Here is a 54,385-nt window from a genome sequence, read left to right as displayed (position 1 = left end):
AGTATCCCTTTGGCATGGCTCTTCCCCGTTACGGCATGGCAAAGGCGCGTTCGGAGACGCGGATCAGCCCCTCCGACATGCGCACGGCCGCGCCGCCGATACGGATCGCGGTCGGGCCATCGGCATCCGCATCCACCGACAGCGTGATCTCCGAGGGCCGCCCCATCTCCACCCCCTGCATCAGGCGGAAGTGGGTCGTGCCCGGCGGGACAAGCCCCGCCGCATGCAGCGGACCCGAAAGGATCGCGCTGGCTGAACCCGTCGCCGGATCCTCGGGAATGCCGTGGGTGGGCGAGAACATGCGGGCCTGGAAATCTACTCCGTGCCCGTTGGTGTAAAGGTATCCGCTGTCGACCCCGGCGGCCTGCATCATCTCCGACCAATGCGGCTCGCAGGGCCGCGCGCGGGCCAGCGTCGCGCGGTCGCGGATGGGCAGGTAGAGGAACTTAGGCCCGCCCTGCCAGGTGCCGATCGCGTGGCCCGGCAGTCCGATGTCCTCGGGGGCGAGGCCCAGCGCCCGCGCCGCCATCTCCGGGGCGACCGTGCCGGACAGGGCCTCCGGCAGGACCGGCGCAGTGAACTCGGCCCGCGTCTCGCGGCCCTTGCGGGTGACGGTGACGGGAACCAGCCCCGCCTCTTCCTCCAGCCGGATATGCCGGGTGAAATCGCCCTCGCCCTCGGCCAGCACCGCCAGAAGCACGGCGCAGCCCACCGTCGGGTGACCGGCGAAGGGAATCTCGGCACTGGGGAAGAAAATCCGCACCTTCGCGGTATTGGCCGGATCGCGCGGGGCCTGAACGAAGATCGTCTCGCTCAGGTTGAATTCGCGCGCGATGGTCTGCATCTGCGACGGGCTCAGCTCGTCGGCGCCCAGCACGACGGCCAGCGGATTGCCTGCATAGGGACGCGTCGTGAAGACGTCGAGCGTGTGGAATGTCAGCATCGGATCCTCTCTTCTCGCCGACCATATCCTAGGCACCGGCGCGGTCAGGGCAAGGGGGCGTTCTCGGGCCGGCCGGCCCGGCAGGTGGGGGCAGGGCTCTCAGCCCCGCGCGATGGCGCGGCCGAGGCGGGCGATGCCCTCGTCGATCTTCGCCTCGTCGGTGGACGAGAACGACAGCCGGATGGCGTTGCCGTTGGAGCCGTCGGCATAGAAGGCCCGGCCCGGCACGAAGGCGACCTTTTCCGTCTTCAGCGAGGCCGCCAGCAGATCCGCCCCGTCCATCTGGGCCGGCAGTGTCACCCAGACGAACATGCCGCCTTCGGGCCGCGTCCAGCTCACCCCCTCCGGCATCTCGCGGGCGAGGGCGGCCAGCATATGGTCGCGCCGCGCCTTGTAGGTGGCGCGCAGACGCTCGACATGCGGGGCGAAGACCGTTCGCGCCACGCGGTCGACGACCATCTGGTTGATCGTCGAGGAATGCAGGTCCGCCGCCTGCTTCATCAGCACGAGCCGCCCGATCACGTCCCGGGCGCCGCAGATCCAGCCCACCCGCAGCCCCGGCGCCAGCGTCTTCGAGAAGGAGCCGCAATAGAGCGTCCGGCAGGCCTCGATATCGCCGCGCCGGGCGATCTCCAGCGCCAGGATCGGCGGGATCGCCTCGCCGTCGTAGCGCAGCGACTGGTAGGCGGCATCCTCGATGATGGCGATGTCGAGCGTCTCGGCTAGGTCGATCAGCCGCTCGCGTGCGGCGCGGTCGGTGGTCTGGCCGGTCGGGTTGGCGAAATCGACCGAGAGATAGGCGAATTTCACTGCCCCGCCGTGGGCCTCGGCCTCGGCGCGGATGTCCTCCGCCGGGCGGTTCCCGGCCGGGTCGAGCCTGGCATAGACCGGCTCGTAGGCGTTGAAGGCGCCAAGCGCACCAAGATAGGTCGGCCAGCCGACAAGCGCGGTGTCGCCCGGCGAGAGCATCAGCTTGCCGAGGTAGTCGAGCGCCTGCTGCGAGCCGGAGGTGATCAGGATGTTCTCCGCCGCGCAGGGCACGCCGATCCGCGCCATCTCGCCCGCGATCCACTCGCGCAGCGGCCGGTATCCCTCCGAGACGGAATACTGCAGCGCCGTGCCGGGATCGGCGGTGAGGGCCTCGTCATAGGCCGCGCGAAACGCCTCGGCCGGGAACAACGCCGGATCGGGAATGCCGCCAGCGAAGGAGATGATCTCGGGCTGGTCCAGAAGCTTCAGAAGCTCGCGGATCTCCGATGCCTTCATCCGCGACATCCGCGTCGCGAACACCCCGTTCCAGTCCATTCTGCCAGCCCCTTCCCAGATGCCGGCGCAAGCTGCTCCCGCGACGATATTAAGTCAAGATGCATGACCTAAACAGGGGCGCCTGCGGCATCAGTATTTCGGTGGGACGTAAAGCTCCCTGGGCAGCACCGCGCGTTCGTAATGCGGGTTGAAGACGCGTTCGGGCAGGTGGACCTCCTCGTGCTCCACCGGGCCATAGGGGATCTGCGACAGGAAATGCGCGATGCAGTTCAGCCGCGCGCGCTTCTTGTCGTTGGCCGGGACGATGTACCACGGTGCCTCGGGGATGTTGGTGCGGGCGAACATCTCCTCTTTCGCCTTGGTGTACTGCTCCCAGCGCACGCGGGACTGCAGGTCCATCGGCGAAAGCTTCCACTGCTTCAGCGGGTCGTGAATGCGGATCAGGAAGCGCATCTGCTGCTCTTCGTCGGTAATCGAGAACCAGTACTTGATCAGGCGGATGCCAGAACGCAGCAGCATCCGCTCGAACTCCGGCACGTCGCGGAAGAAATCCTGCACCTGATCCTCGGTGGCAAAGCCCATCACCCGTTCGACGCCCGCGCGGTTGTACCAGGACCGGTCGAAAAGGACGATCTCGCCCCCCGCCGGCAGGTGAGAGATGTAGCGCTGGAAATACCATTGCGTCTTCTCGCGGTCCGAGGGCGCGGGCAGCGCCACGACGCGGGCGACGCGGGGGTCGAGGCGCTGGGTGATGCGCTTGATGACCCCGCCCTTGCCGGCGCTGTCGCGGCCCTCGAAGAGCACGACCACCTTCTCGCGCCGGTGCTGCACCCAGTCCTGCAGCTTGATCAGCTCCGCCTGCAGATGCAGCAGTGCAGAGAAATAGCTTGCCCGGTCCATCGCGTCGGGATGCTTGGTGCGGTAGATCCGCGCGATCTCGCGCGACAGCGCCGCGTCCTCCAGCTCCAGCTCGTAATCCTCGTCGATCGTGTCGGCGAGCTCGGCATCCAGCCAGTCGCGCGCGCCGTCGGGCGCACCTTCAGGCGGGGGAGGGTCGTCGGGCTGGGACATAAGCGGCACTCCGGTCCGTGAACGGCCGTCTTAGAACAAAGCTCCACGACGGTTCCGTGACGCTACACCGGATCGGGCGGGCCGGGGCAGGGGATTCCACTCCGCAGGACCCCGGGACCCCGCGCTCACTTCAGCCCAGTCACCTCCAGCATCCCGCGCCGCCGGGCCTCGTAGTAATAGCCGCGCGAGTACCACATGATCGCCCGGTCCTGGTTCTTGTTGGCCACCAGCCAGGCGCCGCGCAGGTATTTCACGCCATAGGTCAGGTTCACCGCCGGATCGAGCAGCCCGCGCGCCGGGCCGCTGTAGCCCATCGTGCGCGCGGTCTGCGGCAGCAGCTGCATCAGCCCGTAATAGGGGCCGTTGCGGGCGCGGGGGTTGTAGCTGCTCTCGCGCCGCACGACCCGGTGGACAAGGCTGACCGGCACCCCATAGGCCCGCGCCGCCTTGGCGATCAGCGCGTCCATCTCCGGCGTCTCGCCTGCGACATGGGGAAGGGCGGTCGGCGCGGGTTGCGTTTCGGGCACAGGCGCGGGCGCGCAGGCCGCCAGCCCGAGGGCGGCGGCGAGAAATGCTGAAGCAAGGCGCGCTCCCATCAGGCCCTCCGGTTGACCGGGTCCTGATAGCGGCTGAGGCGGAAGCCGGGAAGGCCCGATCGCGCCCGGCACCGGCAAGGGGCTGCCGATGGGCGGGGCCTTGCCGGTTCGGGCGGCTCAGAAATGGACCGCGACGGAGAGGTTGAAGATCGCCTTGACGTCGCGCCCCGCCGGCACCGTCGTCAGCCGGTACTCGGTGCGGCCGACCTGCGCCGACAGGCTGAGCGCCGCCATCGGGATGAAGCCCGCGACATTCGGGATGCCGTAATCCTGCTCGAGGCTGGCGGAGAGCTTGCGGTAATAGCCGATCCCCCCCACAGCGCCGAGATGGATCTCGGCCGGTCCGAGGCGGCCGATGTCGTAGCGCACGCCGAACATCGCGATGGGCGAGACTTCCTTGTAGGAATTGTAGAATACCCCGCCCTCGGCGAACCAGTCGAACCGCGGGCGCGGGCCGGGCCAGATCCGGCCGTAAGTCAGGCCCGGGTTGAAATTGTTGAGGTGAACGTGGCCGATGTGGACGGAGCCGAGGATGATCCCGACATACTGACCGGTCTGATGCTGGCCCGTCCCGTTCTGTCCGGGCCCGTTCCAGCCGCCGCCCTGCTGGCCGCTTTCCCGCGGCCCCGTAAATCCGACCGCCCCGGCAGGCGCGGCCGATGCCGCAAGCAGAAGCGCCGCGGCCGGCGAGGGCCAGCCGCGGCCGACCCTCATTTCGGCCCGATCATCATCACCATCTGGCGGCCTTCGAGCTTCGGCATGTTCTCGACCTTGCCGAGCTCGCCGACATCGGCGGCCACACGGTTGAGAAGTTCCAGGCCAAGCTGCTGGTGCGCCATTTCGCGGCCGCGGAACCGCAGGGTGATCTTCACCTTGTCGCCGCCCTCGAGGAACTTGAGGACCGAGCGCATCTTGACTTCGTAGTCATGCGTGTCGGTGCCCGGGCGGAACTTGATTTCCTTGATCTCGATGATGTGCTGCTTCTTGCGGGCCTCGGCCTCGCGCTTCTGCTGCTCATACTTGAACTTGCCAAAGTCCATGATCTTGCAGACCGGCGGCGTGGCGTTCGGCGAGATCTCGACCAGATCGAGACCCACTTCCTCGGCCAGCATCATGGCGCGGTTCGGGGTGACGACGCCTAGGTTTTCGCCTTCCGCCCCGATGAGGCGGATCTCCGGGGCCCGGATGCGGTCATTGACGCGGGGTCCGGTGTCGCGTTGCGGCGGGGCGTGGTGCGGTCTGCGGGCTATGGCGTGAGTCCTTTTTCACTGCGGTTGCTGGCGCGCAAAATAGCCACGCCGCATAAGGGTTTCAACCGGATTTCCCGTGACACCGGCGGGGTGTTGCACAGGTCCCCGGCGCGGGCTGCCGTGCGCGGCGCTTTCCTTCGGCGCGCGGCTCTGGCAGAACAGGGCGGGGTCGGGGGATGCCGGGGCGCGGGGATGCGTCCCGGGCCGGTCCTTGGAGAGTGGTGAATGAAGCGGTTTCTGGCAGCGGCGACCCTCGCGGCGGCGGCGCTCTGCGTGGCCGTGGTGGTGGTCGAGGACGGGCGCGCATCCGCCCCCGCGCGGCCCGCTTCGACGGGCGCGGCCACACCGGTCCGGCCGGCGGCCAAGGCTGCGGCGGACAAGGCGCCCTCCTGGAAGGCTGCCGATCTCAGCCAGGACGAGATCAAGACCCGCATCGCCCGCGCCGACATCGCCGAAACCGACCGCCTGGCCCTGATGACAGCCTTCAAGCATGCCGCCGGCGATGCGGCACAGCTGCAATCGGTCCTCGACAAGCTGCGCATGGCCATCGCCTCGAAGAAGAAGGAATAGCGCTGGCTGCCGCGCCTGGCCCCGTTTCCACCGGCGCGCGCCACCCCGGGGCCGTCGCGCGGCTCTCAGGCCTTGCCCCCGGATCCCGCCACCCAGCGCTCCGCCTCCGCCAGGTCCTCTGCCGTGTTGACGTTGAAGAACGCCTCCGGCCCGTCGCCCGGGTCCGGCACCTCGCAGATCACGGCACCCGCCGCGAAGGCCCAGTCCTGCACCCGGCGCGAGCCGCCCCTGGCCAGCCAGTCCGCCAGCCCCGGCCCAAGCCGCGTGGGCCAGAGCCCCACCACCGGCTGCAGCCCGGAGGCCGAGCGCGCCATCACCGGCCGCTCCCCGTCCGAGGCTGCCCGGAGCCGCGCCACCAGATCCCGCGGCAGGAACGGCGCGTCGCCGGGCGCGGTCAACAGCCAGTCCGCGCCAGTCGCCTCCGCCCAGCCGAGCCCGGCAAGGATCCCGGCCAGCGGCCCGGGATGGCCCGCGACCGTGTCAGCCAGCACCGGCAGCCCGAAGCCTTCGCAGCCCGGTGCGTTGGCGTTGACCGCAAGCCGCCCCAGCTGCGGCGCGATCCGCGCGATCACATGGGCGAGCATCGGCTTTCCGGCCAGCAGCCGCAGCCCCTTGATCCCGCCGCCCATGCGGGAGGAGAGGCCGCCGGCAAGGATCAGCCCGGCAAGCTCGGGTCCGGCTGGGGCAGGGGTGCGGGACGCGGTCATGGGGCCTCCTAGCACCGGCGTCCTCCGCCTTCAAACGCCGCGCAGGCGGTGAGGGCGGGGCGCCTCCGGCGGGGGAGTATTTGGGCCAGGAAGGCCCGAGAAGATCCGGCGCTCAGCGGCGGTGCCGGGCTGCGAGGCGCGGCAGCATGGCCGAGAAATCCTTGCCGCGGCCGTCTTCGGCCTCGACGAAATCCGCGTAGATCCGCGCCGCCAGAGCACCCATGGGCGTGTCGGCATCCGCGCCCTCCGCCGCCTGTTGCGACAGGCGGAGATCCTTCAGCATCAGCTCTGCCGCGAAGCCGGGACGGTAGCCGTTGTCGGCGGGGGAGGTCGGCCCCACGCCGGGCGCCGGACAATAGCTGTTCATCGACCAGGACGCGCCCGAGGAGGTGGAGACGACATCGAACATCTTCTGGCGCTCGAGGCCCAGCTTGTCGGCCAACGCGAAAGCCTCGCAGGTCGCGATCATCGTCGCGCCAAGGATCATGTTGTTGCAGATCTTCGCCGCCTGGCCCGCGCCCGAGGCGCCGCAGTGAACCGCCTTCTGGCCCATGACATCGAAGAGCGGCGCCACGCGGGCGAAGGCTTCCGCCGTGCCGCCGACCATGAAGGTCAGCGTGCCCGCCGCGGCCCCGCCGATCCCGCCCGACACCGGCGCATCGAGCGCGCCGAGCCCCGCGGCGCGGGCCTCCTCCGCCACCGCGCGGGCGCTGTCGATATCGACCGTTGAGCAGTCGCAGAGCGCCGCGCCCCGCGCCATCGCCGGGATCGCCTCGGCCGCCACGCGCCGCAGGATCGCGCCGTCGGGGAGCATGGTAAGGACGACCTCGGCCCCGGCGGCGGCCTCTGCGATCGAGGCCGCCTTGGCCACCCCCGCGGGCATCGGCGCCGCGATGTCGAACCCCGCCACCTCGTGCCCCGCCGCCGCAAGATTGGCCGCCATCGGCGCGCCCATGTTGCCGAGGCCGATAAAGCCGATCCGCATGGTCAGTCCTCCCCGAATGAAAGTTCCTCGTCGCCGAGCGGGGCGCGCATCTCCTCCGCCCGCGCTTCCGCCGCCGCTCCGGTGATCTGCCAGCGCGGGCTGCGGTCCTTGTCGATCACGGCGGCGCGGATCCCCTCCAGCAGGTCCGAGCGCTCCACCGCGCGATGGGTATAGCGGTATTCCGCTTGCAGCGCCCGGCGCAGGTCGGGCGCGGCCCGCTGGGCGCGGACCATGGCAAGGGTGCAGGCGGCCGAAAGCGGAGAGCCCGCCTCGATCAGCCCCAGCGTGGCGGCCGCGAAGTCGGTGCCCGCGCCGCGCAGCGCGGCAAGGATCGCGGCCAGGTCCGCGCCGGCAAAGAGCGTGTCGATCTCCGCCTGCCGTGCCGGCAGGGTGCCTTCGGGCGGGGGGGCGGCGAAGCTGTCGAGCGGCGCGATGCTTCCCGCCTCCGCAAGCGCGGCGATCAGTGCGGGCCAGTCCGCCTCCGGAACGAACCGGTCGGCGAACCCCGCGTAGATCGCGTCGCCTGGACCCATCCGCGTTCCGGTGAGCCCGAGGTAATCGCCCGCAAGACCCGGCGCGCGGCCCAGCAGATAGGTGCCGCCCACGTCGGGGATCAGCCCGATCGCGCATTCCGGCATCGCCATCTTCGTGGTCTCACCCACCACCCGGGGATGGCCGTGGCAGCCGATCCCGACCCCGCCGCCCATCACGTAGCCCTGCATCAGGCTGACCACCGGTTTCGGGTATTCCGCCAGCCGCGCGTTCATCACGTATTCCTCGCGCCAGAAGGCGCGCGCGCCGGCCGTGGCCCCGGCTATGCCTTCGCGGTAGACGCTGGCAATGTCGCCCCCGGCGCAGAAGGCGCGCTCCCCCGCCGCGTCGATCACCACCAGCGCCACCGCGGGGTCGCCCGACCAGGCCACCAGCGCATCGTCGAGCGCCCGGCACATCGGCGCGTCGAGCGCGTTGAGCGCCTGCGGCCGGTTCAGGGTGATCCGGCCGATCCGCCCCTCGATCCGGGTCTCGATCTCCGCCATCACGCGCCCTCCACCAGCGAACGGGCGATGATGACCCGCATGATCTCGTTCGTGCCTTCAAGGATCTGGTGGACGCGCAGGTCGCGCACGATCTTCTCGATGCCCGTGTCCGCCAGGTAGCCGTAGCCGCCGTGCATCTGCAGGCAGTCGTTGGCGACGGCGAAGGCCGCGTCGGTCACCATCAGCTTCGCCATGGCGCAGTATTTCGTGGCCTCGGGGCCGGCGCGGTCCAGCTCCCAGGCCGCGCGGCGCAGGAAGGTGCGCGAGGCGTGCAGCTTCACCTTCATCTCGGCGAGGCGGAACTGCAGCGCCTGGAAGGCTGCCAGCGGCTTGCCGAAGGCATGGCGGTCGGCCATGTAGCGCAGCGTCGCGTCGAAAGCCGCCTGTGCCCCGCCCAGCGCCGAGGCCGCGATGTTGAGCCGCCCGCCGTCGAGCCCGGCCATCGCATAGGAAAACCCCCGGCCCTCCTCGCCCAGCAGGTTTCCGGCCGGCACAGCGCAGCCGTCGAACTGGACCTGACGGGTTTCCTGCGCGCGCCAGCCCATCTTGTCTTCCAGCCCGCCGAAGGACAGGCCCGGCGCGCCGGCCTCCACGATCAGGGCAGAGATGCCCCGCGGCCCGTCACCCCCGGTCCGTGCCATGACGATATAGGCATCCGAATAACCGCCGCCGGAGATGAAGGCCTTGGTGCCGGTCAACGCGTAGCCCTCGCCGGTGCGCTCCGCCCGGGTCCGCAGCGCCGCCGCGTCCGAGCCCGATCCTGGCTCCGTCAGGCAGTAGGAGAAGATCGTCTCCATCGCGCAGAGCTTCGGCAGCAGCCGCGCCTTCAGCTCCTCCGAGCCGAAACGCTCGATCATCGCGCCGCACATGTTGTGGATCGACAGGAAGGCAGAGACGGCGGGGCAGGCCATGGCCAGCGCCTCGAAAACCAGCGTCGCGTCCAGCCGTCCAAGCCCGCTGCCGCCATAGTCTTCCGAGATGTAGAGCCCGCCGAGGCCCAGCTCCGCGAGCTTCGGCCAGAGCGTCCTGGGGATCGTTCCGGCCTGCTCCCAGGTGCGGGCATTCGGCGCGATCTCGGCCTGGCCGACGTCCCTGGCCATGTCGAAGATAGCCTGCTGTTCCTCGCTCAGCGCGAAATCCATCTTTTCCCCCGGTTCACTCGAACTCAGGCTCCAGATCGGAAAGCCTGAGCCCGGTCAGGCCCAGAAAATCAAACGCCGCCGTCTCGTTGTCCACGACCCGGGCGACGAAGTGGTCGAACGGCTCCCAGGGCCGTGCGGCGAAGGCCGCGGCGAATTGGGACATCGGCGTCGGGGCGAGGAAGGCCATGAGAACCTGCGGCTCGCTTCCCAGGAACGCTCCCGCCATTTCCGCCTGCAACCCGGCCAGGCCGGTGAAGTCGCGCTCCATCACCTCGATCCCGCCCATGTCGATCAGCTGCTTCTGGCCGGGCCGGAAATCGGGATGGCGGAGATAGTTGCGTAAAGCCTCGAGGCTTTCGGCAGGCCAGATATGGCCGTAGAGCCTGACGTAGACGAGCCCGTGCTTGGGCAGGATGCGGAAGCTTGCCGGCATGTCTCTCCCAGTCGGCCTGCGCGGCCGCCAGCTTCTGACAAACCACGCCCACGCTCATCTATCAATCCTGCGCCGGCGGTGACGGTGCGTGCAGGGTCGGACGGGATGCGGGATGGTCCCCGCATCCCGTGCGGGTTCAGTCCATCGCCTTGAAGTGGAACTCGCCGCCTTCCTTGATGCCCGAGAACCACCGCTGGGTGACGGTCTTGGTCCGCGTGTAGAAGCGGAACGCGTCCGGCCCGTACTGGTTCAGGTCGCCGAAGGCCGATTTCTTCCAGCCGCCGAAGGTGTGGTAGCTCAGCGGCACCGGGATCGGGAAGTTGATCCCCACCATGCCCACGTTCACCTTGTTGGCGAAATCCCGCGCCGTGTCGCCGTCGGCGGTGTAGATCGCCGTGCCATTGCCGTAGGGATTGTCCTTCACCAGGGTGAGGGCATCGTCGTAAGTCTTTGCCCGCACGGTGGAAAGTACCGGCCCGAAGATCTCTTCGCGGTAGATGTCCATCTCCGGTGTGACATTGTCGAACAGCGAAGGGCCGACGAAGAATCCGCTCTCGTAGCCCTGCAGCTTGAAGCCCCGGCCGTCGACGACCAGCTTGGCGCCCTGCGCCAGGCCGCTTTCGACCAGCCCCTCGATCCGCGCCTTGGCGGCGGCGGTGATGACGGGGCCATAGTCGATGTCGTTGCCCGCGGTGTAGGGGCCGACCTTCAGCTTCTCGATCCGCGGCACCAGCCGCTCGATCAGCGCGTCGGCGGTCTTCTCGCCCACCGGAACCGCGACCGAGATCGCCATGCAGCGCTCGCCCGCGGCGCCGTAGCCCGCGCCCACCAGCGCATCCGCAGCCTTGTCGAGATCGGCATCCGGCATGATGATCATGTGGTTCTTCGCGCCGCCGAAGCATTGCGCGCGCTTGCCGTTCGTCGCCGCCCGGCCATAGATGTACTGCGCGATCGGGGTAGAGCCGACGAAGCCCACCGCCTGCACCGTGTCGTTGTCGAGGATCGCGTCGACCGCCTCCTTGTCGCCGTTCACGACCTGCAGCACGCCATCGGGCAGGCCCGCTTCCTTCAAGAGTTCGGCCAGCCGAAGCGAGGTCGAGGGGCAGCGCTCCGACGGTTTCAGGATCATCGCGTTCCCGGCGGTCAGCGCCGGTGCCATCTTCCATAGCGGGATCATGGCGGGGAAATTGAACGGCGTGATTCCGGCAACGACGCCAAGGGGTTGGCGCATGGAGTAAAGGTCGATGCCGGGGCCCCCGTCATTGGTGTATTCACCCTTGAGCATGTGGGGCGCGCCCATGCAGACCTCGACGACCTCAAGCCCGCGCTGCACGTCGCCGCGCCCGTCCGGCAGCGTCTTGCCATGCTCGCGGCTGACGAGTTCCGCCAGCTCGTCCATATGCTTGTTGATGAGATCCCCGAAGGCCATCATCACCCGGGCGCGGCGCTGCGGGTTGGTCGCGGCCCATCCCTCCTGCGCGGCGGCGGCGGCGGCCACGGCGGCGTCCAGCTCGGCCACGGAGGCCAGCGGCACCTTCGCCTGAACCTCGCCCGTGGCGGGGTTGAAGACATCGGCGAAGCGGCCCGAGGTGCCCTTCACGTGCTTGCCGTTGATCCAGTGGGTGAGTTCGGTCATCTCTGTCTCCTCCATGAGGTCTAGCGCGGGTTGGGCGCACCATAGGCTTGCGTTTTTGCCCGGAAAAGGGGCAAGTTTCCAAAAGCGTTTTGCAATCCTGCAAAGCTTTCGAGCGCCGGGCGGAGCCCTCATGGCAGACTGGGACGACCTGCGTATCTTCCTTGCCGTGGCGAGGTCCGAAAGCCTCAGCCGCGCCGGCCGGGTGCTGAAGATCGATCCCGCCACCGTCGGCCGCCGCGTTGCCCGGCTGGAAGAGGCGCTCGGCGCACGGCTCTTCACCAAGTCGCCGCAGGGCTATGCGCTGACCGACGAGGGCACGCGGCTTCTGGCCCATGCCACCCGCGCCGAACAGGCCATGACCGGCGCGATGGAGGAGCTGCGCGGCGCGCCGGGCCAGCTTTCCGGGCAGATCCGCATCGGCGCGCCGGACGGCTGCGCCACCTTCGTCCTGCCGCAGGTCGTGGCCCAGATCTGTGACGAGAACCCGGGGCTGGAGGTGCAGATCGTGGCCCTGCCACGGGTCTTCAACCTCTCGAAACGCGAGGCGGACATGGCCATCGCCGTCAGCCGGCCCGAGGCCGGGCGGCTGACAGTGCAGAAGATCACCGACTATCACCTGCACCTGGCCGCGAGCCGGGATTACCTGGCCCGCCACGCGCCGATTGCCACGCCCGCAGACCTGCGCCAGCACCGCTTCGTCGGCTATATCGCCGACATGATCTTCGACAAGGAACTCGACTACCTGGGCGAGGTAGGCGCAGAGACGGTGCCGCTCGCCTCCAACTCCGTCACCGTGCAACTGAATTGGGTGCGCGGCGGGGCGGGGGTGGCCGTGGTGCATGACTTCGCGCTCGCCGGCGCGCCGGAACTGGTGAAGGTTCTGCCCGGGGACGTGGCGCTGAAGCGGGCCTTCTACCTCATCCGCCATGCCGACGACCGCAGGGTGGAGCGTCTGAACCGCTTCGCTGATCTCCTCGCCCAGGGTCTCCGCCGGGAAGTCGCGCGCCTGGAAAGCGTGACTTGACAGAAATGTGATCGGGGCCGACCCTGTCCTTTCCCCTTGGAGGAGGAGGCATCAGCATGATCGTGCAGGAGATACTCAACGGCAAACCCTCGGCCGAAGTGGTCACCGTTCCGCCCGGAAGCACCGTCGCAGAGGCGGTGGAACTGCTCTCGGCCCGGCGCATCGGCGCGCTCATCGTCTCGGAGGATGGGCGGCACGTGGCCGGCATCCTGTCGGAGCGGGACGTGGTGCGCGAACTGGGGCGCCAGGGCCCGGGCTGTCTCTCGCTGCCGGTCGAGGAGCTGATGACCGCCGAAATCGTCGGCTGCAACCGCGAGGACAGCGCCGAAAGCGTGCTGGAGCGGATGACCGAGGGCCGCTTTCGCCACATGCCGGTGATGCATGCGGGCGCAATGGTCGGCATGATCTCGATCGGTGACGTGGTGAAGGCGCGGCTCCAGCAGCTTTCCATGGAACGCGACGCACTCGAGGGGATGATCAAGGGCTACTGAGGCCCGCCGCGGCATTGAGCCCCTTGCGTTCCGGAGCGCAATATTGTTGCGTGCGCCGGAGCAGCGTCAGGAGGGCCGCATGCGCATCGGACTCTACCCGGGCACGTTCGACCCGGTCACCCTGGGCCATCTCGATATCATCGAGCGCGCGACGGTGCTGGTCGACCGGCTGGTGATCGGCGTGGCGATCAACCGCGACAAGGGGCCGCTTTTCTCGCTCGAAGAGCGGGTTGCGATGCTCGAGGCGGAATGCGCCGCGCTTGCGCGCAAGACCGGGATCGAGATCGTCGCCCATCCGTTCGAGAACCTTCTGATCGACTGCGCCCGCGATGTCGGCGCGCAGGTGATCATCCGCGGCCTCAGGGCCGTGGCGGATTTCGAGTATGAATACCAGATGGTCGGCATGAACCGCGCGCTCGACGCCTCGATCGAGACGGTCTTCCTGATGGCGGAAGCGCGGCACCAGGCGATTGCCTCGAAACTGGTGAAGGAGATCGCGCGGCTCGGCGGGGATGTGTCGAAATTCGTTTCCCCTGCGGTGCGCGAGGCGCTTCTGGCCCGGCTCGGCTAGGGGGGGAAGCCGCCGTCAGCGACGGGCGGCGGCCTCGTTGGCAATCTGCGCGATGGTGCCGGCGTCCAGGTGATGCTCGGCCCGTACCTCGGCTGGCAGCGCGGTCAGTTCGGCCACGGTGCGGCGGTACGTGCGGTAGGCGCGGAAGCGTTGGCTCAGCGATTTCATGGGCTTGGCCTCCTTACCTTACGCGCCGTAGATCGCGCGGCGGGCGATGGCCGGGATGTCGCCATCGTAGATGTCGAGGTCGAGTTTCAGGTCGTTGGGCAGCTGGCGCAGCTGCGAAACAGTGCGCCGGTAGGCGGCGGCGTTGCGGAGCGCGCTGCGGACTTCGCGGAAGGTTTTCATGGTCTGGCTCCTTTCGGATCTCTTGGCGACCTTTCGTCGTCGCACAACAGATGGACCCGAAGCCCCTCACCAACAACCGACAGCTTGGCCCTGCCGCTATGCGCCGAACGCATAGGCTCTGCAAAATTGTCTTGGCTCTTGATCTATGTCAAATCCCGGCGGCCCGGCCCCGAAGGGGGCAGGCGACGGAGGTTTCCATTTTGGGGAAGGGGGCGGGCCCGGGGCCCGCAGGGGAATCGGGGCACCCCCGAAGGGATGCCCCGTAGAGTTCAGATGAGCTTGCCCATCGCAACGGCGGTATCGCTCATGCGGTTGGAGAAGCCCCATTCGTTGTCGTACCAGCTCAGCACGCGGATGAAGTTCGCCGGCAGCGCCTTGGTCTGATCGGCCGCGAAGGTCGAGGAATGGGCGTTGTGGTTGTAGTCGTGCGAGACCAGCGGCGCGGTCTCGTAGCCCAGCACGCCCTTCAGCTTGCCTTCCGAGGCGGCCTTGATCGCGGCGTTGATCTCTTCCACGGTCGCGCTCTTCTCCAGCACCACCTTCAGGTCGATGCAGGAGACGTTCGGCGTCGGCACGCGGACGGAGGAGCCGTCCAGCTTGCCCTTCAGCCGCGGCAGCACCAGGCCCAGCGCCCTGGCCGCGCCGGTCGAGGTCGGGATCATCGACATCGCCGCGGCGCGGGCGCGGTAAAGGTCCTCGTGCAGCGTGTCGAGCGTCGGCTGGTCGCCGGTGTAGCTGTGGATCGTGGTCATGAAGCCGGTAACGATGCCGAAGTTGTCGTCCAGCACGCTGGCGACCGGCGCCAGGCAGTTCGTGGTGCAGGAGCCATTGGAGACGACGATGTCATCCTTGGTCAGCGTGTCGTGGTTGACCCCGAAGACGATCGTCTTGTCCGCCCCATCGCCGGGTGCCGAGATCAGCACGCGCTTGGCGCCGGTCGACAGGTGCGGCTGCACCTTTTCCTTCGAGGTGAAGATGCCGGTGCATTCCATGATGATGTCGACATCGCCCCAGGGCAGGTCCGCCGGGTTGCGGATCGCGGTCACGCGCATCGGGCCGCGGCCGGCGTCGATCGTGTCGGCGGTCGTGGTCACGGTATGCGGGAAGCGGCCGTGGACCGAGTCGTAGCGCAGCAGGTGCGCGTTGGTCTCGACCGGGCCAAGGTCGTTGATCGCCACCACTTCGATATCCGTCCGGCCGGACTCGATGATCGCGCGCAGCACGTTCCGGCCGATCCGGCCGAACCCGTTGATGGCTACCTTCACAGTCATGGCATCTTCCTTTCACAGATTGCAGCGGCCCGGGGGATTGGCGAGGCGCCCGTGGGCCCCCGGGCGGAGGCTCCCCGGCCTGTCAGCGGCCTATCGCCAGAATTCGAGGAAATCAATGAAGGCGGTTAGTTCCCGCCCAGCGAAGATAAGTCCTTGGGAGCGGAAGGCAAAGTGATCCACCGCAAGCGCCGCTGTCACGAAAGCGGCAAGGATCAGGGCAATGCGGTCGGTCACCGATACGCTCCGCCGGGAGAGTAACCCGGGCGCAACTGCGCGCCCGGGGCAGGGGGATCCGTCAGGGGATCAGAGCAGCTCCTTGACCTTGGCGGCCGCGGCTTCGGCGGTAATGCCGAAATGCTCGTAGAGTTCCGGCGCCGGGGCGGAGGCGCCGAAGCCCTCCATCCCGATAAAGGCCGATTTCGCCTCGCGCCCGCGCTCGCCCAGCAGCCAGCGGTCCCAGCCCTGGCGGCCGGCGGCCTCGATGGCGATGCGCACCGGTCCGGCCGGCAGCACCTTCTTGCGATAGCTTTCGGGCTGAGCCGCGAAAAGCTCCATGCAGGGCATGGAGACGACGCGGGTGCCGATGCCCTCGGCCTCCAGCATCGCCTTGGCCTTCATCGCGATCTCGACCTCCGATCCGGTCGCGATCAAGATCGCCTTGCGCTTGCCCTCCGCCTCGGCCAGCACGTAGCCGCCCTGCGCGGTGAGGTTGCGGTTGGTATGCGTGGTGCGCACCGTCGGCAGGTTCTGCCGCGACAGCGCGAGGACCGAAGGGGTGGAGGTCGAGCTCAGCGCCAGTTCCCAGGCCTCGGCCGTCTCCACCGTGTCGGCGGGGCGGAAGACCCAGGTGTTGGGCGTGGCGCGGCAGATCCCGAGATGCTCCACCGGCTGGTGGGTCGGACCGTCCTCGCCCAGGCCGATCGAGTCATGCGTCATGACGTAGATCGAGGGCGCCCCCATCAGCGCCGAAAGCCGCATCGCGCCGCGGGCATAGTCGGTGAAGCACAGGAAGGTGCCGCCATAGGGCCGGACGCCGCCGTGCAGCACCATGCCGTTCATCGCCGCCGCCATGCCATGTTCGCGGATGCCGTAGTGGATATAGCGGCCCTTGCGGTTCTCGGGCGTGAACATGCCCAGATCGCCCGTCCGGGTGTTGTTGGAACCGGTCAGGTCGGCCGAGCCGCCGATGTTTTCCGGCATCACCGGGTTGATTACCTCCAGCGCCATTTCCGAGGCCTTCCGCGTGGCGACCTTCGGCTGCGCCTCGCTGACCTGCTTCTTCAGCGCGCGGACGACGGCGGAGAGCTTCTTCGGTGCCACGCGGTCGGTGACGCGGGTGAATTCCGCCTGCCGGGCCGCGGACAGCGCCGCAAGGCGATCCTCCCATTCCGTGCGGACCTTGCTGCCGCGCGCGCCGATGGCTTCCCATTCCGCCTTGATGTCGGCGGGCACCACGAAGGGCGGGTAATCCCAGCCGTAGATCTCGCGCACCTTGGCGATCTCTTCAGGGCCGAGCGGCGAGCCATGCGCCCCCGCAGTGTCCTGCTTCTTCGGCGAGCCGAATCCGATATGGGTCTTGCAGTCGATGAAGACGGGCTTGGAGGAGGCCTTCGCGGCCGTCATCGCCCGGTCGATATCATCGGGGTCGTGCCCGTCGCAGTGAAGCACGGTCCAGCCGGCCGCGGCGAAGCGCGCGCGCTGGTCGGTGATGTCCGACAGGCTCACCTTGCCGTCGATCGAGATGCCGTTGTTGTCCCAAAGGACGATCAACTTCGAAAGCTGCTGGCAGCCGGCAAGGCCGATTGCCTCGTGGCTGATCCCCTCCATCAGGCATCCGTCGCCCGCGATCACCCAGGTGTGGTGGTCGACGATCTTGCGGCCGAAGCGGGCGCGCAGCGCCTCCTCGGCAATGGCGAAGCCCACGGAATTGGCGATGCCCTGGCCCAGCGGGCCGGTCGTCGTCTCGATTCCCTTGGCATGGCCGTATTCCGGGTGGCCCGCGGTTTTCGAGCCCCATTGCCGGAAGTTGCGGATCTCCTCGATCGACATGTCGGGCGAACCGGTCAGATGCAAGAGGCCGTAAAGCAGCATGGAGCCGTGCCCGGCCGAAAGGATGAAGCGGTCGCGATCCGGCCAGTCGGGGTTTTTCGCGTCGAACTTCAGGTGCTTCGAAAACAGCACCGTCGCGACGTCGGCCATGCCCATCGGCATGCCGGGGTGGCCGGAATTCGCGGCCTGAACAGCGTCGATCGCCAGCATCCGCAGGGCCGAGGCCCGGCGCCAGTGTTCGGGATGCTGGTTCCGAAGGGTGGCGATATCCAAGGTAAGTCTCCTCCGCTTGCGGGCGCGCCCGAGTGGCACCGCTGCCCTGATACCAAGCTTTCGCCGTAGTTCAAGCGCAGCCGCGCCTCTGCGCGGCCTCCGGCGCATCGGCGGCGAGGGGCCAAGCGCAGGATTGTGGGAAGAAATCGCCCGGCGCTTCGGTTTATCATGGGCCAAAGGGAGCGTCGGCGCGATTCGCCGCAAGCCCCCCGGAGCGGAAGGAGCAGGCGATGGACGATCTGGAAGATTATGAACGGCGGATCGGCCAGGCCCTGGACCGCATCGGCGCCGGGATCGAGGCGCTGGATGCGCTGGAACTGCGCTATCCCTCGGCCGGCGGGCCCGCGGGCGACGATGCCGAGAAGGCCGAACTGGCCGAGGCGCTGGCCGCCGAGCGCGACGCGAATGCCCAGTTGAACGAGCGCGTGCGGCTTCTGCATGAAAAGCAGGCCGGGGTCGTGGCGCCGCTGGAGGCGCGTGTGCAGGCGCTTCTCAAGCAGGTCGACGAGCAGGCGCTGGAGCTGCAGAAGCTCAAGGCCACGAATGTTCAATTACGCGAGACCATGCGCGCCATGCGCGAAACGGCGGAGGGCGGCGGCGAGGACGGGCTGGCCGCGGAGCTGGCCGAGCTGAAGGCGGCGCGCGCCGCCGAGCTGGCCGAGCTGGACAGCATTCTGGCCGAGCTGAAGCCGCTGATCGGGGAGACGAGCCATGCCTGAGGTCACCATCACCATCGGCGGCCGCCCCTTCGACGTCGCCTGTCAGGCCGGAGAGGAACATTTTCTGCGCTCGGCCGCGAAGCTTCTGGACAACGAGGCCTCCTCGCTGCTCGACCAGATCGGCCGGATGCCCGAGGCGCGGATGCTTCTGATGGCAGGGCTGATGCTGGCCGACCGGCTGGCGGGGACCGAGGACCAGATGCGGGTGCAGGGCGGAAAGCTCGCCAAGCTGGAGGCGGAGCTCGAAGAATTCCGCTCGCGTCCCGCGCCGGCCCCGGCGCGGATCGAGGTGCCGGTGCTGCCGCGCGCGGTGACAGAGACGCTTGCCGAAGTCGCCGCCCGCAGCGAGGCGCTGGCCGCGGCGCTGGCCGACCGGCTGCCGCCGGCGTCCGATCCCCCGCCGCCCTCGGCCTGACGGCCCGGCGGCGGGGCTGCGTCACGCGATCAGGCGTTCGCTTCGCGGATCTTGTCGGCGGCTTCCTTGTCGTAGGCGACGCCCTTGGACTCGAAGAGCTGGTCGAGTTCGCCCGACAGCGTCATTTCGGTCACGATATCGCAGCCGCCCACGAATTCGCCCTTCACGTAAAGCTGCGGGATCGTCGGCCACTCCGAGAAATCCTTGATGCCCTGGCGGATCTCCGGATCCTCCAGCACGTTCACATCGGCGAAATCGACGCCCATGTAGTTCAGCACCCCGGCCACCCGGCTGGAGAAGCCGCATTGCGGCATCATCTTGGTGCCTTTCATGAACAGCACCACGTCATGCGCTGCCACGGTGTCGCGGATCGTATCCTGAGCGCTCATCTGCGAGCCCTTTCCTTGTCTCGCGGCCGGGGAGGGGTCCCGCGCCGCCCATGCTGTCATCGCCGGGTCAGGCCGGCGCCTTCGTCGTCAGCGCCAGCGCATGCAGCTCGCCGCTCGGTCCGTCCATCTTGCCCTTCAGGCTCTGGTAGACGGCACGCTGCTGCTGCACGCGGTTGAGGCCGCGGAAGCTTTCGTCGATCACCTCTGCGGCCCAGTGGTTGCCGTCTCCGGCGAGGTCCGTAATGGTGATCTTCGCCTCGGGAAAGGCGTCGCGGATCAGTTTCTCGATGTCCTGGGCTTCCATCGCCATGGGGCGCAAATGTCCTCTGTGGTTCGGCGATGAATCTATTGCGCGCCTCGGTGGGCCGCAAGGGCGCGGCCCCGGCAGGCGGAAAAAATCCCCGTCGCGGCATTCTTCCCCACGGTCCGAGGGCCGCGCCAGGCCGCGACGGGCGGCGCGGTTACAGGCTGTAGGCCAGCCTGAGCGCGCCCCAATGGCGGCCATTGACGCGGATCGGGGCGGAAAGGTCCTTCATGATGGCGAACTCGCCGCCGCCCATGTCGCGGCGGTAGACCTGCAGCAGAAAGGGCGCGGTGGAGCGGCCGGCCTTCAGCCCCACCCGGTCGTCGAAGATCCGCCGGTTGCGGCAATGCGCCGCGTTCCAGGCCGGGTCGGGTCCCTGTGGCTGCGAGAACTTGCGGTTATGCGTCGGCAGATACCCGTTCCGGTCGATCGCGGCGCAGAAGACGATGCGGTGGTCGCGCGCCAGCACCGGCTCCTGCAGCGCGGGCAGCACCTGATCGGTAAAGGCCGTGAAGCCGGTGGTGACCTGCTGCGGATCGGTCCCCGGCACCGGGCGATACCGGCTGTCGAATAGCTGGGCCTCGCTGATCTTGTGGCGGGCGATCCCCTGCTCGAAGGCCCGGCCGATATCGGCGGCGACCGTCATCGCCAGTTCGATGAACTGCCGGTCGCCGCCGCTTTCGCCGCCTGCGCCGACCGTGCCCTGCACCAGCGCCTCGGAGGTGTCGACCAGCGTCTCGATCTTCCGGTGCGCGGCATGGATCCCGGCGGCGGTGGAGCGCGCGGCGGCCTCGATCTCCTCCACCGCGGGCAGGACGGCCTCTGCCGCCGCGCCGGTTTCCGCCGCCTGGCCGGCGATGGCGCCGGCGCCCTCGCTCGCCTTGCGCGTGCCGGCAGAGATCGCGGCCATGGCCTGGTCCGTTTCCGCCGCATCGGCCAGCAGCGCCGCGGCGTCGCCCGCCACCTCTCCGGCCTCGCGCCGCATCAGCCCGACCTGACCGGAGAGCGCGCCGAGGTTGCCGCTGATCGCCGCCGCCGTCACCCCGGTCTTGGAGGCGAGCGCGTTGATTTCCTCCGCCACCACTGCAAAGCCGCGGCCGGCCTCGCCGGCACGTGCGGCCTCGATCTTGGCATTGATGGCGAGGATGGTGACCTGCCGGGCGATGCTGGCGATCTCGTCGTTTGACCTGGTCATGCCGCTCAGCATGCTGCCGACCTCCGTCATCCGGTCCTGCAGCGATTGCACCCATTCCGCGACGGTGCGGCTGCGGCTTCCTGCAAGGCGCAGCCGTTCGATCGCGCCCTCGACGACGCCAAGCGCGGCCTCGGTCGCCTCCGCAACCTCGGCGCTCGTCCGACCCATGGCGCGGTTGCCGGTGCTCAGGCGCTCAGAGGCGCGGCGCAGCTCGGCCAGCAGCGCGATCTGCCCCGCCGCATCGCGGTCGATCGCGTCAAGATGGCCCGCGACATCGACGATGTCGCGCCCGAGCGAGGCTGCCGCCCGCGCCAGCGCGTCGAGATCGGCGCCGGACGGGGCAGGGGTCTCACCCGGATCTGTCGGGCGCAGGGGCTGTGGCGTCATCGCGGCCTCACCGTTTCGGGACGGGGGCGAGGCTATGGCGCGGAGATGAAGAAAGCGTTCAGCACGCCCTCAGGCGGAGGCGTGTTCCTCGGCCTGGGCCATGGCCTCGGCGGTGGCCTCGAGGGCGAGCAGGATGGAGGCGTGTCGGTTCTTGTAGTCGCGCGCCGGCAGGAGCACCTCAAGCCCGTCGAAGGGCGCCTCGGGCACCGGTCCGCCCTCCTTCAGCATGGCGCGCAGCTGGTCGCGCCCGCGTTCCACCTCGGCCCGGCTGCGGCCGATCATCTGGCGGCCGACGACCGAGGCCGAGGCCTGGCCGAGCGCGCAGGCCTTCACGTCCTGGCCGAAATCAACGATCCGCCCGTCCTTCACCGCGACGTCCACGGTGATGGTGGAGCCGCAGAGCGGCGACCGCCGCTTGACGGTCGCGTCGGGGTGCTCCAGCCGCCTGGTATGGGGAATATCGGCCGCCAGCGCGAGAATGCGCTGCGAATAGAGCTTGATGAGGTCGTTGTCGCTCATGTCTTTCCCCGGCCGGTCCTGCGCCTTAGATAGAGGCGCCGGCCCGAAAAGCAAAGGAGCCACCATGCCCTTCGATCCCGACACGCTCCGCTACGATGCCGCGGGCCTGATCCCGGCCATCGCGCAGGACCACGCCTCGGGCGAGGTGCTGATGATGGCCTGGATGAACGCCGAGTCCGTCTCCCGCACCCTTGCGAGCGGCCGCGTCACCTACTGGTCGCGCTCGCGCCAGGATTTCTGGGTGAAGGGCGAAAGCTCCGGCCACCTGCAGCACCTTGTCGAGATGCGGATCGACTGTGACCGCGACTGCCTGCTGGTGCTTGTCCGGCAGGAGGGCCCCGCCTGCCACACCAACCGCCGGTCCTGCTTCTACACCGCGCTTCGCGACGGGCAGGAGGTGGAGATCCTCAAGCCCATGGCGTGATCCGGGACACGGCGCCGCCGCCCTCACGCCCCCCAGCCCGCGACCAGCCGCTCCACCGCCGCGATCCGTTCGCGCGTCGCTGGATGGCTGGCAAGCCAGGCCGGCCCGTGCCCGCTTCCCGCCAGCGCCGCCATCTTGCGGAAAAGCGAGATCTGCGGCCCGGATCCGATCCCGGCCTTGGCCAGCAGCGCCGCGGCATAGGCGTCGGCCTCGTATTCGTCCTGCCGCGAGAGCCGCGCCGCCAGCAGCCGGGTGATCCCCTCGCCAAGCCATGCCCCGAAGCCCGGCACCAGCCGCGAGGCGATCGCCACCAGCACCGCCCGCATCGCATTTTGGGCAGAGAAGTCGATCATCCGACGCCGCGCGTGACCCAGCGCGACATGGCCCAGTTCATGGGCGATCACGCTCGCCATCTCCTCCGCCGTCACCGCGCCCGAGCGGTAGCGCTCGTAGAAGCCGCGCGTCAGGAAGATCTGCCCGTCTGGCGCGGCAAGCCCGTTGACCTCCGGCACCTCGTAGACGCGCACCGGCACCGCCTGCACCCCCAGCGCCGCCGCCAGCCGGTCGCAGATCTCCAGAAGCCGCGCATCGGCCAGGTCGGAGGATTTTCCGTTGAGCTCCCGCAGCGTCCGCCAGGCCGAGAAATGCCACAGCAGGTAGCCGACACCCAGCGCGAAGAGGAGAGGCAGCAGCCGCGACATCGCTCAGCCTTCGCCCGCCGCGTCCGCCCGCACCCGGGCGTAGAGTTCGAAGTCCTCTGCGCATTCCGCCCGCAGCCGCGCCTCGACCCCGGCCGAAAGTGCGGTCTCCGCCGGGGGCGAGACATTCACGCGTGGCAGCACGATCTCGCAGCCAAGCCGCTCCTCGAGGAAGGCGAGGAAGGCGCCCATTTCCTCGTAGGGGAAAATATGCTCCACGCCCCGCCCGTCGGGGCCGAGCAGGAATTTCGCCTGGCTGCCGACATTGGCAAATCCCGGCCGGGGTTTTTTCAGATAGGCCAGCACGAAGTCGTCGAAGCTCATGCCACGGGTGGAATTGGCCGGATGCATGACATCCTCGCGCTGGCGGAAGCGGTACCAGCTGCCCAGCCAGCTGACCGGCTCACGCATCAGCGCCACGGCGGTAAACTCCGCCTGTGCCGATTTCTCAAGCCAGGGCTGAAAGAAGCGGCGATATCGGTAAATCGGCGTGTGCTTCAGCGCCGGCGGGCGCGCGATGGCGACCTCCGCCAGCGATTCGAGCGCGCGCTCCACGGCGGTGGAGCCGGCCTTCGGTGTCGCGAGAAAGACGAGCTTCTGCTCCCAGAATACCAGCATATCGGCCCTTTTCGCCTCCGCCCCCGCTCCCGGGCCGGCTTAAACTAACTTTTAACCGAGATAGGAAAAAGTCGGATTTTAGGAAATTCGGATTGCTTTGTTCCCCATTTGATCTCATAAGGAATGGGAACAAGAAGCGAACATCACCCGCATTGCCCAGGCGGACGGGCTATGGAATAAGGAACCGAAACGATGGCGACGGCCAACCTTCTGGACTTCAACGGGACCCGTAACATGGACAAGCAGAAGGCGCTCGATTCGGCGCTCGCCCAGATCGAGCGGCAATTCGGCAAGGGCTCGATCATGCGCCTTGGCGCCGACAGCCCGGTGGCAGAGATCGCGTCGACCTCGACGGGCTCGCTGGGCCTCGACATCGCGCTCGGCATCGGCGGCCTGCCGAAGGGTCGGATCGTTGAGATCTATGGGCCGGAAAGCTCGGGCAAGACGACGCTGACGCTGCATGTCGTGGCCGAGGAGCAGAAGAAGGGCGGCGTCTGCGCCTTCGTCGACGCCGAACACGCGCTCGACCCGCAATATGCCCGCAAGCTCGGCGTGAACCTCGACGAACTGCTGATCTCTCAGCCCGACACGGGCGAGCAGGCGCTGGAGATTGTCGACACGCTGGTGCGCTCGGGCGCGGTCAGCCTCGTCGTGGTCGACTCGGTCGCGGCGCTCACGCCGAAGGCCGAGCTCGAGGGCGATATGGGCGACGCGACCGTCGGTGCCCAGGCCCGGCTGATGAGCCAGGCGATGCGCAAGCTGACCGCCTCGATCAGCCGCTCGAACTGCATGGTGATCTTCATCAACCAGATCCGGATGAAGATCGGCGTCATGTTCGGCAGCCCGGAAACCACCACCGGCGGCAACGCGCTGAAGTTCTACGCCTCGGTCCGGCTCGACATCCGCCGCATCGGCGCGATCAAGGATCGTGACGAGGTTGTCGGCAACGCGACCCGCGTGAAGGTGGTGAAGAACAAGGTCGCGCCGCCCTTCAAGCAGGTCGAGTTCGACATCATGTACGGCGAAGGCATCTCCAAGACCGGCGAGCTTCTCGACCTCGGCGTCAAGGCCGGCGTGGTGGAGAAGTCCGGCGCCTGGTATTCCTACGGTGACGAGCGCATCGGCCAGGGCCGCGAGAACGCCAAGGCCTTCCTGAAATCGAACGCCACCGTGGCGGCCGAGATCGAGGACAAGATCCGTGCCAGCCACGGTCTCGAATTCGGGGTGAGCGGCGAAGGCGAAAGCGACGACTCCGTCCTCGACGAGTGATCCGCCTTGGGCGGGCCTCCGGCGCGGAGATCCGGCGACTGAAAGGGATGGGGGGCTGCGGCCCCCTTTCTTCTGTCTGCAAATATCCTCGGGGGAGCGTCGCAGGCGCCGGGGGCGGAAGCCCCCATCCCGGCAGGGCAAGGGTTCCGGTGGACAGTCTGCGTGCAGATGGCTAAATGCTGTCCGACCGCCGACAAGCCCCGATGAGGCCTCCGCCATGCCTTCGCTGAACGATATCCGTTCCACCTTCCTCGATTTCTTCGCGCGCAACGGCCACACGCCGGTGGCCTCCAGCCCGCTGGTGCCGCGCAACGACCCCACGCTGATGTTCGTGAACTCCGGCATGGTGCAGTTCAAGAATGTCTTCACCGGGGTCGAGCACCGCGACTACAAGCGTGCCACCACCGCGCAGAAATGCGTCCGCGCCGGCGGCAAGCACAACGACCTCGACAATGTCGGCTACACCGCGCGCCACCATACCTTCTTCGAAATGCTGGGGAATTTCTCCTTCGGCGACTATTTCAAGGAAAGCGCGATCCCCTACGCCTGGGAGCTTCTGACCAAGGATTTCGCGATCCCGAAGGACAAGCTCCTCGTTACCGTCTATCACACCGATGACGAGGCGGCCGAGATCTGGAAGAAGGTCGCGGGCCTGCCGGACGAGCGCATCATCCGCATCCCGACCAACGACAACTTCTGGCAGATGGGCCCCACCGGCCCCTGCGGTCCCTGCACCGAGATATTCTTCGACCACGGCGAGCACATCCCCGGCGGCCCGCCCGGCAGCCCGGACGAGGACGGCGACCGCTTCATCGAGATCTGGAACCTCGTCTTCATGCAGAACGAGCAGTTCGAGGACGGCTCGATGGTGCCGCTGCCCAACCAGTCGATCGACACCGGCATGGGGCTGGAGCGGATCGGCGCACTCCTGCAGGGCAAGCACGACAACTACGACACCGACCTGATGCGCAGCCTGATCGAGGCGTCGGCGCACGCCACCTCGACCGACCCGGACGGGACCGGCCGCGTCCATCACCGGGTGATCGCGGACCACCTGCGCTCCACCTCCTTCCTGATCGCCGACGGGGTGATGCCCTCGAATGACGGCCGCGGCTACGTGCTGCGCCGGATCATGCGCCGCGCCATGCGCCACGCGCATCTGCTGGGGGCCAAGGATCCGGTGATGTACCGCCTCGTCCCGGCGCTGCTGCGCCAGATGGGTGCGGCCTATCCGGAACTCGGTCGCGCCCAGGCGCTGATCGAAGAGACCCTGAAGCTGGAGGAGACCCGCTTCAAGCAGACGCTCGACCGCGGGCTGCGGCTGCTCGACGACGAGCTTTCCCGGCTGCCCTCCGGCGGCGCGCTGCCGGGCGAGGCGGCCTTCCGGCTTTACGACACCTACGGCTTCCCGCTCGATCTCACGCAGGACGCGCTGCGCGAGAAGGGGCTGACCGTCGATGTCGCCGGCTTCGAGGCGGCGATGGCCGAGCAGAAGGCCAAGGCCCGCGCCAGCTGGGCCGGCTCGGGCGAAACCAAGGACGCCGCGATCTGGTTCGACATCGCCGAGGCGACCGGCGCCACAGAGTTCCTCGGCTACGACACCGAGGTGGCGGAGGGCCAGATCCTCGCGCTTGTCGCGGACGGCAAGCGCACCGCCGAGGCGGGGCAGGGCGAGGCGGTGCAGATCGTCCTCAACCAGACCCCGTTCTATGCCGAAAGCGGCGGCCAGGTCGGCGACACCGGCATGCTCTCGACCGAAAGCGGCAAGGCCCGGATCACCGAGACGCGGAAATCCCAGGGCGTCTTCATCCACTTCGCAGAGGTGACCGAGGGCAAGATCCTCCCCGGCCAGGGGGCGGCGCTCACCGTCGACCACGCCCGCCGCAGCGCGATCCGCGCCAACCACTCGGCGACGCACCTGCTCAACGAAGCGCTGCGCAACACGCTCGGCCAGCACATCGCCCAGCGGGGCAGCCTCAACGCGCCCGACCGGCTGCGCTTCGACTTCTCCCACACCAAGGCGGTCACGGCGGACGAGATGGCGGCGGTCGAATCCGAGATCAACGCCATGATCCGTCAGGACGGCGCGGTGGAAACCCGCATCATGACGCCGGATGACGCCCGCGCCATCGGCGCACAGGCGCTCTTCGGCGAAAAATACGGCGACGAGGTGCGCGTGGTCTCCATGGGCACGCAGGCGGGGACCGGCAAGGGCCTCGACGGGCAGACCTATTCGCTGGAACTCTGCGGCGGCACCCATGTCGCCCGGCTGGGCGAGATCGGGCTCTGCGTGCTTCTGTCCGACAGCGCGTCCTCTGCCGGCGTGCGCCGGATCGAGGCGCTGACGGGGCAGCGTGCGCTCGACTGGCTGGCAGAGGAGCGGCGGCGGCTGGCCGCGGTCTCCGAGGTCGTCAAGGCCCCGGCCGCGGAGCTTGCCGACCGCGTCAAGGCGCTGATGGACGAGCGCCGCGCGCTGCAGAACGAGGTGGCCCAGCTCCGGCGCGAGCTCGCCATGGGCGGCGGCGCCTCGGGCGGGGCGGAGGCGCGCGAGATCGGCGGCGTGAAATTCGTGGCGCAGGTGCTGACCGGTGTCTCCGGCAAGGACCTTCCGGCGCTGATCGACGAAATGAAGGCCCGGCTCGGCTCCGGCGCGGTGCTGCTGATCGCCGACACGGGGGCCAAGCCCGCGGTGGCGGCCGGGGTCACGGCGGACCTGACGGACCGTCTCTCGGCCGTCGACATCGTCAAGGCGGCGGCGGCGGCGCTCGGCGGCAAGGGCGGCGGCGGCCGGCCCGACCTGGCCCAGGCCGGTGGCGCGGATGCCGGCCAGGCCGAGGCGGCGATCGCGGCGGCGGAAGCCGTGCTCGCGGCGCAGGAAACCGTTTGAGGAGAATGAGATGAGCGCACTCTGGATCGCCCACGTCACCGTCACCGATGCCGAGGCCTATGGCCGCTACGCGAAGGGTGCCACCGAGGCGATCGCGGCCCACGGCGGCGTCTTCATCGCCCGTGGCGGCCGCTACGTTCAGCTCGAGGGGGCCGACCGGGCGCGCAACGTCGTGGCCCGCTTCCCCTCGGTCGAGGCGGCGGTGGAGTGTTACAACTCTCCCGCCTACCAAGAGGCGCTGAGCCACGCCAAGGGCGCGGCGGTGCGCGATCTGGTGGTGGTGGAAGAAGCCGCCCCCTGACGGTCGCACGGCGCGGCCCGGCCCGAGATGGCGGTGCGCAGCACCGCTGGGCCGGCGCCCGGACGGATGGGCGCTTCTCGCACCTCAACACCCCGGCAAACCCAAGGGGTTCTTCACACCATCAACGGACAGACGCGAACCATCGCGGGCGCCGCCCCTCTGCCGCGTAGGGTGCGCATTCATTGCGCACCGCCCCCCCCGGCGTCACCTCAGTGCTTGCCCCAACGCAGGATCTGCTCCGGGTGCAGCTGCCCCAGCCAGGTCTCCGACAGTGCCTTGCCGTCCATCGAGAGATAGGCCCGGATATCCACGGTCTCGACCGTCTTTGCCGCCTTCACGTCGAAGATCAGCCGCCAGTTCTTCGTCCCCACCACCGGCAGCACGTAGGGGTTGATGATCTTCACCCCGTCGGGCGCCGAGACCTCCGGCGTCACCCCCGACGACTGGTTGAGCCCGTCGAGCGCCGGCCCGGCGAAGTCCACCGCCACCTTGATCTGATCCTTGGGCCGCTCCTGCCCGGGCACGCCGCCGCGGCCCAGCCGCGTGGCAACGGTACGGGCCAGCTTCCAGTCCACCGGCTCCTCGCGACCCCAGTACTGCTTGTAATCAAGCGAAACCCGATCGCCCGCCTTCACCGGTGCCTCGGGCACCCAGTAGGCGACGATATTGTCGAAGATCTCGTCATCCGTCGGGATTTCGACCAGCTGCACCGCGCCCTTGCCCCAGTCGCCCTTGGGGGCGATCCAGACAGAGGGGCGCTTGTTGTAGAACACACCATCGTCCTGGTAGTGGTCGAAATTCCGGTCGCGCTGGATCAGGCCGAAGCCCTTCGGATTGTCGTCGGCGAAGCTCGACGTCACCACCCGGTCGGGATCGTTCAGCGGCCGCCAGATCCGCTCGCCCGTGCCCGAGATCATGGCCAGCCCGTCGCTGTCATGCACCTCGGGGCGCCAGTCGAAGCCCTGCAGCCGGTTCTCCTCCGAATACCAGAACATCGAGGTCAGGGGTGCGATCCCCAGCCGCTTCACCTCCTTGCGGAAATAGAACCGCGTCGCGATGTCGAGGACCTGCCCGTCATGGTCGCGCCCCGAGATCCTGAGCGCCCCGGTGACCGAGGGGCCATCCATCAGCGCGTAGATCGTGGCCGTGCCATCCGCCGCGCCCTCGATCCAGAAGGCGGTGAAGCGGGGGAATTCCTCGGGCGTGGAAAGGCCGGTGTCGATCGCCACGGCGCGGGCCGAAAGCCCGTATTGCCGGTCGGCGCCATCGGTGCGGAAATAGGCCGCGCCGAGGAAGCTGATCCAGTCGCTCTTCAGGTCCGGGCGCATGATCCGGAAGCCCGCGAAGCCGGCCTGGCCCTCGATGGCGCGGGCCGGGCTGTCCTCGGGCATGTCGAAGTAGCTCGCAGTATAGGTGACCTCGCGCGCCTCGCCGTTCTCGACCAGGTGCAGAGCAACGGGCGTGCGGAAATAGGTGCCCTCGTGGAAGAACTGCAGCGGCACGGGACCGGCGTAGACGGTGTGATCCGGCTTGAAGCGGATGTGCCAGTAGGCGTCGTAGTCGATCTTGTCGTAAAGCGCGGGGTCCTTGACCACCGGCGCCTTGTAGGGCTGGCCGGCCAGCGCCTCCGCCCGCGCCATCAGCGCCTCGAAGGAGAACGGCTGCGCAGGGCCGAGATCCGGGGTGAAGCCCGCGCCCTCGGCCCGCGCCATTGGCACGGAATTCAGAAGCAACAGGGCGGGAAGACTGCCGATCAGGCTGCGGCGGGAAAGACGGGGCGACACGAAGCACTCCTATGGACACACCGAGCGCGTCCATAACGCCAAATCCCGTGGCTGAAAAGCGCGCGCGGCGCCCCCCGAAGGCGCGTCAGCGCCGCGCCGCCGGTGCCCGGTCCTCCGCGCCCTGGCAGAGCGGATCGAGCGCGATCGAGGCCCCCAGCACCGTTGGTGCGGACGTGCAGCTCACCCAGTCCGTCCGCTTGCCGAGGATGTAATCCATCCGCGCGAAGAACAGCTTGTAGGGATCGGCGACGGTCGCGGGCCCGTTGGCCAGAAGCGGGGACAGCTCCAGCCCCGTCATGGCGTCGGGGGCCGAGAAGTCCTGTGCGTTCGACCGGATCGCAAGCGTCACCGTGCTGCCGCGCCCGGCCGGCGTCGCGGTCAGCGTGAAGCGGTAGTCGATGGTGACGCTGTGCATGTGGATGAAGCCGTTGAAGTAGCGGTCGATATCTACCCCGCCGGGCGTGGCCTTCACGCTGACGTCCCGGGCCGGCGCGGTCAGCCGAACGACCTCCTCGGCCGCCGCCAGCGCCTTGGCCGGCGGCACGTCGGCATAATGGCGCGTGGTGGCCTGCGCCGCGTAATCCTTGGTCCAGAGCGGAACCTGCGTCCCGCAGCCGGCCACGGCCAGCGCGAAAAGAAGGGGAATGTGTTTCATCCGGTGGCCTCCCAATTGCGATCAAACGCAGATCGGGCGCCGTTCCGTCCCGCCCGCGCCCTATATGTTGGTCCACCCGCCGTCGATGGCAATTGCCTGCCCGGTGATAAAGCTCGATTCCTCCGACGCCAGGAACACGGCCAGCGCCGCGATCTCCTCCGGTCTGCCGATCCGGCCCATCGGCTGGCGGGCGATGAAGGCGGCCCGCGCGGTCTCGTAATCCCCCTGCGCCCGCATCCGGCCCTCGAGCGAGGGGCTTTCCACCGTCGCCGGGCAGATCGCGTTGCAGCGTATGCCCTTGCCGATGAAATCCGCGGCGACGGATTTCGTCATCCCGATCACGGCGGCCTTCGTCGCGCCGTAGACGAAGCGGTTCGGCGCCGCGATGATCGAGGAGGCGGCAGAGGCCATGTTGACCACAGAGCCCCCACCCGCAGCGATCATCGCCGGAAGAAAGGATTTCATTACGGTGTATTGGCCGCGGACGTTCAGGTTGAAGCTGAAGTCGAATGCGGCCTCGTCGCAGTCCAGGATGGTGCCGTGATGCACGAAGCCCGCGCAGTTGAAGAGCACGTCGACCGCGCCGGTCTTCCCGGCCAGCGCCGCCACGGCGTCCCGGTCGGTGACGTCAAGCCGATGCGTCTCGATCCCCTCCGCCGCCAGCGCTTCCAGTGCCTCGGCGTTCACGTCGGTCGCGATCACCCGCGCGCCCTCGGCGGCGAAGGCCCGCGCGGTGGCCAGGCCGATCCCCGCGCCGCTGGCGGTGCAGAAGGCCGTCTTTCCCTGCAATCTCATATCTCTACGCACCTTTCCTTACATGACCGCGCCGATCTGCCAGGGCACGAATTCCGTGCCCCCGAAGCCCAGCTCCTCGCTTTTCGTATGCGCGCCAGAGGCCACGGCGATAATCTTCTCGAAGATCTCCTCGCCCTTGGCCTCCACGCTCACCCCGTCGGAGATGATATCGCCGCAGTTCACGTCCATGTCCTCGGACATCCGGCCATACATCTCGGAATTCGTGGCCAGCTTCACGCAGGGCGAGGGTTTGTAGCCCGAAACCGACCCGCGCCCCGTGGTGAACACGATCATCGTCGCGCCAGAGGCGATCTGCCCGGTGACGGAGGCCGGATCGTAGCCGGGGCTGTCCATGTAGACGAAGCCCGGCGTTGTGATCGGCTCGCCGTACTTGTAGACGCCCGACAGCGGCGCCATGCCGCCCTTCGCCACTGCGCCAAGCGACTTTTCAAGGATCGTGGTCAGCCCGCCGCGCTTGTTGCCGGGCGAGGGGTTGTTGTCCATCTCGCCCTCGTTGCGGGCGGTGTAATCCTCCCACCAGCGGATCCGCTCGATCAGCTTCTCGCCGACGTCCTGCGAGACCGCCCGCCGCGTCAGCAGATGCTCCGCCCCGTAGATTTCCGGCGTCTCGGACAGGATCGTGGTCCCGCCGTGCCGCACCAGCAGGTCCGAGGCATAGCCCAGCGCCGGGTTGGCGGTGATGCCGGAATAGCCGTCGGACCCGCCGCATTGCAGCCCCACGGTCAGGTGGCTGACGGGCTGCGGCGTGCGCCGGGCCTTGTCGGCCTCCACCGCCATCTCGCGCAGCACCTCCAGCGCGCGCTCGATCGTGCGCCGCGTGCCGCCGGACTGCTGGATCGTCATGTAGCGGAAGTTGCCGTCCTCGCGCAGCTTGTCGCGGCCGACGAGGTCGGGGATCTGCATCACCTCGCAGCCGAGGCCCAGAAGCAGGATCCCCCCAAAATTCGGGTTCTTGGCGTAGCCGGCCAGCGTGCGATAGAGCGTCCGGTAGCCCTCGTTCGTGGCCGACATGCCGCAGCCGGTCTGATGGGTGATCGGCACCACCCCGTCGATGTTCCCGAAGGCCTGCAGCGCCGGGTCCCGCTCCGCCGCCTCGGCGACGAACCGCGCCACGCTCCCCGAGCAGTTCACCGAGGTCAGGATGCCCAGGTAGTTGCGCGTCCCCACCTTGCCATCGGCCCGCAGGTAGCCCTGGAAGGTCCGCGCCGCGGGCACCGCCGGCAGGGGCCGGCACGCGGAGCCGATGGCGTAGTCCGTGGAGTGCGGGCCCATCCCCAGGTTGTGCGAATGGACCCAGGCCCCGGCCGGGATCGCCTCGGTGGCAACCCCGATCGTCTGGCCATAGCGCATCACCGGCGCGCCCGCCGGGATCGCCACGGCTGCGATCTTGTGGCCGCGCTGGACCTTCTCGGCCAGCACCACGCCCTCGGCCTCTTCGCCGGGCGGCAGATCGCGGAGCGCGATCACGACATTGTCGACCGGACTCAGCCGTATGGCGGTCTTGCCCATCTCCATGCTCTCATGCTCCTTGGATGCGGGGGCCGCTTGACCGTGCCAGCGGCGCAGGACTAACATATTAGCATGTTACAGATGCCCGACGATGCTCCGCAAGGCCAAACTCCGGGCGTGGACCGTCTCCGCCCGGTAGAGGCGTTCACAGGCTCGCTGGCCCAGAAGACCTACCAGACCCTGCGCGAGGCGATCATAGGCCTCATCTACCGCCCCGGCGAGGCGCTGAAGAAGCCCGAGATCTGCGAACGCCTCGGCGTTTCCCGCTCGCCAGTGTCGGAGGCCATTGCCCGCCTCGCAGCAGAGGGGCTGGTGGACGTGGTTCCCCAGGCCGGTACCTTCGTCGCCCGCTTCTCGATGGAGGAGATTCGCGAGGGCGCCTTCCGCCGCGAGGCGATCGAACTGGCCGCGGTGGAGGAGATCGCGCCGCGCATGACAGAGGCGCAGCTTGTCGAGCTGCGCCGCAACCTCCGCGTGCAGGAGGTGCTGGTGGAAGACGGCGACTTCGCCGGTTTCTACAAGATGGATGGCGAGATGCACGCGCTGATCCTTTCGCTGACCGGCCATCGCAAGCTGGTGCAGGTGGCCGATACCGCCTGGGTGCATGTGAACCGCGCGCGTCAGCTGGTCCTTCCGATGCAGGGCCGGGTGGAAGAGACGCTGGCCGAGCATCGCGCCATCCTCGATGCGCTTGAGGCCCGCGACCCCGAGGGCGCGCGCCAGGCGATGCGCCGCCACCTGCGTCAGCTTCTGACACACCTGGAACCGCTGGAGCGCGACCACCCGGAGCTGTTCCTGGCAGAGCGCAAGGTCTGATCCGGGCCGAAGCGCGGGGTCGTGGCGGTCCGGTTTGGGCCGTCCGCACGATGCGGCGGTGCGATACGGTGCCAAAGCGGTGCAAAAGCGGTGCTTTTTCGGTATCGGGTTTTCGGCGCATTTTCAGCCTCTTGGCCGGGTTTTTCGCGCACGGATGAACCCTGCCGGCACGCACCGTCAGGGCTTTCTTAACCGGCTTGATCCGAAAGTCAGCCCGGCGCGGCGATCCGGTAGAACTCCGCCGCCGTCCCGCCGAAGATCCGCGCCTGCGCGCCCGGTCCGAGATGCGCCGTAAGCCGGTCCGCCACCGCATGCCATTCGCCATATTCCGCCCGCAGCCGGCAGACGGGCCAGTCGGACCCCCACATGACCCGCTCCGCCCCGAAGGCCTCCAGGACATGGGCGGCATAGGGGGCGAGGTCTTCCTCGCTCCAGTCCTCTGCCGCTTCCGTGACAAGCCCGGAAAGCTTGCAATAGGCGCCGGCCTCTGCCAGCCGCGCCATGCCCTCGGCCCAGCTGGCGAATGACGCCTCCGAACGGCTGCGGATCTGCGGCTTCATGCAATGGTCGATGACCGTGCGAAGTTCGGAATATCGTTGAAGAATGATGTGGAAGTTATTGAGATGGCGTGGAAAACCGAGCGCATCGAATCCTGTGCCCAGATCGCAGAGCGCCCGGAACGCCCATTGCACATCATCGCGCAGCATCCAGTCGTCATCCGGGATGTCCTGGATCATTGGCCGGACGGATTTGAATTTCGGATGGCCCGCGAGCCGTTTAAGCACAGCCGCCTGCGCCGGGTCCTCGAAATCGATCCATCCGACGACGGCCACGACAGAGGGTGTCGCATCGGCGATCCCCAGTATGTACTCGGTCTCCTCGACCGTCGGTGCGGCCTGCACGACCACCGTCGCATCTACCCCGGCGGCCACCCTCTGGGGGCCGAGGTCGGCCGGACCATAGACCCGGGCCAGCACCGGATCGTCCTTCGGCATCCAGCCGTAATCTCCGCGGGCGGGGTTCCAGAAATGCTGATGGGCGTCGATCCGCATCTATCCCTCCACCGGTGCATCCGCGCGCATGAGCCCCGCAGCCTTCAGCTCATCCCAAAGTGCCGATGGTATTTCTGCCTTGTCAGCCATCAGGTTAGAGGCCATTTCTGATGTTCCTTGCCCGCCCGGAATGACCGAAACCACCGCCGGATGGCGCAGCGGAAACTGGAAGGCCGCATCCACCAGCCGCACACCGTGGCGTTGGCATATGGCCTCGATCCGCCCGACGCGGTCGAGGATCTCCTGCGGCGCCACGTCGTAGTTGTAGAACGCCCCGGGTCGCGGCCCCGTTGCCAGGACGCCCGAGTTGTAGGGCCCGCCGACGACCACGCCGATGCCGCGCTCGGTGCAGAGCGGCAGGAAGCTTTCCAACGCCTCCTGCTCCAGCAGGGTATAGCGCCCCGCCAGCAGGAACAGGTCGAAATCCCCCCGTTCGGCCAGCCACTGGCAGCTCTGCCATTCGTTCACGCCCGCCCCGAAGGCGCGGATCACTCCCTCGTCGCGGAGCTTCCGAAGCGCGCGGTAACCGCCCGACATCAGCTCGGCCATCTTGGCGTCCAACACCTCGCGGGTGCCGTGGTTGAACAGGTCGAGGTCATGCGCATAGAGCACGTCGACGCGGTCAACCCCAAGCCGCTCCAGCGAAAATTCCAGCGAGCGCAGGACGCCGTCGTAGCTGTAGTCGTAGATCTCCCGCCGGGCCGGAACGTCGAACCACTTGCCGAACCCGTCCCGCGCCTCAGGTGCCGTGGCGTGGAGGATCCGCCCGACCTTGGTCGAGAGCACATAGTCCTCGCGCCGCTTTCCGCGCAGAAGCCGGTTCAGCCGCGTCTCCGCCAGCCCCAGCCCGTAAAGCGGCGCGGTGTCGAAATAGCGGATGCCGGCGGCCCAGGCGGCCTCCAGCACCGCCTCGGCCTCGTCTTCCGAGATCGCGCGGTAGAGATTGCCGAGCGGCGCCGTCCCGAAGCCGAGTTCGGTAAACGTCAGCCCGCCATTGCCGAGCCGGTCCCAGTGCCGCGTCTTCAGTGCCATGCGATCCTCCCGGCCGGCTTATTTCACCGCGCCGGCCGCCATGCCCTTGATGATATAGCGCTCCAGCACCACGCCGATCACGATCAGCGGCAGGATAGCCGCGAAGCTCAGTGCGGCCATGGCCCACCAGCTGATGCCCTGCGATCCGGTCTGGCTTGCCACCATCACCGGCAGCGTCACCGCATTCGTGCCGGTCAGCAGGGCTGCGAAGAAATATTCGTTCCAGGTCAGGACCATGGACAGGATGAAGGCCGCCACCATCCCCGGTGCCGCGATCGGCAGCACGATGGTCAGGAACGCCCCCCAGATCGACAGGCCATCGACCATCGCCGCCTCCTCCAGCTCCGTCGGGATCGATCCGAACTGGTCGCGCATGATCCAGATGACGATGGGCAGCACGGTGAGCGTGTAGATCATGATCAGCCCGAAGCGCGTGTCGACCAGCGCGAGGTCGCGGTAGAGGACGAGGAAGGGCAGGGCAAGCACCACCGGCGGCAGGATCAGCTGGCTTAGGAAGAAGAACGAGATATCCGGGTTCCGCATGAAGCCGAACTTGTAGCTGAACCGGCTCAGCCCATAGGCCGCGCAGGAGCCGAGCCCAACGGCGAGGGCCGAGGAACTGATCGAGGCGATCATCGAATTCTCGAAGCGCAGCAGGAACTGGTCGCGCACGGTGGAGACCTGGCCGATCGTGTCGGGCGAGAGGCCGAGGGAACGCCAGCCGAGCCAGTTCGGCTTGAAGTCCCACCAGGGCACGATATGGCCACGCATCACGTCCGGCGCGGTCTTGAAGGCCGTCGTGATGGTCCAGTAGATCGGGAAGAGGCAGACCACGGCCCAGAAGATGAGGATCGCGTAGATTGCGAAGCGCCCGGCGAAACGGCGGGCCTTGAAGGAGCGGTCGGCCGGGCTGTCGTGAAAGATCTGTGCGGTTGTCTCGGCCATCTCAGTACCTCGGGTTCATCCAGCGGTCGACCAGCTTCATCAGCACCGTCATCGCGGCGACGATGATCACCAGGTAGAACATCGCCAGAAGCGTGCCGTAGCCGACGTTGGAGCGGTCCCGGTAGACGCGGTAGATGTAGCTCGTCACGCTGTCGGTCGCCCCGCCCGGGCCGCCCGAGGTGACGGTGATGATGATGTCGGCGAGCTTCAGCTTGAAGATGATGCGGATCAGCACCGCGGTAAGCGAGACCGGCAGCATCAGCGGAAAGGTCACCTCCCAGAACGACTTCCAGCCGCTGGCGCCGTCTACGCGGGCGGCCTCCTGAAGCTCTCTCGGGATTGCCTGAAGCCCGGCGAGAATCATGATCATCATGAAGGGGATAAAGGTCCAGGCGTCCATCGCCTCGATTGCCGCGCGCGCGACCCAGGGCGAACCAAAGAAGGAGGGGTTCTCCCACCCCAGATAGCGGGCGAGATGCGCGATCGGGCCGAAGCGGATCTCCAGCATCGACTTGCCGATCATCCACGAGACGGCCACGGGCGAGAGCATCAGCGGCAGAAGGAAGGAAACGCGGAAAAATTTCCGCGCACGGATGTCCGCGGCCAGCAGCAGCGCAAGGCCGAAGGCGATCGCGTATTCCACAGCGATCGCAAGGACATAGTAGACCATGTTGAGAAGCGCGTTCCAGAAGAACGTGTCGCCCCACATCTGCCGGACATTGGCCAGCCCGTTGAAATGCGGCCCCTCGGAGGAGGCCAGGTTCCAGTCCGAAAACGCGATGGAGAGCCCGAAGAGAAGCGGGAAGACCACCATCGCCACGGTGAAGAGCGCGGCCGGCAGCACGAAAAGCACGCGCTTGCCCTGTTCGCCCCGGAGCACCACCTGACCCCAGCAGAGGCAGACGGCCCAGAAGGCATAGGCGTAAAGCGTCGGCCGCCAGTTGGCGAAGCCGACCTTCATCAGGTTGTAGCTCTGCGCGAATTGCAGTGCCGCGACGATCGCGAGAACCGCGAAACTGCCCCAGATCATGCCCCGTCCGAACAGCCGCCGGCGCGCGGAAATCGCGTCGCCGGTAACCACGTGGAGCCGCTCGCTTATGTCTGCCATTGCATGCCTTGCCGGTAGAGGAGGGGGCGGCCCGGAAAGCCGCCCCTTTCTTCGGTCACATCCCGAGCGACGCTTTGTAGAGCTTGATCTGGTTCTCGCGGCCGATCTGGTCGGTCAGCTTCTCCCAGGCTGCGGCGATGGCATCCGCCGTCTCCTGCGCCGATTTGTAGTGGCCGGCATAGCCCTTGGCGAGCTCGTCCTCGGCGACGGAGTAGTATTGGAAGATGCCGGGGATCCGCGGCTCGACCGTACGGTTCGGGTGGCTGTAGGACCCGAACTGCGAGGCGAGGTAGTTGGTGATGTAATCCCGGTCGTAGCCCGCATAGACCCATTCGTCGATGTTCGAATGGCTCTTGCGGTGAACCTGGAACCCCGAAGGGTACATCACCGTCCAGAGCGACAGGTCCTTGCCGCCGAGATGCGCAGCGGCGCTCCAGGCTGCCTTGTGCTTCAGCGCATCGCCGTCGACGCGCTTGGTCACATAGACGCCCCAGCCGAGATAGGCGCAGTTCGGCGCGAAGTTGATGCCGTCCTTGGCCTTCACCCACTTGCCGGCCTTGCGGTCATAGACGTCCTCGGAGCCCGGCAGGATGTCGAAGGCCGCGACCTTGCCGACGACGGAGCTGTCGGAGGTGTTGGCATCCTGGCCCACGTCGCCCCACCAGGTGACCATCGAACCGGTCCCGGCGAGGAACTGCTGGAACGCGGTGGTGCCCGGGTCGGCGTTGATCTGGTCCGTCGGCTCGAAGGAGCGCAGGTCCATCGCCTCCTGGATGGCGCGCACCCAGCCGGGGTTGTTCACGAGCGGCTTCATCGTCTCCGGCTCGAAGAGCCACACGGGGTCGCCCGGCATCTTCACATAGGCCGTCGCGCGGTCCTCGAGGAAGTAGAAGCCGAAGCCGCCCCAGCCCTTGTAGGGGTCGAGATAGCCATAGGCCTGCCCACCGGAGAGCGGATCCTTCTTGCCCTTGAGGAACTTGGATACCTCCTGTACCTCGGCCCAGGTCCGCGGTGCCTTCCACTCGCCCTTGTGGCCCTCGGCCTTCCAGGCCTTGGCGAGGTCCTTGTCGGTGAAATAATCCGCGCGGTAGTTGAAGTTGTGGCAGTCGCCGTCCACCGTGACGCGATAGGTCTTGCCATCCCAGGTGCCGACGGGCGCCTGCAGGTAGGCGACATAATCCTCGATGTCGACTTCCTTCTTTACCCAGTCGGGCATCTCGGACAGAAGCCCCTTGCCGGCGGTGTCGCCCTCGAAGGGGGCGCCCATCTCCAGCATGTCGAAATCGACCGTCTTGGTCGCGATGGACTGCTGCAGGCGGGCGTTGTAGTCGGCCTGGGCGAGATCGATCCAGCTGATCTCGGCGCCGGTGTATTCCTGCCAGGGCTTCAGGAAGCCGCGGAACAGGAAGTCGTGCTGGTTCTGGTTGTTCAGCCCCATGAAGGTCAGCTTCACGCCCTTGAACTCGCCGGGCTTGATGCGCGCCTTGGTCGGGCCGAGGCACATCTCGCCGACCTTCTGCCAATCCGCGTCGGTGGGAGAGCCCTTGCCGACACCCGGGATCTTCAGGATCGCCTTGCGCAGAGCCTCGTTATCGGCTGCATAGGCGGGCTGCACGCCGGCCCCGGTGAAGACGCCGCCCATCGCGGCGGTGGCGCCGGTCGCGGCGGCGCCCTGCAACAGCTTTCGACGGCTCATCTGCGCGCGCATGATGGCCTGGTACACGTCGGTTTTCACGTCAGATCCTCCCTGTGGCCTTCTGTTTTATGGATCGTCCGGCCCGGGCGCCTCCGCCCGTGCGGAACGCCTCCTCCGTCCGGTCCGGGCCGCCTCCTCAAGGGCCCGCGGCTTATGCCGTAGCTTGACAATCTACGGCCACAGATGGTCTGTCAAGCATCTAACATGTTAGTATGATTAGGGCGTGGACAGAGGTCCTGCTGCAGGGTACTCAAATGCTAGGGAAGAGGCGGGGGGAGCATGGCCGAAGTCACGGTAAGGGCGCTCAAGAAGGCCTATGGCGGGCTGGAAGTGGTGCATGGGATCGATCTGGACATCGCCGATGGCGAGTTCGCGGTCCTGGTCGGGCCATCGGGCTGCGGCAAATCCACGCTGCTCAGGATGATCGCGGGGCTGGAGGGGATCACCTCGGGCACGATCCATATCGGCGAGCGGCTGGTGAACAACCTGCCCCCGGCGGAGCGCGACATCGCCATGGTGTTTCAGAACTACGCGCTCTACCCGCACAAGACCGTCGCGGCCAACATGGGCTTCGCGCTGAAGATGCGCGGCATGGCCAAGGACGAAATCCGTACCAGGGTTGAACGCGCGGCCGAGGTGCTCGGCCTTACGCCCTATCTCGACCGCCATCCCCGCGCGCTTTCGGGCGGGCAGCGGCAGCGGGTGGCGATGGGCCGGGCGATCGTGCGCGAACCCTCGGTGTTCCTGTTCGATGAGCCGCTATCGAACCTCGACGCCAAGCTACGCGTGCAGATGCGCTCGGAGATCCGCGAACTGCACCAGCGTCTCGCCACCACCACCGTCTACGTCACGCATGACCAGATCGAGGCGATGACGATGGCTGACAAGATCGTCGTCATGCAGGGTGGGAATATCGAGCAGATCGGCGCGCCGCTCGACCTCTACGACCGGCCGGCCAATACCTTTGTCGCCGGTTTCATCGGCTCGCCTGCGATGAACATGCTGGAGGGCACGGTGCGCCGCGATGGCGGGGCCGCGATCGAGGTGCATGGCACACGCATGCCGGTGACCGACCGCGCGGGCCTCGAGGAGGGGCGCCGCGTGATCGTCGGCATCCGGCCCGAGCACCTGGAGATCATGGAGCCGGGCCTGCCCGCCACCATAGCGGTTGTGGAGCCGACCGGGGCGGAGACGCATGTCGTAGCCAAATTCGGCACGCAGGAGCTGACGACGGTGCAGCGCGCGCGGCTCGGGCTCAGGCCGGGGCAGGCGCTCTCACTCGGCGCGCAGCCCGATAACCTGCATATCTTCGATACCGCGACCGGGGCGCGCATCCCGTGACGACGATCCTGCTTTTCGGCGATTCCAACACACATGGCACCGCCCCGCTGGAGCGTCTGGGTGAAGGCCGCCGCTTCGGCCGCGATATCCGCTGGACCGGCCACCTCGGCCGCGCGCTTGGCCCGGAGGTTGAACTGATCGAGGAAGGGCATCCCGGCCGCACCACTGTCCATGACGATCCCATCGAGGGCGAGCACCGCAACGGCTGGCGGATGCTGCCGGCGATCCTCGAGAGCCATGCGCCGCTCGACATCGTGGTGATCATGCTCGGCACCAACGATTTCAAGGCGCGCTATGCCGTCACCGCGATGGACGTAGCGCTGTCGGTGGAGCGGCTGGCCAAGCTGGTCCGCGCCTCGCAGTCGGGACCGGAGGGCAGGGCGCCTGCACTCCTCCTCGTTGCCCCGCCGCCGGTCGAGGAGGTCGGCTGCCTGAAGGGCATGTTTACTGGGGGCGCGGCGAAATCGCGCGGCCTCGCTGCGGAACTGGCGATAGTCGCGGCGCGGCTGGGGGCGGGGTTCCTCGACGCCGGCGCGCATCTTGCCGTCAGCCCGCTTGACGGCGTGCATTTCGAGCCGGAGGGTCATGCCGCGCTTGGCCGCGCCATGGCCGATGCGCTTCGGCCGATGATCGGATCACAGGGAGGATGACATGCTGAAGGGACTGGACCCGCGCCTCAACGCCGAGGTGCTTTACGCTCTGCGGGCCATGGGCCATGGCGACACGCTGGTGATCGCGGATACCAATTTCCCTTCCGAGGCGATCGCGCGGGCCACGACGCTTGGCGATCTCCTGCGGATGGACAACCTCACGGCCGGCGCGGCTGCGGAGGCGGTACTGTCGGTCCTGCCGCTGGACACGTTTGTCGACGATTTCGCCGCGCGGATGGAGATCGTCGGTGCGCCTGATGAGGTTCCCCCGGTGCAGGCCGAGGTGCAGGCCGCCATCGACAAGGCCGAGGGCAAGCCGCGGCAGATGGTTTCCATCGAACGCTTCGCCTTCTATGAAGCGGCCAAGGAGGCCTTCGCCGTGATCCAGACCGGCGAGCGGCGCTTCTACGGCTGCTTCATCTTCCGCAAGGGCGTGATCCCGCCGGACGCCTGAGACCCGCCTGAGCAGGAGAGCTTCATGACCGGCAAGATCGTCATTCTCGGCGTGTTCGTCGCCGATACCGCCTACCGCGCCGACCGGGCGCCCCGGATGGGCGAAACCATCCTTGGCAATTCGTTCAAGCTCGGGCCGGGCGGCAAGGGCTCCAACCAGTCCGTCGCCGCCGCCAAGGCGGGGGGCGAGGTGCATTTCATCACCCGCCTCGGCCGCGACACCTTCGCGGAGATGGCGCTGGCCACCTGGAAAAGCGCGGGCGTGATCCCCGAGATCACCCAGCATGACGACAGCTACACCGGCGCCGCATACATCTTCGTCGAGGAGGCGACGGGCAACAACGCGATCATCATCTGTCCGGGCGTGGCGGGTTCGATCTCGGTCGAGGATATCGAGGCGCGCAAGGACCTGATCGGCAGTGCCGCGGTCTTCGTCACCCAGCTCGAACAGCCCATGCCCGCCGCCCGCCGGGGGCTCGAGATCGCGCGGGCGGGTGGCGCGAAGACGATCCTGAACCCGGCGCCGGCCGCGCCTTTGGAGCCGGGGATGCTGGCGCTCTGCGACTACCTGACGCCGAACGAGACGGAGGCGGAGGCGCTGACCGACCTTCCCGTCACCACGATCGAGGAGGCGGCGGCGGCGGCCGACAAGCTTCTGTCGCAAGGCATCGGGGCGGCGGTGATCACGCTTGGCGAGAGGGGCGTGCTCTTCCGCGACGCGAAGCGCACCGTCCATGTCCCGGCGATTTCCGCCGGTCCGGTGGTGGAGACGACCGGCGCAGGCGACGCCTTCACCGGCGGCTTCGCCACGGCGTTGGCCGAGGGGATGGACGCGGCCGAAGCGATCCGCTTCGGCTGCGCCACGGCGGGGATCTCAGTCACCCGGCCGGGCACCGCGCCCTCGATGCCGAGCCGGGTCGAGATCGAGGCGCTGCTGAAGCGCTGAGCCTGGCCCGTCCGGGTCGCGGGGGTGCCGGTGCTCCTTCGGGACCCGTCCTGAAGCAATTTGATTGACATTGTCACGCAATCACTCGATCATCCTTTGAGCGGAACGGGGAGGTTCCGCGAGGGGGATCATCATGCAAGTCGGCTTACGGCAGGTAGCACTCTCTGCGGGGCTCGCGATCGCGCTTTCCGGCGCTGCGTCGGCGGATGTGATCAAGGTCGGCGTGGTCGCGCCCTTCTCCGGTCCCTTTGCGATCTTTGGCACCCAGTTCAGGAACGCTATGGATGTCTGGATTGCCCAGCATGGCAAGAGCGTCGCGGGGCATGAGGTCGAGTTTATCTTCAAGGACAGCGGTGGGCCGAACCCTGCGGTGGCGAAGACGCTGACCCAGGAACTGCTGATCAAGGACCGGGTGAACTACCTCGCGGGCTATGTGTTCACCCCCAACGCTCTGGCCGTGGCGCCGCTGGTCAGCCAGTCGAAGACGCCCACGGTGATCTGGAATGCGGCAACATCGATCATCAATGCCAAGTCGCCCTATTTCATGCGCACTTCGATGACCCAGACCCAGGTCTCTGCTCCGCTGGCGGATTGGGCCTATGCCAACGGCATCCGTACGGTGGCAACGGCGGTTACGGATTACGGACCGGGGATCGACGCCGAGAAGGGCTTTACCACCGAGTTCAAGGCAAAGGGCGGCAAGATCGTCGATACGATCCGCATGCCGATCAAGACCACCGACTTCGGCCCCTTCATGCAGCGGGTGAAGGGAGACGAGCCCGATGCGCTGTTCTCCTTCATCCCGGCCGGACCGCCCGCGTTCGCTTTCGTCAAGGCCTATACCGACAACGGCCTCAAGGGCGACGGCATAAGGCTGGTCGCGACCGGGGATCTGGATGACGAGACCTCGCTGCAGGGCCTCGGCGCGGCCTCGGTTGGCGTGATCACCTCGCATCCCTATTCGGCGGCCCACCCTTCGGCCATGAACTGCGATTTCATCGCAGAGCTTGCGCGGCTTCACCCCGGGGCAGTGGCCAACTTCGCTTCCGTCGGTGCCTATGACGGGATGCATGTCCTCTACAGGATGATCGAGGCCGGAGGGCGCGACGGCGCAAAGGGGATGAAGGCGGTTATCGGCGCCTCCTGGGAAAGCCCCCGCGGCCCGCTGACGCTCGACCCGCGCACCCGGACCGTCACGCAGAACATGTATATCCGAGAGATCGCGAAGGCGCCGGACGGCACGCTCGAGAACAAGGAGATCGAGACGATCAAGGCCGTGCCGGACCTCGGCTATCCGGCGAAATAGATCCGCGGGCAGGGGCGCGAATGATGCCCTCTTATGGCCCGGACCACGCAACTTATTTGACTTGACCGGCTGGGCGCGGAAAGCAACTCTCGCCAAAAGCCCGGGAAATCCGACAACAGGGAGGATGTTATGAACAAGACGAACGCCTGGAAATTGGCGCTTGCCACGGCGGTGGCTGTCGGTGCGACGCAGGTCGCCCGGGCGGACACGATCAAGATCGGTGTGGTCGCGCCCTTCTCCGGTCCTTTCGCCATCTACGGCACCCAGTTCAAGAACGCGATGGACGTGTGGGAAGCGCAGCACGGAAAGAGCGTTGCGGGCCACAAGGTCGAGTTCATCTTCAAGGACAGCGGCGGGCCGAACCCGTCGGCGGCGCGTACGGCGACGCAGGAACTGCTGATCAAGGACCGCGTCAACTACCTTGCCGGCTACGTCTTCACCCCGAACGCGCTCGCCATCGCGCCGCTGATCAACCAGTCGCATACGCCGACGGTAATCTGGAATGCGGCGACCTCGGTGATCAACGCGAAATCGAAGTACTTCCTGCGGACCTCGATGACCCTGCCGCAGGTCTCCGCGCCGCTCGCTGATTGGGCCTATGCAAACGGTATCAAGACGGTGGTGACCGCGGTGACCGATTACGGCCCCGGCATCGATGCGCAGAAGGCCTTCGCCAAGGAATTCGAGGCCAAGGGCGGCAAGATCCTCGATGACATCCGGATGCCGATCAAGACGACGGACTTCGGACCGTTCATCCAGCGTGCCAAGACCGACAAGCCGAACGCCATCTTCTCCTTTATCCCGGCCGGTCCGCCCGCCTTCTCCTTCGTGAAGGCCTATACCGACAACGGGCTGAAGGCCGATGGCATCAAGCTGATCGGCACGGGTGATATCGACGACGAGACCACGCTGCAGGGCCTCGGCGACGCCTCGATCGGGATCATCACCTCGCAGCACTACTCCCAGGCGCATCCCTCGAAGATGAACCAGGAGTTCGTGGCAGAGCTGAAGAAGCTCCATCCCGATGCCGTGGCGAACTTCGCCTCCGTCGGCGCCTATGACGGCATGCATGTTCTCTACAGGATGATCGAGGCCGGCGGCAAAGACGGCGCCAAGGGCATGAAGGCGGTCATCGGCTCCTCCTGGGAAAGCCCGCGTGGGCCGCTGACGCTTGATCCGAAGACCCGGACGGTGACGCAGAACATGTACATTCGCGAGATCACCAAGGGCCCCGACGGCAAGCTCGAGAACAAGGAAATCGAGACGATCAAGAACGTGCCCGACGTCGGCTATCCGACGAAGTGACCTGACAATCTGAAGGCCGGCGCCGGGCCGCAAGCCCGGCGCCAGAGCGCCCCGGGGGCAAGATGAACCTGATCCTGTCGATCATCACCGATGGCGTGGCCTTCGGGATGATCCTTTTCATGATCTCCGTGGGGCTTTCGGTGACGATGGGCCTGATGCGGGTGGTCAACCTCGCCCACGGCGGCTTCGCCATGCTGGGCGGCGCGCTGACGCATTGGGCGATGATGCAGATGGGCATTCCCTTCCTGCCCTCGGCGGTGCTCGCGATCCTTGCCGTCGTCGTCCTGTCCGTGCCGATGGAGCGGGTGCTCTACCGCCCTATATACAAGATGGGAGAGCTGCCGCAGGTGCTCGCCACCATCGGCATCACCTTCATCATGATCGCCGCGATCAGCTTCTGGCTGGGCGCCACGCTGATGCCGATCCCGCTTCCCGCGGTGATGCAGGGCTCGGTCGACCTCGGCTTCCGGACGCTACCGACGCAGCGGATCTATGTCGTCGTCGTGGGGCTGATCGTTATCGGGGGCCTCTTCTTCCTGACCGAGCGGACACGCTTCGGCATCCGCCTGCGCGCGGCGGTCGACCATCCCGGCACGGCCTCCTGCCTCGGCATCGACACGTCGCGGATCTTCTCGCTGACCTTCGCGCTTGGCGCCGGCCTCGCCGCGCTCGGCGGGATCATGGGGGCGGAGCTGCTGCCGATCGACGCCTATTACCCGCTGCGCTACATGGTCCTCTTCCTGACAGTCGTCGCGGTCGGCGGGCTCGGCTCCATCACCGGGTCCTTCTTGGCGGCGATGGCGCTTGGCATCCTCGACACGGCGGCGCGCTACCAGTTCCCGGAATTCGGGACGATCTTCTTCTATGTCGCCATGATCGTGATCCTCGGACTGCGGCCGCAAGGCCTTCTGGGAAAGGCCTGAGATGAAGAGCCTTCTTCCCTTCGCGCTGATGGCGCTGGTGGCCGTGGTGGCCTTCTACGCCTTTCCCTACAACCTCGCGTTTCTCACGCGGGTGGTGATCACGATGATCCTTGTCCTGTCGCTCGATCTGCTGATCGGGGTGACCGGGATCGACACGCTGGGCCAGGCCGCGCTTTATGGCACGGGCGCCTATGCGGCGGGGCTTTTCGCGGTGCATGTCTGGGCCGATCCGGTGGCGGGGCTCCTCGTCGGCGGTCTGGCCGGGGCGGTGGTGGCCTTTGTCTCGGGCCTTCTCCTCATGCGGACGCATGGGCTGACGCTGCTGATGCTGACCATCGCCGTGGCCGAGGTGTTTCAGGAACTTGCCAACAAGCTCGACTGGCTGACCGGCGGCGCAGACGGGCTGGGCGGGATCACCATGAACCCGGTCTTCGGCACCTGGCAGTTCGATTTCATCGGCCAGACCGGCTATATCTACGCGGTTTGCGTGCTTTTCATCGTCACCGCCATCCTGAAAGTGGTGATCGGTTCGCCCTTCGGGTTGAGCCTGCGCGGCATCAAGGACAGCCCGGCGCGGATGCGCGCGATCGGCACGCCGGTGGGCCGGCGGCGGGTCGCGGTCTACACGCTCGCGGGGGCCGTGGCGGGGATTGCCGGAGCGCTTGCGGCGCAGTCGACGGCGCTTGTCAGCCTTTCGGTCTATGATTTCCAGGTCTCGGCCGAGGCGATGATCATGCTGATCCTCGGGGGCACGGGGCGGCTTTGGGGCGCGCTGATCGGTACTGCCGTCTTCATGGCGGTGCACGAGGTGGCGGCGTCGGTCGATCCGTTCAACTGGCTCTTCATCATCGGCTTCCTGGTGCTCGCCGTGGTCTATGCCGTGCCGCGTGGGCTGATCGGGCTGCCGGAAGAGATCAGGCGCATGGTAGGGAGGCTGAAATGACCGGTCTCGAGGTCATCGGCCTGAACAAGGCCTTCGGCGGGCTGACTGTGGCGCGCGATATCAACATCACCCTGGCGCCGGGCGACCGCAAGGCGCTGATCGGGCCGAACGGGGCGGGGAAGTCGACCTTCACCAACCTTATCACCGGCATCCTGGAGCCGACCTCGGGCGAAATCCGCCTGGACGGGCGCGATATCGGCAAGCTGAGCGAGGCGCAGCGGGTCAAGGCGGGCATCGCCAAGACCTTCCAGATCACCAATCTTTTCAAGAGCCTGACGGTGCGTGACAACCTGCGCCTGCCGCTTCTGGAGCGCCGCGGGCTGACCGGCCGGCTGATCCGCCGTTCGGATCGCGAGGGCGGGGTGGAGGACGAGGTGGAAAGCCTCTTGTCCCAGTTCCGGCTGTCGGACATGGGCGACCGGCCGGTTGAGCGGCTCGCCTATGGCCAGCAGCGGCTGGTGGAGATGGCGATGACGCTGGCGCTGAAGCCGAGGATCCTGATCCTGGACGAGCCGGCGGCGGGGGTGCCCTCGTCGGAGAGCCCCTTGATTGCAGAGGCGATTTCCGGACTGCCGCAGGATCTGGCGGTGCTGGTGATCGAGCATGACATGGCGCTGGTCTTCAAGGTGGCGCGGCGGATCGTGGTGCTGGTCTCCGGCGCGATCCTGACCGAGGGCACGCCGGAGGAGATCGCCGCCGATGCCCGGGTGCGGGATCTCTACCTGGGGGCAAGCCATGGATAACACTTTGCTTTCGCTGAAAGATGTGCGGGCGGGCTATGGGCCGACGCAGGTGCTGCAGGGGATCTCCCTCGATGTGAAGGCGGGCGAGAGGTTGGCGCTGATCGGGCGGAACGGGGTGGGCAAGACCACGCTGCTGGCCACGATCATGGGGCTGACGACGCTGCATGGCGGGTCCGTGTCCTGGGAGGGGAAGCCGATCTCGGGCCTGCCGCCGCATAAGCGGGCAGGGCTGGGCCTCGGGCTGGTTCCGCAGACACGGGACATCTTCAAGTCATTGACTGTAGAGGAAAATCTGATCTCCGGGATACGGGGAGATGCAAGGCTGGAGGAGGCCTATGAGCTGTTCCCGCGGCTCAAGGAGCGGCGGCGGAACGGGGGCGGGCAGCTTTCGGGGGGCGAGCAGCAGATGCTGGCTGTGGCGCGCACCCTGATGGGGCATCCGCGGCTTCTGATGCTGGACGAACCGCTGGAGGGGCTTGCGCCGGTCATCTGCGAGATGCTGATGGGCGTTTTCGAGCGGCTCGCCTCCGAGGGGCGCACTGTTATCCTTGTCGAACAACATGCTGAAATGGCGCTAAAATTCGCAGACCGGGGGGTGGTCCTGGAAAGCGGACGGGTGGTCCACGAGGCGCCCGCCGCAGCGCTGGCCAAAGATGGCGAAGTGCTGGGGCGCTACCTTGGGCTCGGGCTCGTCAGCTAGCGGAATTTTCCGGGAAATCGAGTTAATGAAACCTTGCCGGGGCGGGACGGCGGGGGGTGTCCCCTGGTGCAATCTCGTGCGGCAAGCCTCTGGCCGGGCTGAGAAAAGCCGCTTACCGATTCAACACCGTTTTGGCACCGCTTTCGCACCGTATCTGTACCGTAAATCCGGACGGTGGTGGGCCGGTTTGCGCAACGGGCTCTCCGCGCCAGGTGGTGAGGTGGCTGTGAGTATTTCGACCAAGGAGAAGCAGCAGGGCAGGAAGTGGACCGAAACAGCGCTGCGTCTCCGACGGGCCTCCATGCGTCACCGGCGCTTTCTTGCGACACGCGTATGTGAGTTGCGCGGGGCGAGCGGGCGTGATGGAGGATCGCGCGCCGGCGATGGGGCTGGTTGGGGGCGGGCGGTTTCTCATGTGCGATGCGTGCAGGCTCGGCCGGCGTGCTGTTCTTCTCGGCCTGGTCGCGACGCCGGCGGTGGCGAGCCGGAGAAAGCTGCGCGCGCCGGGGCCCGAGGCGTTCAGGGGGCTCGTCGAGCCGCGGATGCATATGGCGGCCGCAGTCGCGCCGGGTGACGGGCCCAGGGTGGCGCTGACGCTCGATGCCTGCGACGGGCGGGCCGATATGCGGATCCTTGATGTGCTTCGGGCCGAGGCGATCCCGGCCACGATCTTCGTCACCGGCTACTGGCTGCATAACAACCGGGACGTCTTCCGGATGCTTCTTGCCCATCCCGATCTGTTCGAGATCGGCGACCACGGCGCCCGCCACCTTGCCGCGATCGACAGGCCGGACGACCTTTGGGGAGTTCGGGCGGCGGGGTCGGCCGAAGGGGTCCGGGCCGAGGTCGGGGAGGGCGCCCGGCTGCTGGAGGCGGCCGGTGCGCCGAGGCCGGGCTGGTATCGCGGCGCCGCGGCCTGGTATTCGCCGGCGGCGCTGACCGAGATCGGCGCAATGGGGTTCCGCGTCGCGGGCTTCTCGCTGAACGGTGACGAGGGGGCCTCGTTACCGCGGGCAATGGTGGCGCGGCGGATCGCCGCTGCACGGGACGGAGATGTCATCATCTCGCATGTCAACCAGCCCCTGCGTTCGGCGGGCGCGGGTGTTGTGGATGGTATCAAGGCGCTGAAAGAAAAGGGGTTTTCATTCAGGCGCCTGTCCGATCCCCGGATCCGGGTGATCGCTTCCGCCTGATCCGGCATCCGGACCGGGTAGGGCAGGATTCTTGGAAACATCCGTCCGATAGAATGTTACACTTGCATTCGCACTGTCGTGATCATATTCAGTGTTGCGAATATGTAATGTCCTCACGGGGGATCACCGCCATGCGACCGATGCTCGCCGCTCTTTTGCTGACCGCTCTGCCTGCCGCCGCGCTGGCGCAGGTGCGCGCGCCGCTTCAGCCCGTCACCATCACCGAGTGGAAGGCGGTCTATGGCCAGATCGAGACCAAGGACCGGATCCCGGCCCGGGCGCGGATCGGCGGCACGCTGACCGATCTGACGGTCACCGAGGGGGACATGGTGAGCGCGGGCCAGCGGCTGGGCCTGATCGTGGACCAGAAGATCACCTTCCAGCTGAACGCGATCGACGCCCAGCTGAAGGCGCTGCAGGCGCAGCTGGCCAATGCGAGGACGGAGCTGACCCGGGCGCAGGACCTGAGAGCGCGCGGCGTCTCCACCACCCAGCAGGTCGATCAGCTGCAGACGCAGGTGGATGTCTTCGCCAACCAGATCACCTCGACCGAGGCGCAGAAGAAGGTGATTGAGGAGCAGGCGGCCGAGGGCGCCGTGCTTGCCCCGATCTCGGGCAAGGTGCTGGAGGTGCCGCTGACCAAGGGGGCCGTGGTGCTGCCGGGCGAGGCGGTGGCGACGCTGGGCGGCGGGGGGGTCTTCCTGCGGCTGGCGGTGCCGGAGCGGTTTGCGACCAGCCTGCAGCAGGGCGCGGTGATCCATATCGAGACGACCGGCGGCTCGACCGAGGGCCGGCTTGCCAAGATCTACCCGCTGATCCAGGGCGGGCGGGTGACGGCGGATGTCTCTGTCGATCATCTGCCGGACGGGTTCGTCAACGCGCGGGTGCTGGTGCGGCTGCCGGTGGGCACGCGGAAGGCGCTGATGGTGCCGGCCTCGGCCGTGCGCAGCGAGGCGGGGCTTGATTTCGTCACCGTCGAGGAGGGCGGCAAGGACTGGCAGCGCACCGTCGTGCCGGGTGAGCACCGCAGCGTGGACGGCTCGGACATGGTCGAGATCCTGTCCGGTCTTCAGGCCGGCGACCGGGTGGTGGTGAAATGAGCGGGACGCCGGAGAAGGAGGGGGCTGCGGGAGGCCGTGGCCTCGGCATCGCCGGGCGGCTGACGCGGGCGTTCATCATCTCGCCGCTGACGCCCCTGTTCATCATCGCGGCCTTCGCGGTGGGTCTGGTGGCGCTGAGCTCGCTGCCGCGGGAGGAGGATCCGCAGATCTCCGTCCCGCTGGTCGACATCCACATCTCGGCGCCGGGGCTGAAGGCGGAGGATGCGGTCAAGCTGGTCACCGAGCCGATGGAGACCATCGTCAAGGGGATCAACGGCGTCGAGCATGTCTATTCGCAGACGGTGGACGATGGCGCGCTGGTGACGGCGCGGTTCAAGGTCGGCACCTCCGCGGATACGGCGATCCTCAGGGTGCGCGACAAGGTGCTGGCCAACATGGACCGGATCCCCGTGGGGATCCCGGCGCCGCTGATCGTCGGGCGCGGTATCAACGACGTGGCGATCGTCGATCTGACGCTGACCGGCAAGCCGGGCGCCGATGTCTCTGCCGATGACCTGACACGGATCGCCAAGGCGCTGCGCACCGAGGTCGCCAAGATCGACAATGTCGGGCTGACCTACCTCGTCGGCGAGGCGCCGGATGCGATCCGCATTTCGCCGGAGCCGGAGAAGCTGGCCGAATACGGGGTCACGCTGCAGCAGCTGGCCGCGAAGGTGCAGGGCGCGAACCAGGTGCTGAACGCCGGGACCTTGCGCGAGAAGGGCCAGATGGTCGACCTGGAGGCCGGGCAGACGCTGACGGCGGCGCCGGAGGTGGCGAACCTGCTGCTGACCACGCGGGACGGGCGGCCGGTCTATGTCGGCGATGTCGCAAAGGTCGCCTTCGTCGGCAACACCTCGGACCAGATCACCTCGAACGTCATCCGGGGGCCGAAGGGGCAGCCGGAGCGGACGGCGGCGGTGACGCTGGCGGTGGCCAAGCGGGCCGGGTCAAACGCCGTGGTCGTGGCCGATCAGGTGATCTCGCGCGTCGATGCGCTGAAGGGCTCGCTGATCCCGAACACGGTGAGCGTGGAGGTGACGCGGGATTACGGGATCTCGGCCAACCACAAGGCGAACGAGCTGCTGTTCCATCTCGGGCTTGCCACGATCTCGATCGTTGGCCTCGTCCTGCTGGCGGTGGGCTGGCGGGAAAGCATCGTGGTGGCCATCGTCATTCCGGTGACGATCCTGCTGACGCTCTTCGCGGCCTGGATCATGGGCTATACGCTGAACCGGGTGAGCCTGTTCGCGCTGATCTTCTCGATCGGGATTCTGGTCGACGATGCGATCGTGGTGATCGAGAACATCGCCCGGCACTGGGGGATGAAGGAGGGCGGCAGCCGGATCGAGCGGGCGGTGGAGGCGGTGGCCGAGGTCGGCAACCCGACCATTGTCGCCACGCTCACGGTGATCGCGGCGCTGCTGCCGATGCTCTTCGTCTCCGGGCTGATGGGGCCCTACATGTCCCCGATCCCGGCCAATGCCTCTGCCGCGATGCTGTTCTCGTTCTTCGTCGCGGTCATCATCACCCCCTGGCTGATGGTGAAGATCGCCGGCAAGGCGCCGATGAGCGGCCATGCGCATGAGGATGTCTATGGCGGCGAGGAGAGCGAGGGGGGGCATCTCGGCGGCGGCCGGCTGGGGCGTCTCTATGCGATCGTGGCGCGTCCGATCCTGAAGACCAAGCGCCGCAGCCTGACCTTCCTGCTGGTCACGGCGGCGCTCTCCTTCGGCTCGCTGGGGCTTCTTTACACCAAGGACGTGACGGTCAAGCTGCTGCCCTTCGACAACAAGACCGAGCTTTCGGTGGTCATCGACATGCCTGCCGGCACCTCGGTCGAGGCGACGGACGGGGTGGCGCAGCAGGTCGTGGACAAGATCATCGACATGCCGGAGGTCGTCTCTGCCCAGACCCATGCGGGTACGGCGGCGCCCTTCGACTTCAACGGTCTGGTCCGCCATTATTACCTGCGCGACAAGCCCTTTCAGGGCGACGTGCATATTGACCTGACGCCGAAGGGCGATCGCGAGCGCACGAGCCATGACATCGCGCTGGCGATCCGTCACCGGATCGACGCCATCCCGCTGCCCGCGGGCGCAAGCCTGAAGGTGGTGGAGCCGCCGCCCGGCCCGCCGGTGATCTCGACCCTTCTGGCCGAGGTCTATGGCCCGACCGCCGAGGCGCGGCGCACGGCGGCGCGCAAGATCGAGGAGGCCTTCAAGTCGGTGCCCTTCATCGTCGATGTCGACAACAGCTTCGGCGTGCAGGCGCCGCGGCTGCGGGCGACGCTGTCCACCGACAAGATGGAGTTCTACGGCGTGCAGGAGGCCGACGTCTTCAACACGCTGCAGATCCTGAACGGGCAGACGGTGGTGGGCTATTCGAACCGCGGCGCGGGGCGCGATCCGATCCCGATCATGGTGGCGCGCGACAAGGCCGACCGGGTGATGGACGAACGCTTCCTGACGACGCCCATTCCCGCCAACGTGCTGCCCGGCGCGAAGGGGGTGGTCGAACTCGGCGACGTCCTGAACCTCAAGACGGAGAAGGCCTCCTACCCGATCTTCCGCCACAACGGGCGCTTTGCCGAGATGGTGACGGGAGAGCTTGCCGGGGCCTATGAGGCGCCGCTCTACGGTATGCTGGCGGTCGAGAAGAAGCTTGACGAGATGAAGTGGGCGCCGGGCACCAAGCCGGTGATCAGCCTGCATGGCCAGCCGACCGACGAGAGCCACGTGACGCTTCTGTGGGACGGCGAATGGGAGGTGACCTGGGTCACGTTCCGCGACATGGGGGCGGCCTTTGGGGTGGCGCTTCTGGGGATCTACATCCTCGTCGTGGCGCAGTTCGGATCGTTCAAGCTGCCGCTCGTGGTGCTGACGCCTGTGCCCTTGACCTTCCTCGGGATCATGCTGGGGCACTGGCTGTTCCACGCGCCCTTCACCGCGACCTCGATGATCGGCTTCATCGCGCTTGCGGGGATCATCGTGCGGAACTCGATCCTGCTGGTGGACTTCATCCGCCATGCCGATCCCGCGGGCCGGTCCAAGGTGGAGATCCTGATCGAGGCCGGTGCGATCCGGTTCAAGCCGATTCTGCTGACCGCGATCGCGGCGATGCTTGGGGCGGCGGTGATCCTGAGCGACCCGATCTTCCAGGGGCTGGCGATCTCGCTGCTGTTCGGGCTGGCAAGCTCGACCCTGCTGACCGTGCTGGTGATCCCGGCCATCTACCGGGTGTTCCGGAGCTGATCGGAGGCGCCCGCCCGGCCAGGCCGGACGGGCGCGCCACTGCGGGCTGAGTTGGCCGGTCTTCATGCCGGCCTGCGTTATGCCGCCTATGCCGGGCTGTCGCTTTGGGCTGTCCTGATCGCGCTGGTGGCGATCCTGCGGCGCCCGGTGGCCGTGTGGGCGGAAGACCCGCAGGCGGAGACCGGAGCCATGCCCTCAGCGTAGGGCTGCCCTGCGCGAATTGCGCCCTCTCGGGCTTGTGAAATGACATTGTCGTCTTTAGGAAACGAAATGCCGCTTTCAAGCGGCGCGGCGAGAGGTCGCCGCGGGCGGACAGGGGGGAAGCCG

General features: G+C 67.5%; 58 protein-coding genes (1 of these 58 cut by a window edge). 25 read left to right on the top strand and 33 right to left on the bottom strand.

Annotated features, from left to right (window positions below):
* The 7 genes from EIP85_RS15920 to infC form a co-directional block, all read right to left on the bottom strand.
* A protein-coding gene (locus EIP85_RS15920; RefSeq protein WP_127903208.1) for a DUF1330 domain-containing protein crosses the window boundary here: on the bottom strand, window positions 1–16 show its beginning. 278 nt of this gene lie to the left of the window's left edge; only the first 16 of its 294 coding nucleotides appear in the window; it begins with the start codon at window positions 14–16; its stop codon lies beyond the left edge, outside the window.
* 12 nt (window positions 17–28) lie between these two features.
* Window positions 29–943, bottom strand: a complete 915-nt coding sequence (locus EIP85_RS15915; protein WP_127903207.1) for a PhzF family phenazine biosynthesis protein — start codon at window positions 941–943, stop codon at window positions 29–31.
* Between the two features lie 99 nt (window positions 944–1,042).
* Window positions 1,043–2,248 (bottom strand): aminotransferase-like domain-containing protein, encoded by a 1,206-nt coding sequence (locus EIP85_RS15910; protein ID WP_127903206.1) that lies wholly within the window; start codon window positions 2,246–2,248, stop codon window positions 1,043–1,045.
* 90 nt (window positions 2,249–2,338) lie between these two features.
* Entirely contained in the window at window positions 2,339–3,280 is a 942-nt protein-coding gene (gene ppk2 / locus EIP85_RS15905; protein ID WP_127903205.1) for a polyphosphate kinase 2, read from the bottom strand.
* Between the two features lie 125 nt (window positions 3,281–3,405).
* Window positions 3,406–3,876 carry a lytic transglycosylase domain-containing protein gene (locus EIP85_RS15900; RefSeq protein WP_127903204.1) on the bottom strand — a complete coding sequence of 157 codons (471 nt, stop codon included), beginning with the start codon at window positions 3,874–3,876 and terminating at the stop codon, window positions 3,406–3,408.
* Window positions 3,877–3,993: 117 nt separating this feature from the next.
* Complete coding sequence (locus tag EIP85_RS15895; protein ID WP_127903203.1) at window positions 3,994–4,590, bottom strand: hypothetical protein; 597 nt, start codon at window positions 4,588–4,590, stop codon at window positions 3,994–3,996.
* Window positions 4,587–5,063 (bottom strand): translation initiation factor IF-3, encoded by a 477-nt coding sequence (gene infC / locus EIP85_RS15890; RefSeq protein ID WP_479681301.1) that lies wholly within the window; start codon window positions 5,061–5,063, stop codon window positions 4,587–4,589. The genes EIP85_RS15895 and infC overlap by 4 nt, the downstream gene beginning before the upstream one ends.
* A gap of 288 nt (window positions 5,064–5,351) precedes the next feature.
* On the opposite strand from infC, the gene EIP85_RS15885 reads away from it, so the two are divergent.
* Entirely contained in the window at window positions 5,352–5,696 is a 345-nt protein-coding gene (locus tag EIP85_RS15885) for a hypothetical protein (RefSeq protein WP_127903201.1), read from the top strand.
* A 65-nt stretch (window positions 5,697–5,761) separates the two neighbouring features.
* On the opposite strand, the gene mobA is transcribed toward EIP85_RS15885, so the two are convergent.
* From mobA to EIP85_RS15855, 6 genes are all read right to left on the bottom strand, one after another.
* Window positions 5,762–6,403 carry a molybdenum cofactor guanylyltransferase MobA gene (gene mobA, locus EIP85_RS15880; RefSeq protein ID WP_127903200.1) on the bottom strand — a complete coding sequence of 214 codons (642 nt, stop codon included), beginning with the start codon at window positions 6,401–6,403 and terminating at the stop codon, window positions 5,762–5,764.
* A 112-nt stretch (window positions 6,404–6,515) separates the two neighbouring features.
* Window positions 6,516–7,388, bottom strand: coding sequence for a 3-hydroxyisobutyrate dehydrogenase (gene mmsB / locus EIP85_RS15875; protein ID WP_127903199.1), 873 nt, complete (start codon window positions 7,386–7,388; stop codon window positions 6,516–6,518).
* A 2-nt stretch (window positions 7,389–7,390) separates the two neighbouring features.
* Entirely contained in the window at window positions 7,391–8,425 is a 1,035-nt protein-coding gene (locus EIP85_RS15870) for an enoyl-CoA hydratase/isomerase family protein (protein ID WP_127903198.1), read from the bottom strand.
* A complete protein-coding gene (locus tag EIP85_RS15865) occupies window positions 8,425–9,567 on the bottom strand; it encodes an acyl-CoA dehydrogenase family protein (RefSeq protein WP_127903197.1) in 1,143 nt (380 codons plus the stop codon). The genes EIP85_RS15870 and EIP85_RS15865 overlap by 1 nt, the downstream gene beginning before the upstream one ends.
* Before the next feature lie 13 nt (window positions 9,568–9,580).
* Window positions 9,581–10,000, bottom strand: a complete 420-nt coding sequence (locus tag EIP85_RS15860; protein WP_127903196.1) for a hypothetical protein — start codon at window positions 9,998–10,000, stop codon at window positions 9,581–9,583.
* Window positions 10,001–10,136: 136 nt separating this feature from the next.
* Window positions 10,137–11,636 (bottom strand): CoA-acylating methylmalonate-semialdehyde dehydrogenase, encoded by a 1,500-nt coding sequence (locus EIP85_RS15855; RefSeq protein WP_127903195.1) that lies wholly within the window; start codon window positions 11,634–11,636, stop codon window positions 10,137–10,139.
* A gap of 130 nt (window positions 11,637–11,766) precedes the next feature.
* Between EIP85_RS15855 and EIP85_RS15850 the strand changes: the two genes are divergently transcribed.
* The 3 genes from EIP85_RS15850 to coaD all read left to right on the top strand — a co-directional run bounded on the left by EIP85_RS15850 (window position 11,767) and on the right by coaD (window position 13,722).
* A complete protein-coding gene (locus EIP85_RS15850) occupies window positions 11,767–12,660 on the top strand; it encodes a LysR family transcriptional regulator (RefSeq protein ID WP_127903194.1) in 894 nt (297 codons plus the stop codon).
* Between the two features lie 56 nt (window positions 12,661–12,716).
* Window positions 12,717–13,151, top strand: coding sequence for a CBS domain-containing protein (locus tag EIP85_RS15845; protein WP_127903193.1), 435 nt, complete (start codon window positions 12,717–12,719; stop codon window positions 13,149–13,151).
* A 79-nt stretch (window positions 13,152–13,230) separates the two neighbouring features.
* Window positions 13,231–13,722: a pantetheine-phosphate adenylyltransferase gene (gene coaD, locus EIP85_RS15840; protein ID WP_127903192.1), complete on the top strand. Its 492-nt coding sequence runs from the start codon at window positions 13,231–13,233 to the stop codon at window positions 13,720–13,722.
* Between the two features lie 15 nt (window positions 13,723–13,737).
* On the opposite strand, the gene EIP85_RS22855 is transcribed toward coaD, so the two are convergent.
* The 5 genes from EIP85_RS22855 to tkt form a co-directional block, all read right to left on the bottom strand.
* The gene (locus EIP85_RS22855) at window positions 13,738–13,890 is read right to left on the bottom strand and encodes a hypothetical protein (protein ID WP_164871763.1); all 153 of its coding nucleotides are present in this window, start codon (window positions 13,888–13,890) and stop codon (window positions 13,738–13,740) included.
* An 18-nt stretch (window positions 13,891–13,908) separates the two neighbouring features.
* Window positions 13,909–14,070: a hypothetical protein gene (locus tag EIP85_RS22850; RefSeq protein ID WP_164871762.1), complete on the bottom strand. Its 162-nt coding sequence runs from the start codon at window positions 14,068–14,070 to the stop codon at window positions 13,909–13,911.
* A 269-nt stretch (window positions 14,071–14,339) separates the two neighbouring features.
* Complete coding sequence (gene gap, locus EIP85_RS15835) at window positions 14,340–15,341, bottom strand: type I glyceraldehyde-3-phosphate dehydrogenase (RefSeq protein WP_127903191.1); 1,002 nt, start codon at window positions 15,339–15,341, stop codon at window positions 14,340–14,342.
* Window positions 15,342–15,431: 90 nt separating this feature from the next.
* A complete protein-coding gene (locus EIP85_RS22845; protein WP_164871761.1) occupies window positions 15,432–15,575 on the bottom strand; it encodes a hypothetical protein in 144 nt (47 codons plus the stop codon).
* A 69-nt stretch (window positions 15,576–15,644) separates the two neighbouring features.
* A complete protein-coding gene (gene tkt / locus EIP85_RS15830) occupies window positions 15,645–17,663 on the bottom strand; it encodes a transketolase (protein WP_127903190.1) in 2,019 nt (672 codons plus the stop codon).
* Between the two features lie 230 nt (window positions 17,664–17,893).
* Here tkt and EIP85_RS15825 point away from each other — a divergent pair, with 230 nt between their 5' ends.
* Entirely contained in the window at window positions 17,894–18,382 is a 489-nt protein-coding gene (locus tag EIP85_RS15825) for a hypothetical protein (RefSeq protein WP_127903189.1), read from the top strand.
* Window positions 18,375–18,797, top strand: a complete 423-nt coding sequence (locus EIP85_RS15820; protein WP_127903188.1) for a cell division protein ZapA — start codon at window positions 18,375–18,377, stop codon at window positions 18,795–18,797. The genes EIP85_RS15825 and EIP85_RS15820 overlap by 8 nt, the downstream gene beginning before the upstream one ends.
* A 29-nt stretch (window positions 18,798–18,826) precedes the next feature.
* Here the strand turns inward: EIP85_RS15820 and grxD are convergent, their stop codons facing one another.
* From grxD to EIP85_RS15800, 4 genes are all read right to left on the bottom strand, one after another.
* A complete protein-coding gene (gene grxD, locus EIP85_RS15815; protein ID WP_127903187.1) occupies window positions 18,827–19,186 on the bottom strand; it encodes a Grx4 family monothiol glutaredoxin in 360 nt (119 codons plus the stop codon).
* Window positions 19,187–19,253: 67 nt separating this feature from the next.
* Window positions 19,254–19,496 carry a BolA/IbaG family iron-sulfur metabolism protein gene (locus tag EIP85_RS15810; RefSeq protein ID WP_127903186.1) on the bottom strand — a complete coding sequence of 81 codons (243 nt, stop codon included), beginning with the start codon at window positions 19,494–19,496 and terminating at the stop codon, window positions 19,254–19,256.
* Window positions 19,497–19,647: 151 nt separating this feature from the next.
* The gene (locus EIP85_RS15805; RefSeq protein ID WP_127903185.1) at window positions 19,648–21,072 is read right to left on the bottom strand and encodes a methyl-accepting chemotaxis protein; all 1,425 of its coding nucleotides are present in this window, start codon (window positions 21,070–21,072) and stop codon (window positions 19,648–19,650) included.
* 69 nt (window positions 21,073–21,141) lie between these two features.
* Window positions 21,142–21,591 carry an iron-sulfur cluster assembly scaffold protein gene (locus EIP85_RS15800; protein ID WP_127903184.1) on the bottom strand — a complete coding sequence of 150 codons (450 nt, stop codon included), beginning with the start codon at window positions 21,589–21,591 and terminating at the stop codon, window positions 21,142–21,144.
* A 64-nt stretch (window positions 21,592–21,655) separates the two neighbouring features.
* On the opposite strand from EIP85_RS15800, the gene hisI reads away from it, so the two are divergent.
* Window positions 21,656–22,015, top strand: a complete 360-nt coding sequence (gene hisI, locus EIP85_RS15795; RefSeq protein WP_127903183.1) for a phosphoribosyl-AMP cyclohydrolase — start codon at window positions 21,656–21,658, stop codon at window positions 22,013–22,015.
* A gap of 23 nt (window positions 22,016–22,038) precedes the next feature.
* Here the strand turns inward: hisI and EIP85_RS15790 are convergent, their stop codons facing one another.
* Window positions 22,039–22,716 carry a M48 family metalloprotease gene (locus EIP85_RS15790; protein WP_127903182.1) on the bottom strand — a complete coding sequence of 226 codons (678 nt, stop codon included), beginning with the start codon at window positions 22,714–22,716 and terminating at the stop codon, window positions 22,039–22,041.
* A 3-nt stretch (window positions 22,717–22,719) separates the two neighbouring features.
* The gene (locus tag EIP85_RS15785) at window positions 22,720–23,331 is read right to left on the bottom strand and encodes a sulfotransferase family 2 domain-containing protein (protein WP_127903181.1); all 612 of its coding nucleotides are present in this window, start codon (window positions 23,329–23,331) and stop codon (window positions 22,720–22,722) included.
* Between the two features lie 192 nt (window positions 23,332–23,523).
* Between EIP85_RS15785 and recA the strand changes: the two genes are divergently transcribed.
* From recA to EIP85_RS15770, 3 genes are all read left to right on the top strand, one after another.
* Complete coding sequence (recA, locus tag EIP85_RS15780) at window positions 23,524–24,600, top strand: recombinase RecA (RefSeq protein ID WP_127903180.1); 1,077 nt, start codon at window positions 23,524–23,526, stop codon at window positions 24,598–24,600.
* A 217-nt stretch (window positions 24,601–24,817) separates the two neighbouring features.
* Window positions 24,818–27,487, top strand: coding sequence for an alanine--tRNA ligase (gene alaS, locus EIP85_RS15775; RefSeq protein ID WP_127903179.1), 2,670 nt, complete (start codon window positions 24,818–24,820; stop codon window positions 27,485–27,487).
* A 10-nt stretch (window positions 27,488–27,497) separates the two neighbouring features.
* Window positions 27,498–27,788, top strand: a complete 291-nt coding sequence (locus EIP85_RS15770; RefSeq protein ID WP_127903178.1) for a DUF1330 domain-containing protein — start codon at window positions 27,498–27,500, stop codon at window positions 27,786–27,788.
* Between the two features lie 209 nt (window positions 27,789–27,997).
* Here EIP85_RS15770 and EIP85_RS15765 read toward each other — a convergent pair whose 3' ends face one another.
* The 4 genes from EIP85_RS15765 to EIP85_RS15750 all read right to left on the bottom strand — a co-directional run bounded on the left by EIP85_RS15765 (window position 27,998) and on the right by EIP85_RS15750 (window position 32,558).
* Window positions 27,998–29,572, bottom strand: a complete 1,575-nt coding sequence (locus EIP85_RS15765; RefSeq protein ID WP_241560063.1) for an OpgD/OpgG family glucan biosynthesis protein — start codon at window positions 29,570–29,572, stop codon at window positions 27,998–28,000.
* An 85-nt stretch (window positions 29,573–29,657) separates the two neighbouring features.
* Window positions 29,658–30,227 carry a hypothetical protein gene (locus EIP85_RS15760; RefSeq protein ID WP_127903177.1) on the bottom strand — a complete coding sequence of 190 codons (570 nt, stop codon included), beginning with the start codon at window positions 30,225–30,227 and terminating at the stop codon, window positions 29,658–29,660.
* A 60-nt stretch (window positions 30,228–30,287) separates the two neighbouring features.
* Window positions 30,288–31,022, bottom strand: a complete 735-nt coding sequence (locus EIP85_RS15755) for an SDR family oxidoreductase (protein WP_127903176.1) — start codon at window positions 31,020–31,022, stop codon at window positions 30,288–30,290.
* An 18-nt stretch (window positions 31,023–31,040) separates the two neighbouring features.
* Complete coding sequence (locus tag EIP85_RS15750) at window positions 31,041–32,558, bottom strand: UxaA family hydrolase (RefSeq protein WP_127903175.1); 1,518 nt, start codon at window positions 32,556–32,558, stop codon at window positions 31,041–31,043.
* A gap of 75 nt (window positions 32,559–32,633) precedes the next feature.
* Between EIP85_RS15750 and EIP85_RS15745 the strand changes: the two genes are divergently transcribed.
* The gene (locus tag EIP85_RS15745; RefSeq protein WP_127903174.1) at window positions 32,634–33,368 is read left to right on the top strand and encodes a GntR family transcriptional regulator; all 735 of its coding nucleotides are present in this window, start codon (window positions 32,634–32,636) and stop codon (window positions 33,366–33,368) included.
* A gap of 209 nt (window positions 33,369–33,577) precedes the next feature.
* Here the strand turns inward: EIP85_RS15745 and EIP85_RS15740 are convergent, their stop codons facing one another.
* The 5 genes from EIP85_RS15740 to EIP85_RS15720 are packed head-to-tail and all read right to left on the bottom strand — an operon-like array spanning window position 33,578 to window position 39,240.
* Complete coding sequence (locus EIP85_RS15740) at window positions 33,578–34,420, bottom strand: amidohydrolase family protein (protein ID WP_127903173.1); 843 nt, start codon at window positions 34,418–34,420, stop codon at window positions 33,578–33,580.
* Window positions 34,421–35,452 (bottom strand): aldo/keto reductase, encoded by a 1,032-nt coding sequence (locus EIP85_RS15735; protein WP_127903172.1) that lies wholly within the window; start codon window positions 35,450–35,452, stop codon window positions 34,421–34,423.
* 18 nt (window positions 35,453–35,470) lie between these two features.
* Entirely contained in the window at window positions 35,471–36,397 is a 927-nt protein-coding gene (locus EIP85_RS15730; protein WP_127903171.1) for a carbohydrate ABC transporter permease, read from the bottom strand.
* A 1-nt stretch (window position 36,398) separates the two neighbouring features.
* The gene (locus EIP85_RS15725; RefSeq protein ID WP_127903170.1) at window positions 36,399–37,505 is read right to left on the bottom strand and encodes a carbohydrate ABC transporter permease; all 1,107 of its coding nucleotides are present in this window, start codon (window positions 37,503–37,505) and stop codon (window positions 36,399–36,401) included.
* Window positions 37,506–37,560: 55 nt separating this feature from the next.
* Window positions 37,561–39,240: a twin-arginine translocation signal domain-containing protein gene (locus tag EIP85_RS15720; RefSeq protein WP_127903169.1), complete on the bottom strand. Its 1,680-nt coding sequence runs from the start codon at window positions 39,238–39,240 to the stop codon at window positions 37,561–37,563.
* A gap of 240 nt (window positions 39,241–39,480) precedes the next feature.
* On the opposite strand from EIP85_RS15720, the gene EIP85_RS15715 reads away from it, so the two are divergent.
* From EIP85_RS15715 to EIP85_RS22840, 14 genes are all read left to right on the top strand, one after another.
* Window positions 39,481–40,542, top strand: coding sequence for an ABC transporter ATP-binding protein (locus EIP85_RS15715; protein ID WP_127903168.1), 1,062 nt, complete (start codon window positions 39,481–39,483; stop codon window positions 40,540–40,542).
* Window positions 40,539–41,192, top strand: coding sequence for an SGNH/GDSL hydrolase family protein (locus EIP85_RS15710; RefSeq protein WP_127903167.1), 654 nt, complete (start codon window positions 40,539–40,541; stop codon window positions 41,190–41,192). Before EIP85_RS15715 ends, EIP85_RS15710 begins: the two co-directional genes overlap by 4 nt.
* A gap of 1 nt (window position 41,193) precedes the next feature.
* A complete protein-coding gene (locus EIP85_RS15705) occupies window positions 41,194–41,646 on the top strand; it encodes an RbsD/FucU family protein (RefSeq protein ID WP_127903166.1) in 453 nt (150 codons plus the stop codon).
* A gap of 24 nt (window positions 41,647–41,670) precedes the next feature.
* On the top strand, window positions 41,671–42,591 hold the full coding sequence (rbsK, locus tag EIP85_RS15700) for a ribokinase (protein ID WP_127903165.1): 921 nt from the start codon (window positions 41,671–41,673) through the stop codon (window positions 42,589–42,591).
* A 133-nt stretch (window positions 42,592–42,724) separates the two neighbouring features.
* A complete protein-coding gene (locus EIP85_RS15695; RefSeq protein ID WP_127903164.1) occupies window positions 42,725–43,897 on the top strand; it encodes an ABC transporter substrate-binding protein in 1,173 nt (390 codons plus the stop codon).
* Between the two features lie 129 nt (window positions 43,898–44,026).
* On the top strand, window positions 44,027–45,202 hold the full coding sequence (locus tag EIP85_RS15690; RefSeq protein ID WP_127903163.1) for an ABC transporter substrate-binding protein: 1,176 nt from the start codon (window positions 44,027–44,029) through the stop codon (window positions 45,200–45,202).
* Between the two features lie 62 nt (window positions 45,203–45,264).
* Entirely contained in the window at window positions 45,265–46,125 is an 861-nt protein-coding gene (locus EIP85_RS15685; RefSeq protein WP_127903162.1) for a branched-chain amino acid ABC transporter permease, read from the top strand.
* Window position 46,126: 1 nt separating this feature from the next.
* Window positions 46,127–47,068, top strand: coding sequence for a branched-chain amino acid ABC transporter permease (locus EIP85_RS15680; protein ID WP_127903161.1), 942 nt, complete (start codon window positions 46,127–46,129; stop codon window positions 47,066–47,068).
* Window positions 47,065–47,811, top strand: coding sequence for an ABC transporter ATP-binding protein (locus EIP85_RS15675; RefSeq protein WP_127903160.1), 747 nt, complete (start codon window positions 47,065–47,067; stop codon window positions 47,809–47,811). Before EIP85_RS15680 ends, EIP85_RS15675 begins: the two co-directional genes overlap by 4 nt.
* Window positions 47,804–48,511, top strand: coding sequence for an ABC transporter ATP-binding protein (locus tag EIP85_RS15670; protein ID WP_127903159.1), 708 nt, complete (start codon window positions 47,804–47,806; stop codon window positions 48,509–48,511). The genes EIP85_RS15675 and EIP85_RS15670 overlap by 8 nt, the downstream gene beginning before the upstream one ends.
* 362 nt (window positions 48,512–48,873) lie before the next feature.
* Complete coding sequence (locus EIP85_RS15665; RefSeq protein WP_206615556.1) at window positions 48,874–49,704, top strand: polysaccharide deacetylase family protein; 831 nt, start codon at window positions 48,874–48,876, stop codon at window positions 49,702–49,704.
* Window positions 49,705–49,835: 131 nt separating this feature from the next.
* The gene (locus EIP85_RS15660) at window positions 49,836–50,804 is read left to right on the top strand and encodes an efflux RND transporter periplasmic adaptor subunit (RefSeq protein ID WP_127903158.1); all 969 of its coding nucleotides are present in this window, start codon (window positions 49,836–49,838) and stop codon (window positions 50,802–50,804) included.
* Entirely contained in the window at window positions 50,801–54,058 is a 3,258-nt protein-coding gene (locus EIP85_RS15655) for an efflux RND transporter permease subunit (protein WP_127903157.1), read from the top strand. Before EIP85_RS15660 ends, EIP85_RS15655 begins: the two co-directional genes overlap by 4 nt.
* Window positions 54,059–54,109: 51 nt before the next feature.
* Complete coding sequence (locus EIP85_RS22840) at window positions 54,110–54,262, top strand: hypothetical protein (protein ID WP_164871760.1); 153 nt, start codon at window positions 54,110–54,112, stop codon at window positions 54,260–54,262.
* The last annotated feature ends 123 nt before the right edge of the window (window positions 54,263–54,385 follow it).

Source organism: Solirhodobacter olei (assembly GCF_004010155.1).
Taxonomy (GTDB): domain Bacteria; phylum Pseudomonadota; class Alphaproteobacteria; order Rhodobacterales; family Rhodobacteraceae; genus Solirhodobacter; species Solirhodobacter olei.
This window is presented reverse-complemented; position numbering and strand designations above follow the sequence as displayed.

Excerpts from the sequence above, each read along its gene's own strand:
- EIP85_RS15915 (WP_127903207.1), bottom strand. The coding sequence starts at position 943 with ATGCTGACATTCCACACGCTCGACGTCTTCACGACGCGTCCCTATGCA.
- EIP85_RS15910 (WP_127903206.1), bottom strand. The coding sequence starts at position 2,248 with ATGGACTGGAACGGGGTGTTCGCGACGCGGATGTCGCGGATGAAGGCA.
- ppk2 (WP_127903205.1), bottom strand. The coding sequence starts at position 3,280 with ATGTCCCAGCCCGACGACCCTCCCCCGCCTGAAGGTGCGCCCGACGGC.
- EIP85_RS15900 (WP_127903204.1), bottom strand. The coding sequence starts at position 3,876 with ATGGGAGCGCGCCTTGCTTCAGCATTTCTCGCCGCCGCCCTCGGGCTG.
- EIP85_RS15895 (WP_127903203.1), bottom strand. The coding sequence starts at position 4,590 with ATGAGGGTCGGCCGCGGCTGGCCCTCGCCGGCCGCGGCGCTTCTGCTT.
- EIP85_RS15885 (WP_127903201.1), top strand. The coding sequence starts at position 5,352 with ATGAAGCGGTTTCTGGCAGCGGCGACCCTCGCGGCGGCGGCGCTCTGC.
- mobA (WP_127903200.1), bottom strand. The coding sequence starts at position 6,403 with ATGACCGCGTCCCGCACCCCTGCCCCAGCCGGACCCGAGCTTGCCGGG.
- mmsB (WP_127903199.1), bottom strand. The coding sequence starts at position 7,388 with ATGCGGATCGGCTTTATCGGCCTCGGCAACATGGGCGCGCCGATGGCG.
- EIP85_RS15870 (WP_127903198.1), bottom strand. The coding sequence starts at position 8,425 with ATGGCGGAGATCGAGACCCGGATCGAGGGGCGGATCGGCCGGATCACC.
- EIP85_RS15865 (WP_127903197.1), bottom strand. The coding sequence starts at position 9,567 with ATGGATTTCGCGCTGAGCGAGGAACAGCAGGCTATCTTCGACATGGCC.
- EIP85_RS15860 (WP_127903196.1), bottom strand. The coding sequence starts at position 10,000 with ATGCCGGCAAGCTTCCGCATCCTGCCCAAGCACGGGCTCGTCTACGTC.
- EIP85_RS15855 (WP_127903195.1), bottom strand. The coding sequence starts at position 11,636 with ATGACCGAACTCACCCACTGGATCAACGGCAAGCACGTGAAGGGCACC.
- EIP85_RS15850 (WP_127903194.1), top strand. The coding sequence starts at position 11,767 with ATGGCAGACTGGGACGACCTGCGTATCTTCCTTGCCGTGGCGAGGTCC.
- EIP85_RS15845 (WP_127903193.1), top strand. The coding sequence starts at position 12,717 with ATGATCGTGCAGGAGATACTCAACGGCAAACCCTCGGCCGAAGTGGTC.
- coaD (WP_127903192.1), top strand. The coding sequence starts at position 13,231 with ATGCGCATCGGACTCTACCCGGGCACGTTCGACCCGGTCACCCTGGGC.
- EIP85_RS22855 (WP_164871763.1), bottom strand. The coding sequence starts at position 13,890 with ATGAAATCGCTGAGCCAACGCTTCCGCGCCTACCGCACGTACCGCCGC.
- EIP85_RS22850 (WP_164871762.1), bottom strand. The coding sequence starts at position 14,070 with ATGAAAACCTTCCGCGAAGTCCGCAGCGCGCTCCGCAACGCCGCCGCC.
- gap (WP_127903191.1), bottom strand. The coding sequence starts at position 15,341 with ATGACTGTGAAGGTAGCCATCAACGGGTTCGGCCGGATCGGCCGGAAC.
- EIP85_RS15825 (WP_127903189.1), top strand. The coding sequence starts at position 17,894 with ATGGACGATCTGGAAGATTATGAACGGCGGATCGGCCAGGCCCTGGAC.
- EIP85_RS15820 (WP_127903188.1), top strand. The coding sequence starts at position 18,375 with ATGCCTGAGGTCACCATCACCATCGGCGGCCGCCCCTTCGACGTCGCC.
- grxD (WP_127903187.1), bottom strand. The coding sequence starts at position 19,186 with ATGAGCGCTCAGGATACGATCCGCGACACCGTGGCAGCGCATGACGTG.
- EIP85_RS15810 (WP_127903186.1), bottom strand. The coding sequence starts at position 19,496 with ATGGCGATGGAAGCCCAGGACATCGAGAAACTGATCCGCGACGCCTTT.
- EIP85_RS15805 (WP_127903185.1), bottom strand. The coding sequence starts at position 21,072 with ATGACGCCACAGCCCCTGCGCCCGACAGATCCGGGTGAGACCCCTGCC.
- EIP85_RS15800 (WP_127903184.1), bottom strand. The coding sequence starts at position 21,591 with ATGAGCGACAACGACCTCATCAAGCTCTATTCGCAGCGCATTCTCGCG.
- hisI (WP_127903183.1), top strand. The coding sequence starts at position 21,656 with ATGCCCTTCGATCCCGACACGCTCCGCTACGATGCCGCGGGCCTGATC.
- EIP85_RS15790 (WP_127903182.1), bottom strand. The coding sequence starts at position 22,716 with ATGTCGCGGCTGCTGCCTCTCCTCTTCGCGCTGGGTGTCGGCTACCTG.
- EIP85_RS15785 (WP_127903181.1), bottom strand. The coding sequence starts at position 23,331 with ATGCTGGTATTCTGGGAGCAGAAGCTCGTCTTTCTCGCGACACCGAAG.
- recA (WP_127903180.1), top strand. The coding sequence starts at position 23,524 with ATGGCGACGGCCAACCTTCTGGACTTCAACGGGACCCGTAACATGGAC.
- alaS (WP_127903179.1), top strand. The coding sequence starts at position 24,818 with ATGCCTTCGCTGAACGATATCCGTTCCACCTTCCTCGATTTCTTCGCG.
- EIP85_RS15770 (WP_127903178.1), top strand. The coding sequence starts at position 27,498 with ATGAGCGCACTCTGGATCGCCCACGTCACCGTCACCGATGCCGAGGCC.
- EIP85_RS15760 (WP_127903177.1), bottom strand. The coding sequence starts at position 30,227 with ATGAAACACATTCCCCTTCTTTTCGCGCTGGCCGTGGCCGGCTGCGGG.
- EIP85_RS15755 (WP_127903176.1), bottom strand. The coding sequence starts at position 31,022 with ATGAGATTGCAGGGAAAGACGGCCTTCTGCACCGCCAGCGGCGCGGGG.
- EIP85_RS15750 (WP_127903175.1), bottom strand. The coding sequence starts at position 32,558 with ATGGAGATGGGCAAGACCGCCATACGGCTGAGTCCGGTCGACAATGTC.
- EIP85_RS15745 (WP_127903174.1), top strand. The coding sequence starts at position 32,634 with ATGCCCGACGATGCTCCGCAAGGCCAAACTCCGGGCGTGGACCGTCTC.
- EIP85_RS15740 (WP_127903173.1), bottom strand. The coding sequence starts at position 34,420 with ATGCGGATCGACGCCCATCAGCATTTCTGGAACCCCGCCCGCGGAGAT.
- EIP85_RS15735 (WP_127903172.1), bottom strand. The coding sequence starts at position 35,452 with ATGGCACTGAAGACGCGGCACTGGGACCGGCTCGGCAATGGCGGGCTG.
- EIP85_RS15730 (WP_127903171.1), bottom strand. The coding sequence starts at position 36,397 with ATGGCCGAGACAACCGCACAGATCTTTCACGACAGCCCGGCCGACCGC.
- EIP85_RS15725 (WP_127903170.1), bottom strand. The coding sequence starts at position 37,505 with ATGGCAGACATAAGCGAGCGGCTCCACGTGGTTACCGGCGACGCGATT.
- EIP85_RS15715 (WP_127903168.1), top strand. The coding sequence starts at position 39,481 with ATGGCCGAAGTCACGGTAAGGGCGCTCAAGAAGGCCTATGGCGGGCTG.
- EIP85_RS15705 (WP_127903166.1), top strand. The coding sequence starts at position 41,194 with ATGCTGAAGGGACTGGACCCGCGCCTCAACGCCGAGGTGCTTTACGCT.
- rbsK (WP_127903165.1), top strand. The coding sequence starts at position 41,671 with ATGACCGGCAAGATCGTCATTCTCGGCGTGTTCGTCGCCGATACCGCC.
- EIP85_RS15695 (WP_127903164.1), top strand. The coding sequence starts at position 42,725 with ATGCAAGTCGGCTTACGGCAGGTAGCACTCTCTGCGGGGCTCGCGATC.
- EIP85_RS15690 (WP_127903163.1), top strand. The coding sequence starts at position 44,027 with ATGAACAAGACGAACGCCTGGAAATTGGCGCTTGCCACGGCGGTGGCT.
- EIP85_RS15685 (WP_127903162.1), top strand. The coding sequence starts at position 45,265 with ATGAACCTGATCCTGTCGATCATCACCGATGGCGTGGCCTTCGGGATG.
- EIP85_RS15680 (WP_127903161.1), top strand. The coding sequence starts at position 46,127 with ATGAAGAGCCTTCTTCCCTTCGCGCTGATGGCGCTGGTGGCCGTGGTG.
- EIP85_RS15675 (WP_127903160.1), top strand. The coding sequence starts at position 47,065 with ATGACCGGTCTCGAGGTCATCGGCCTGAACAAGGCCTTCGGCGGGCTG.
- EIP85_RS15670 (WP_127903159.1), top strand. The coding sequence starts at position 47,804 with ATGGATAACACTTTGCTTTCGCTGAAAGATGTGCGGGCGGGCTATGGG.
- EIP85_RS15665 (WP_206615556.1), top strand. The coding sequence starts at position 48,874 with ATGGAGGATCGCGCGCCGGCGATGGGGCTGGTTGGGGGCGGGCGGTTT.
- EIP85_RS15660 (WP_127903158.1), top strand. The coding sequence starts at position 49,836 with ATGCGACCGATGCTCGCCGCTCTTTTGCTGACCGCTCTGCCTGCCGCC.
- EIP85_RS15655 (WP_127903157.1), top strand. The coding sequence starts at position 50,801 with ATGAGCGGGACGCCGGAGAAGGAGGGGGCTGCGGGAGGCCGTGGCCTC.